This window comes from Providencia sp. PROV268, from assembly GCF_028477805.1.
GTDB lineage: Bacteria > Pseudomonadota > Gammaproteobacteria > Enterobacterales > Enterobacteriaceae > Providencia > Providencia stuartii.
Genome location: NZ_JAMPLW010000027.1, coordinates 1 through 47519, shown reverse-complemented (window position 1 = coordinate 47519; position 47519 = coordinate 1). Strand labels below are relative to the sequence as shown.

39 protein-coding genes and 2 pseudogenes are annotated in these 47519 nt (G+C 39.7%); 10 read left to right on the top strand and 31 right to left on the bottom strand.

Features of this window, described 5'->3' with window-relative positions:
• Positions 1–90: 90 nt before the first annotated feature.
• From PR699_RS17510 to cpxR, 10 genes are all read right to left on the bottom strand, one after another.
• The gene (locus PR699_RS17510) at positions 91–1203 is read right to left on the bottom strand and encodes a glycosyltransferase family 4 protein (protein WP_272577865.1); all 1113 of its coding nucleotides are present in this window, start codon (positions 1201–1203) and stop codon (positions 91–93) included.
• A 12-nt stretch (positions 1204–1215) separates the two neighbouring features.
• Complete coding sequence (locus PR699_RS17505; protein ID WP_249890570.1) at positions 1216–2223, bottom strand: NAD-dependent epimerase; 1008 nt, start codon at positions 2221–2223, stop codon at positions 1216–1218.
• A 7-nt stretch (positions 2224–2230) separates the two neighbouring features.
• Positions 2231–3106, bottom strand: coding sequence for an ATP-grasp fold amidoligase family protein (locus tag PR699_RS17500; RefSeq protein ID WP_272572987.1), 876 nt, complete (start codon positions 3104–3106; stop codon positions 2231–2233).
• Positions 3078–4256 (bottom strand): glycosyltransferase, encoded by a 1179-nt coding sequence (locus PR699_RS17495; protein WP_014657226.1) that lies wholly within the window; start codon positions 4254–4256, stop codon positions 3078–3080. The genes PR699_RS17500 and PR699_RS17495 overlap by 29 nt, the downstream gene beginning before the upstream one ends.
• A gap of 23 nt (positions 4257–4279) precedes the next feature.
• A complete protein-coding gene (locus PR699_RS17490; protein WP_249890568.1) occupies positions 4280–5344 on the bottom strand; it encodes a glycosyltransferase in 1065 nt (354 codons plus the stop codon).
• Positions 5341–6564, bottom strand: coding sequence for an oligosaccharide flippase family protein (locus tag PR699_RS17485; protein WP_249890567.1), 1224 nt, complete (start codon positions 6562–6564; stop codon positions 5341–5343). The genes PR699_RS17490 and PR699_RS17485 overlap by 4 nt, the downstream gene beginning before the upstream one ends.
• On the bottom strand, positions 6536–7714 hold the full coding sequence (locus tag PR699_RS17480; protein WP_272572986.1) for an O-antigen ligase family protein: 1179 nt from the start codon (positions 7712–7714) through the stop codon (positions 6536–6538). The genes PR699_RS17485 and PR699_RS17480 overlap by 29 nt, the downstream gene beginning before the upstream one ends.
• Positions 7715–8443: 729 nt before the next feature.
• On the bottom strand, positions 8444–9883 hold the full coding sequence (locus PR699_RS17475) for a capsule assembly Wzi family protein (RefSeq protein ID WP_014657230.1): 1440 nt from the start codon (positions 9881–9883) through the stop codon (positions 8444–8446).
• Between the two features lie 429 nt (positions 9884–10312).
• Entirely contained in the window at positions 10313–11683 is a 1371-nt protein-coding gene (gene cpxA / locus PR699_RS17470; RefSeq protein ID WP_004924389.1) for an envelope stress sensor histidine kinase CpxA, read from the bottom strand.
• Complete coding sequence (cpxR, locus tag PR699_RS17465) at positions 11680–12378, bottom strand: envelope stress response regulator transcription factor CpxR (RefSeq protein WP_004924392.1); 699 nt, start codon at positions 12376–12378, stop codon at positions 11680–11682. Before cpxR ends, cpxA begins: the two co-directional genes overlap by 4 nt.
• Before the next feature lie 153 nt (positions 12379–12531).
• Here cpxR and PR699_RS17460 point away from each other — a divergent pair, with 153 nt between their 5' ends.
• The 6 genes from PR699_RS17460 (at position 12532) to PR699_RS17435 (ending at position 19009) form a co-directional block, all read left to right on the top strand.
• The gene (locus tag PR699_RS17460; protein WP_014657231.1) at positions 12532–13068 is read left to right on the top strand and encodes a Spy/CpxP family protein refolding chaperone; all 537 of its coding nucleotides are present in this window, start codon (positions 12532–12534) and stop codon (positions 13066–13068) included.
• 577 nt (positions 13069–13645) lie between these two features.
• Positions 13646–14398, top strand: a complete 753-nt coding sequence (locus tag PR699_RS17455; protein WP_004924398.1) for a M48 family metallopeptidase — start codon at positions 13646–13648, stop codon at positions 14396–14398.
• A 308-nt stretch (positions 14399–14706) separates the two neighbouring features.
• Positions 14707–15348, top strand: coding sequence for a 1-acyl-sn-glycerol-3-phosphate acyltransferase (locus PR699_RS17450; RefSeq protein ID WP_004924402.1), 642 nt, complete (start codon positions 14707–14709; stop codon positions 15346–15348).
• Positions 15345–16292, top strand: coding sequence for a phosphatidate cytidylyltransferase (locus tag PR699_RS17445; RefSeq protein WP_004924405.1), 948 nt, complete (start codon positions 15345–15347; stop codon positions 16290–16292). The genes PR699_RS17450 and PR699_RS17445 overlap by 4 nt, the downstream gene beginning before the upstream one ends.
• A gap of 551 nt (positions 16293–16843) precedes the next feature.
• Positions 16844–17821: a 6-phosphofructokinase gene (gene pfkA, locus PR699_RS17440; RefSeq protein ID WP_004924408.1), complete on the top strand. Its 978-nt coding sequence runs from the start codon at positions 16844–16846 to the stop codon at positions 17819–17821.
• 186 nt (positions 17822–18007) lie between these two features.
• Positions 18008–19009 (top strand): sulfate ABC transporter substrate-binding protein, encoded by a 1002-nt coding sequence (locus PR699_RS17435; RefSeq protein ID WP_014657232.1) that lies wholly within the window; start codon positions 18008–18010, stop codon positions 19007–19009.
• 974 nt (positions 19010–19983) lie between these two features.
• Here the strand turns inward: PR699_RS17435 and PR699_RS17430 are convergent.
• The 6 genes and pseudogenes from PR699_RS17430 to PR699_RS17410 form a co-directional block, all read right to left on the bottom strand.
• On the bottom strand, positions 19984–20940 hold the full coding sequence (locus PR699_RS17430; protein WP_004924417.1) for an OmpG family monomeric porin: 957 nt from the start codon (positions 20938–20940) through the stop codon (positions 19984–19986).
• Positions 20941–21065: 125 nt separating this feature from the next.
• Positions 21066–22946: a glycoside hydrolase family 3 protein gene (locus PR699_RS17425; protein ID WP_014657233.1), complete on the bottom strand. Its 1881-nt coding sequence runs from the start codon at positions 22944–22946 to the stop codon at positions 21066–21068.
• A 423-nt stretch (positions 22947–23369) separates the two neighbouring features.
• Positions 23370–24035: pseudogene (locus PR699_RS17420) on the bottom strand (OmpG family monomeric porin); the annotation flags it as partial.
• A gap of 15 nt (positions 24036–24050) precedes the next feature.
• Positions 24051–24317, bottom strand: a complete 267-nt coding sequence (locus tag PR699_RS19635) for an OmpG family monomeric porin (RefSeq protein ID WP_014657235.1) — start codon at positions 24315–24317, stop codon at positions 24051–24053.
• Positions 24318–24792: 475 nt separating this feature from the next.
• Positions 24793–25563 carry a triose-phosphate isomerase gene (gene tpiA / locus PR699_RS17415; RefSeq protein WP_014657236.1) on the bottom strand — a complete coding sequence of 257 codons (771 nt, stop codon included), beginning with the start codon at positions 25561–25563 and terminating at the stop codon, positions 24793–24795.
• Between the two features lie 186 nt (positions 25564–25749).
• Entirely contained in the window at positions 25750–26364 is a 615-nt protein-coding gene (locus tag PR699_RS17410; protein ID WP_004924673.1) for a DUF1454 family protein, read from the bottom strand.
• A 53-nt stretch (positions 26365–26417) separates the two neighbouring features.
• Between PR699_RS17410 and PR699_RS17405 the strand changes: the two genes are divergently transcribed.
• The gene (locus tag PR699_RS17405) at positions 26418–26840 is read left to right on the top strand and encodes a DUF805 domain-containing protein (RefSeq protein WP_014657237.1); all 423 of its coding nucleotides are present in this window, start codon (positions 26418–26420) and stop codon (positions 26838–26840) included.
• 36 nt (positions 26841–26876) lie between these two features.
• Here PR699_RS17405 and fpr read toward each other — a convergent pair whose 3' ends face one another.
• Entirely contained in the window at positions 26877–27623 is a 747-nt protein-coding gene (gene fpr / locus PR699_RS17400; RefSeq protein ID WP_014657238.1) for a ferredoxin--NADP(+) reductase, read from the bottom strand.
• A gap of 402 nt (positions 27624–28025) precedes the next feature.
• Between fpr and emrD the strand changes: the two genes are divergently transcribed.
• Positions 28026–29210 (top strand): multidrug efflux MFS transporter EmrD, encoded by a 1185-nt coding sequence (gene emrD / locus PR699_RS17395; RefSeq protein WP_014657239.1) that lies wholly within the window; start codon positions 28026–28028, stop codon positions 29208–29210.
• Positions 29211–29248: 38 nt separating this feature from the next.
• On the opposite strand, the gene PR699_RS17390 is transcribed toward emrD, so the two are convergent.
• The 3 genes from PR699_RS17390 to PR699_RS17380 all read right to left on the bottom strand — a co-directional run bounded on the left by PR699_RS17390 (position 29249) and on the right by PR699_RS17380 (position 36287).
• A complete protein-coding gene (locus PR699_RS17390; RefSeq protein ID WP_050979599.1) occupies positions 29249–33688 on the bottom strand; it encodes a hypothetical protein in 4440 nt (1479 codons plus the stop codon).
• Between the two features lie 205 nt (positions 33689–33893).
• Positions 33894–35420 (bottom strand): glycerol kinase GlpK, encoded by a 1527-nt coding sequence (gene glpK, locus PR699_RS17385; RefSeq protein ID WP_004924654.1) that lies wholly within the window; start codon positions 35418–35420, stop codon positions 33894–33896.
• Between the two features lie 24 nt (positions 35421–35444).
• Positions 35445–36287 (bottom strand): MIP/aquaporin family protein, encoded by an 843-nt coding sequence (locus tag PR699_RS17380; RefSeq protein WP_004924651.1) that lies wholly within the window; start codon positions 36285–36287, stop codon positions 35445–35447.
• Positions 36288–36590: 303 nt separating this feature from the next.
• Here PR699_RS17380 and zapB point away from each other — a divergent pair, with 303 nt between their 5' ends.
• On the top strand, positions 36591–36830 hold the full coding sequence (gene zapB / locus PR699_RS17375) for a cell division protein ZapB (protein WP_004924650.1): 240 nt from the start codon (positions 36591–36593) through the stop codon (positions 36828–36830).
• A gap of 347 nt (positions 36831–37177) precedes the next feature.
• Here the strand turns inward: zapB and rraA are convergent, their stop codons facing one another.
• From rraA to cytR, 6 genes are all read right to left on the bottom strand, one after another.
• Positions 37178–37699: a ribonuclease E activity regulator RraA gene (gene rraA / locus PR699_RS17370; RefSeq protein WP_014657241.1), complete on the bottom strand. Its 522-nt coding sequence runs from the start codon at positions 37697–37699 to the stop codon at positions 37178–37180.
• A 110-nt stretch (positions 37700–37809) separates the two neighbouring features.
• Positions 37810–38730: a 1,4-dihydroxy-2-naphthoate polyprenyltransferase gene (locus PR699_RS17365; protein ID WP_004924644.1), complete on the bottom strand. Its 921-nt coding sequence runs from the start codon at positions 38728–38730 to the stop codon at positions 37810–37812.
• 225 nt (positions 38731–38955) lie between these two features.
• A complete protein-coding gene (hslU, locus tag PR699_RS17360; protein WP_014657242.1) occupies positions 38956–40290 on the bottom strand; it encodes an HslU--HslV peptidase ATPase subunit in 1335 nt (444 codons plus the stop codon).
• Between the two features lie 10 nt (positions 40291–40300).
• Positions 40301–40831 carry an ATP-dependent protease subunit HslV gene (gene hslV / locus PR699_RS17355; protein ID WP_004924640.1) on the bottom strand — a complete coding sequence of 177 codons (531 nt, stop codon included), beginning with the start codon at positions 40829–40831 and terminating at the stop codon, positions 40301–40303.
• Positions 40832–40985: 154 nt separating this feature from the next.
• Positions 40986–41801 carry a cell division protein FtsN gene (gene ftsN / locus PR699_RS17350; RefSeq protein WP_014657243.1) on the bottom strand — a complete coding sequence of 272 codons (816 nt, stop codon included), beginning with the start codon at positions 41799–41801 and terminating at the stop codon, positions 40986–40988.
• Between the two features lie 151 nt (positions 41802–41952).
• Positions 41953–42981 carry a DNA-binding transcriptional regulator CytR gene (gene cytR, locus PR699_RS17345; protein ID WP_004924634.1) on the bottom strand — a complete coding sequence of 343 codons (1029 nt, stop codon included), beginning with the start codon at positions 42979–42981 and terminating at the stop codon, positions 41953–41955.
• A 299-nt stretch (positions 42982–43280) separates the two neighbouring features.
• On the opposite strand from cytR, the pseudogene PR699_RS17340 reads away from it, so the two are divergent.
• Positions 43281–44389 (top strand): annotated as a pseudogene (locus PR699_RS17340) (IS3 family transposase).
• Between the two features lie 223 nt (positions 44390–44612).
• Here PR699_RS17340 and PR699_RS17335 read toward each other — a convergent pair.
• From PR699_RS17335 to PR699_RS17320, 5 genes are all read right to left on the bottom strand, one after another.
• The gene (locus tag PR699_RS17335) at positions 44613–45065 is read right to left on the bottom strand and encodes a hypothetical protein (protein WP_014657247.1); all 453 of its coding nucleotides are present in this window, start codon (positions 45063–45065) and stop codon (positions 44613–44615) included.
• A gap of 304 nt (positions 45066–45369) precedes the next feature.
• Complete coding sequence (locus tag PR699_RS19720) at positions 45370–45585, bottom strand: RHS repeat-associated core domain-containing protein (protein ID WP_368913035.1); 216 nt, start codon at positions 45583–45585, stop codon at positions 45370–45372.
• 63 nt (positions 45586–45648) lie between these two features.
• Complete coding sequence (locus tag PR699_RS19715; RefSeq protein WP_014657248.1) at positions 45649–45942, bottom strand: RHS domain-containing protein; 294 nt, start codon at positions 45940–45942, stop codon at positions 45649–45651.
• A 466-nt stretch (positions 45943–46408) separates the two neighbouring features.
• Positions 46409–47071, bottom strand: coding sequence for a hypothetical protein (locus PR699_RS17325; protein WP_014657249.1), 663 nt, complete (start codon positions 47069–47071; stop codon positions 46409–46411).
• A 19-nt stretch (positions 47072–47090) separates the two neighbouring features.
• A partial coding sequence (locus tag PR699_RS17320) for an HYD1 signature containing ADP-ribosyltransferase family protein (RefSeq protein ID WP_272577864.1) occupies positions 47091–47519 on the bottom strand: 429 nt, incomplete at its 5' end.

The following is a 47519-nucleotide window of genomic DNA, read 5'->3' as shown; positions in this document are numbered from 1 at the left end:
CCTGCAATTGCTATTTTCATTTTTAATCCTGAAAATAAGTGAATGAAATAATAAATAAAATATTATGAAGAGAAATGTTTATCTGAACGTTCAATTAATTAAACAATCATCTATAGCAGCTAAATAGCGAGTAATAATGATTTGCTCATTAAATTCATTAGTCATTTTGATGCGGCTTTTTTGTCCCATTTGTAGACGCTCTTCATGAGACATTTGAATAATTGATTCCATTGCAGTGATTAAACTTTTAGTAGAACGTGGTTCACATAAATAACCATTAATACCGTGTTCAACCGTCTCTCTACATCCGACATTATTTGTTGTCACGATTGGTTTACCCATTGCTCCTGATTCAAGTAAGGATTTTGGAACACCCTCACGATAGAATGATGGTAAGACAATACAGTCTACTTTTGCTATTTCTTCTTCAACGGAATCTGAAACGCCCAAGTATATAATAATACCTTCGTTTACCCAAGATTGCATTTCTGACTCACTGACTGCTGATGGATTATTAACACCTAAAAACTCGAGTAATCTAAATTCTACCCTTATACCATACTTTTGTTTTAACTCTCTTGCTGCTTCAACATAATACCCTATACCTTTATCATAAAGCATTCTGGCGATTAATAAGAAGCGGATAACTCCATCATCTGGAGCTAAAGATACTTTAAAACGTTCTAAATCCACTCCAGATCCGGGGAGTCGTTCAGTAATTTCTTGTGGTGCAAACCTACTGTTAAGAAAAAGTGCTCTATCTTCTTCATTTTGAAAAAAAATTTTAGATGCTTTTCTTTGACTGAGTTTATAAAGCTTACGTGCTATCTTGGAGGACAAATTTTCATCAATAAACAGAGTTCCCAGACCAGCAATATTATTTATTACTTTAATATTCAGAAATGAAGCTGCAAAAGTACTATATATATTATTTTTAGGCGTAAAATTTAATACACACTTTATTGGATATCGCCTAAAAATACGATAGAAGTTTAGTAAAGTTTGCAGATCCTTCAAGGGGTTCTTACCGCCTTGATCTATAAAAATGTCTACAAATGAACAGCCTAAGCTTTCTAAACGTGCTGAATATTCATCTCTTGGAGCTATTGCTAATACTGTATATCCAGAATTAATGAGACTCTTTATTGTATTTTTCCTAAAGTTATATAAATACCAACTTGTATTAGCTGTTATGGCAATCATAAAAATGAAATCCTATATTTTATAATATTCCCGGTACCATTTAACTAAGTTAGCAATACCTTCTTTTATTCCTACTACAGGTTTATAGCCTGTGATATCAAATAAATCTTGAGTATCTGCAAAAGTCTTATATACATCTCCAGGTTGCATATCACGAAAATTCTTTTTAGCTTCAATTCCTAGCTCATCTTCAAGTGTTTTAATAAAATCCATAAGATTGATAGGTGTACCATGTCCAATATTATATATTCTGTATGGAGCAGAACTAGTTGCTGGTGACCCTGACTCTACTATCCAACTGTCATTTCTCTTTGGAATGAGATCTGAAATGCGAATAACACCTTCAACAATATCATCTATATAAGTAAAATCGCGCCACATATCACCATTATTATTTATATCAATAGTTTCACCATTGATAATTTTTCTAGTAAAAATAAATGGCGCCATGTCGGGGCGTCCCCAAGGACCGTAAACAGTAAAAAAGCGTAGTCCAGTTGTGGGAATATTATATAAATGTGAATAAGAATGAGCCATTAATTCATTCGATTTTTTCGTGGCGGCATATAAAGATACAGGATGATCGACAGAGTCAGATGCAGAGAATGGAGTTTTTTTATTAAGTCCATAAACTGAACTTGATGATGCGTAAACTAGATGCTCAATATTATGGTTTCTACAGCATTCAAGAATATTTAAAAAACCAACTAAGTTACTGTTTGCATATGCATGCGGGTTTTCTAATGAATACCTAACGCCTGCTTGAGCTGCTAAATGGATCACTCGATCAAATTTATTATCATGGAATAAAGTCGACATACTTTTTTCGCATGAAATATCAAGCTGAGTAAAGTTAAAATTATCTAATGTATTTGTCAGTTTTAAACGAGATTTCTTTAAATTTATATCGTAATAATCATTTAATGAATCTAATCCAATGACAGAATGGCCTTGTTTTAGTAATTCATAACAAACTTTTGCACCGATAAAACCAGCGGCACCTGTAACTAAGTATTTCATAAATAAATCACTCTTCCCAATATGAGCCTAGTTCATAATCTGCATTTTTTGGAGATATTGGCTCCCAGCCACTTCCATGACAAAATGTCATTTCTCCAAAATAAATTTTTCCATCACAGTTATACAGATCTACACGTACGTATTCAAAATCTTCAGATAAACAAATCGCTAGTTGTAACATTTTCCCTAGATTTTCAGGAAACATGAAAGTAGTCTCAATTTCATCATATTTAGGCTGTATTTTGAAATTGGCTTTTTTACCATCAATAGTATAAATGGATCTCTTATGGTTACTAAATCTATCAGAATCTATCTGAATAAAAATTTTTTGTTCCTTACTATTAAAAATATGAAATTTATAATCATTGGGAACATGACCATTTTTATCTTTAATCAATTTTTCGCATAAAATTTTTGGCTTTTGTATGTCATAAAAGGGCTCATCTATTTTAGAGCCTATTTTTTCATTCAAATATTGATTGAATTTATTACAAATATTATTAAGGTTTAACTCATCTTTATTTTTTATAATTAAAACATTTTCTCCACCGCCACCATTAGATGTTTTTAAAACAAACTCATTTGGTAAGTCATCAAAATCTTCAGGTTGGATAAAATTTTTAGCTTTAATTAATGGTATTAAATATTCTTTCCCAATTTTTTTTTCAACATACTCTCTTACAGTGTATTTATCTACAAATTTAGATAGTGTATACGGATTAGTATTTAATTTTCTATGAATTATTTTTTCAGAGAAGGTTTTAGGGTTTTTAAAATTTGGCCAATATTTATGAGTTAAAATAAATCTGGAATATATATATATTTTTTTTCCAACTATTATTCTAATTAAATCTCTAATAGCATTTTTTATTTTCTTTTTCATATTTGGTTATTTGTTTAATAAAATTATTTAAATAATGGTTGTATGAGAAGTTGTCTAATATAAACTTAATTTTTATTTCTCGATTTTTTTCTAAATGACAGGCAGTATTTAGTAACTGTTCAAACTGATAAGGAAACATTGTATCTGAAGCACAACTTTGTGTTACAAAGCCTAGATTATCATTTTTGATTATATCATAAATTCCATCAACTTTTGATGATACAACAAAGCACCCTGTTGACAAAGCTTCAATTATAACTCTTGGTAAACCTTCTTTATGGCTAGCGAAGAGAAAAATATCAGAAGCGAAAAGATATTCATAAACATAAGGAGTATGGGGAACGAGTGATATCTTCTCCGTTAAATTTAGTTTTTTTATTTGCATTATAATTTCTTTATAGTACAAGTTATCGATATCTGATGTAGGGCTACCCAAAATATATAGATGCTTATTTTCTATTTTTAAATTAGAAAATGAATTAATAATGGATTTTTGATTTTTTCTTTTACAGATACTCCCTATTGTTATAAAAACTTTATCATTGAATTTATGGTTAAACTGTATTGCTTTTAAATTTTTCTCATCAGGAAGGTTAAATCCAGTATGTACAATGTTAAATTTAGAAGAGTACTTTATCTTTTCATTTTTAGAAAAACAAGAATAACAATCGTTAGATATTAATATAATTTTATCAGATATTCTGGTAGCTATGTAGGATATTAATTTTACTCGATCATTTATTCTAACATACCAAACAATTTTTTTCCTGCTCATGAAAATAATAGGCAAAAAAAATAAAAATGTCCTAATATCATTAATACAAATAACATCATATTTTTTAAGTGAAAAATTAAATATTGATTTACACCATAGAAAAAATAATGAGAATATATATAAAACTTTATGATATATCTTTAAGTTTCGACGAGATAGTAATAATATATTGGGAACATCAAATATATTGACATTTAGTCCATCATCTTTTGCCTTTGATGATAAAAGACCATCTTTCGTAGTTATAATAGTAACATTATATCCTTTATTGTGTAAGCCATTAGCTAAACTTAGCATACTCTTAGGTGCTCCATAAAGACCACTATGGTAGCTATCTATGAAGGCAATTCTTTGAGTTTTTGTTTCTGAATTCATTATATTGTGTTCTCAACTTATAACTATAACTTATTTAAATAAATATTCATTAACTTATTGTAGTTATATTCTATATTAAAGATATCAACATTTATCTCTAATTTACCTTTTATTTTTTTTATATTTATTATGTTATCTAGCCAAGAGTTCATATCATCTAAATCTACATAATTTATGATATTAGATATTTTAGTTGAAGTTGGAACATTTGTGGAGGCAATGATAGGAACACCTGCTAGTTGGCTTTCAATAGCGACGACACCGAATCCTTCGTGAAAAGATGGAAATAATAGAATATCAACATTGTTTTCTAAAAAAGAAATTACAGAGTTTATTCCACCTAAAAAAATAACGCGATCTTGTAAATTTTCTTTTAGTACTAAATTCTCTAATTCTGTTCTTAACGATCCTTCCCCTGCAAGTACAAGTTTATAATAGGATGGTAAATTTGAGAGTAAGTTAATAGTGAACTCATGATTTTTAACGCGCTCAAGCCGACCTACAGAACACAATATAATATCATTTTCAAGCCAACCTTTTTCTTTCCTTATATCTATATGTGATTCTTTTCCTTTCAAATTTATACCACATGCCATAACAGTTACATTTTTTTCGAATAAATAATTACTTTTTGATTGCTCACTAACAGCTATTTTATGTGTGGAGAAAAATTCTATGCATATTTTTAATAAGATCGAACTCATTCTTTTAATAGGAGAAAAATGTTTACTATTACGATTACTATGTATATGAGATATTCTAACTGGAATTTTTAGTAAAAAACCAATTAGTGATATAATACCATTTGTATAACTAACATTGGAGTGAATAACATCAAATTTATATCTCTTAAGTATTGAATATAAATCTTTCATATAGATAAGTTTATTATTTTTACTTGAATTAACTCGTAATATTTTAATACCTTTATCTATAAGTTCATCTTCTAATGTCCCTTTGTGAGGTTTGTCAACAAGAATATATATGTCTAGGTCAGTTCTCTTTTCTAACATTAAGCTTGTTAGATCTCTTAACCAACATTCTATACCCCCTATATCAAGCTGTCCGGTGATAAATAAAATTTTCATCCTTCACGACCTTTAATTGAGTAAATTGTTAATAGAATAATAGTTAGTATAGATACAATCAAAGATGATAACACCGCACCATTAGCACCTATATATAGTATTAAAAAATAACTTAGAGGTATATTAGTTATGAGTATTATAAAGAATAGGATTGGTTGATATTTTATTCTTCTTCGTGCTGTATTAATATTACCAAACACAAGTGCTAGGAATATAAATGGTGCTATCAGAATGATGTTGTTATATAAATGAGAGTATTGAATAAATTCCGTATTGAATATTAGTAAAAAAAGTAACTCTTTGAATAGGAAAGAGAACATGCAAAATAAAAAAGAAATTAAAATAGTAAAGATTAAAAGTATTTTTGTTATATTTTTAAATACATCATGATTGTTATTATAGTATGCTTGAGCCATTTTAGGCGTGAATGCTTGGCATACTGACTGTATAATAATTTGTGCAACTGTAATTATATACATAAAACTTCCAAAAGCACCTAATTCTACCAAACCTGAATGTCTTTCTAACAAAAGTCTTGGGATACTGGTATTAAGGGATATTAATAATGCAGTTATCGCGAGGGGAAATGATATAAGGGTGAGTTTTTTTAAAGTTGAGAATGTAATATTTTTTTTATTAAATTGAAACTTATATTTACGATAATCATAAAATATAAAAACCATTATAGATGATATAATGTAAGTTAATAATGCAATATTTAAATTTTTTGTGAATAAATATGCTAATAAAAATAAAACTCCATTACTAATAGCTCTACTTGTTCGTGATACTGCGATCATTTTCATAGTATCTGACCGTTGATATTCTCCATAAAAAATATCGAAAAGGCAATCAATTAGCTTATATACAGCTAACAATATCACTGAATAAAAATAGGTATCATTAAAAACAAAAATAACGGATAAAACTAATGCAATTATTGAAAAAATAAGTCGTAAATTAAAGTATGTATCAAAACTAAATTGCCTGTTAGTATCTATTACAATATAAGATCTAAGTCCTCCTTGAGCTAACATAAATAATGGATTGAGTATAGCTAATGATAACGTAAAAATACCAACATCATTAGGTGTGCCAAGTTTATTTATTATAATAAGTATACACCATTGAGAAAATGAAAAAGATAGATTACCTATTAAAGTATATGTAGCACCCTTAAAAATTTTCACATTATTTAGAAGTTTGGACAATATTAGCATAATTCACACTTTTTATTTTTTTGTTTGAAAAATTTCTTATAATAATAAAAAAACCACAAAGAAAAAATAATGTTAAAGGAGTAATTCTTATACTCTCTAATATAGAGTAGAAAAAATAATAAATATATATTCCGAATAAAAAGTAATATTGTTTCTCATTATAATTACGTCTTGATATAAAAAGCATTATTGGGTAAATGATGAGTGTTGAGAAGAATAAAAATGCAGAAATAATACCAAAATTTACTGCGTATGCTATATATGTATTGTCTACTATAATAAACGATGGAAGTAATGATGGTGATAAGTACTTTAGATAATTCAACGCCTCTAAAATATATTCAGCTCTACCATTTGTAATATTATCACTACCTTTACGACTAAACTTGTCTATTATGGTGGAATTTATTATTTCCCCAATTATTGGTAATAACATAAAAAGGCTAAAAATGATGCATGTTATTAAGGTAATAATTAAGGTGTATTTAATACTAACTCTATTTTTTAAATAAAAAGGTAATATAAATAATATCGAAATAAGTGGTGATAGTATTGACGTTCTACTATTACTATACAAACAAAGTGGAATGATTAAAATAAATGAAATTAATGATAATAATAATTCTTTTTTATTTTCATAAAATAGGAAAGAATATAAGTTTAAAAATAGAGGTAAGGATAAGACTAAACCTAAAGAGTTGGGATTATCAAACATTGCAGAAAACCCCACATATAGAGAGGATGAAAACTCCATATATATATATATACAAATTAAGATACTAAAGGTAGAAGAGTAAATGATAGTTTTTGAAAGATTATTTAATAACCATTGTGCTGTTATCACTGACATCATCATAATAAGTGTCAACTTTGCTAAGGAGAACAAACTATCTAGATTTGGCTCAAAAAATATTGAGAAATAAGCAAACAATAATCCCAATAATATATTAAAGGAATAGAGCAGAGTATCTATTTTTATCTTTTTATTTTTTTTTATAAAATAAATAAAAATAATTAATAGGCAAGAGACAAGGAAAAGAATATTAGCAAAATTATAATTCTTTAACTTATCAAATGTTAGGATAAGATAAAAATTTATATACAGTAATGGTATCAATATATTGTTGATTGAAGAGGTTGAAATTTTCATTAAGTTTTATCGTTCTTTAGTAGAATTAAAAATAATTTCACAGTACTGTATTTCAAATACCCATAGCTACCGCACTGGGTTGTCGGGTCCCAGAGCACCATCGAATTCTACATTCGTGCTTATTAATTGAAAACATTACGTTTTTACGTAGTCGCTCAATTGATAAGCACGTCTTATCATTCATCGCCCTCAAAAGGGCATGCATTTTCGCTGACTCGGTCAAGCGAAAGCGCCTAATAATATCACTAAATATAGTTGCTGACTATCGGTGTGATTGTCTTAGAGAATAGTCTTATTATTTTGCTAACTCTCTAACCTATTGTAAATAATAGATTTATATTCTTTTGGATTCCTTTGCTGACCGTAGGCAATATTTTATCTGCTATCTTAGGAAATAACCTTATTTTTTATGGATGTATTTTATTCATTCGATTGAGATATATTTCTATACCCGAATATCGAGTTAAGATAAGTGAAATAATTTAGAAATATATCATTTTTATTTTTTGGTTATGCTAAATACGCCTTAGTGACGTTAAATTAATAAAGAGCAATAATTAATTTTATTATTTTATTAAATGAATAAAAAAGCATCAGAAATAAACCTTGCTGATAATTATAGTGTGATTTCTAAATAAGTCGAATTTCGACTAGAAATAAAAAACTAGCCGCGAATAATTCAGCGGCTAGTTTTATCATGGATATAACACTTTTATTAATGGCGATTGATTACCATTCGAACGGTACGGTTACCATGACGGAAGCACCAATATCATCACTGGTGTCGTAATCTGTTTTCGATACCCAGACTTTTGCATCGGTGCTGACCATGTTATCAAAGTTATGCCACCAACCTAAATCGACACCCTTGATTGTTTCTGATTTAGGGTAGATTTTGTTTTGTGGATAACTTTCTTTATTGACCTTGGCATAGACTAAACGTGTACTAACACGGTTATCATCGTCAAGGGTATATTCCACTTTGGCTGATAACATACGCCCATCACCGCCCATGGCATGACCCAAAGGTGCACCTTGTTGGTAATAGCCATCTTTATAGATAAAGTGACGATACATCACGCCGTTTTTGTTCCATTCGGTATGGGTATTAGAACCTTCAATATACCAGCTTAAAGGCTGACCCCATGCAGTATGGTAGCCTTCAATACCCCCCATAAAAGCATTTTTCGATGGGAACATACCGGCTTCATCTTCACCGATCATTTGGCCGTAAACACTGACAGGTAAACCAATCAGCGGGTAGAGTTTGATTTTCGCGTCAAGCCCTGCAAGCTGGTTACCGGGGTCATCATTTTGATCACCTGTGTTATCTTTACCGGCCATCGCATTCCAGAAAGAATTCCAGTTGTTAGGGCGACCTTCACCTCCCCACATGACTACGCGTGAACCCCCTAACTCAAAGAAATCCGTTGGGTTCATGGTCATACGTAAACCAATGAGCTTGGTATGGGGTTGTGAGGAGTACTGCTTAATTTGGCCTGCTGTAAGCTGATATTGCCATGAGCCAATCCATGATAACCAAGGGGTTTCAAAAGGACTTTGGTCTGCACGCTGTATTAGGAAACCTGTGACAGGACGTGCTGCATCAGTACGGATCAAGCTACCATCATGGCCTGGCCCCCACCATTGAGGGATCTCACCAAAGCTAACCCATTGGTTCCAAATTTTCACGCCGCCGTAAGAACCATTAAGGTTATAGTCAGAGCCATTTTCAACACGTAACGCTCGCTCAGCATTCGCTTTTAAATTTAAATCGACATCATCGGTGCTGTGATTACCTTCAACGGTATAACGGAAATCACTGTATTCGCTTTGTGCGAACCCCTGTGGCATGGATGGCTTACTCGTTGACAGGTAGGTTTGTAATTGGAGGTTATTTTTAGTGCGACTGAGTTGTTGCTTAATACGCTGAACAATCGCTTCTTGTTCACTATTGGTGATATTTGCATTATTAAGTGAGCGGGTAATTTCTTCTGAAGATAGGGGCCATGTAGAAAGGCTGATTTGAATAACATTACGTTCTGATAACCATGCAAGGTCGTTTCGTAAGTTATTATCCGGTAGAACGAGACCCCCAGCAAGAGTATTGCCACTCATTACGCCCAATACCGTTAAAATGGCCAACTTGGTAAGCTTGATTTTTTTCATTGATGAATCCGTTGAGTTGAGTCGTCTAATTTTTTGTGTTTTAGCGCGAAAATAGGCGCAAAAGTAATAAGTAAATTCCGAACACGAGTAAAGTACGATATCGCCCACAATTATCTTACTGTTCTATTTGACGTATTAGTTAGGCATGTGTGCGGTGTTTTTTTATATAATAGGCAAACTCTGAATAAATAAAAAGCAGATTATAGGCGCATGCGGTAAATTGCCTTTTTATGATGATATATCACAACATAATTAAAACAGTAGGCTAGAGGAACTATTTGTCTTATTTGGTGATACTGACTGTCTTAAAATGATTGAATAGCAAATTGATTAAACGGATTTCAATTAAGTGGAATTACTTATATTGGCACGGGGATAAAATTGGCGCCTTAATCAAATGAATATTAAGGCGCCGAGAGTTAATTGGGATTATCGACCATGCTCGGGTAACCAAATTTGCAAACGGAGGCCACCAAGTGGGCTATCGTCTGCTTTTACCCAGCCTTTATGCTGTGAGATTGCGGTTTCAACAATCGCAAGGCCTAGGCCAGTTCCGCCAGTCTCCCTATCGCGTGCTTCATCTGTACGGTAGAAAGGGCGGAAAATGTGTTCGCGATCAGCGGGGCTAACTCCTGGGCCATCATCATCGACAGTGATTAAGATGCCGTTGTTTTCCTCTTTAAAATTGACCGCAATGTGGGTATTTGAGTAGCGAAGGGCATTGCGAACGATATTTTCAAATGCACTGCCTATCGCCGATGGATTGCAATAAATCGGCCATGGGCCTGGCGGGGCGGTGACATCTAACGTTTTATTCATCTGCTCTGCTTCAAAGCGAGCATCTTCTAGAATATCGCCCCATAATTCATCGGCTTTAATATTCTCCCTTAAGATCTCATTTTTGTGCTGGCTACGTGATAGCACGAGTAAGTCATTGATCATACTATCTAGGCGATGCGTTTCGGTTTCGATACGTTCTAGCTCTTTACTTTCACCATGGCGGCGGCGTAAGAGTGCCGTTGCCAGTTGTAAGCGTGTGAGTGGCGTCCGTAGTTCGTGCGAGATATCAGAAATCAGTCGTTGTTGGGCAGTGACCATGCCATCAAGCGCGCTAATCATCTGGTTAAAACTGTTACCGGCAGAAAGAAACTCTTGCGGCCCCGATTCAAGTTCAGGGTGTGGTCGTAAATTGCCTTTTGCGACATCGTCTGCTGCCATTTTTAATTTACGGGCAGGGCGTGCCAAGCTCCATGATAACCAAAGTAATAATGGGGCGCTAATCAGCATAGTGGCAATTAATAACAAGAATGGCCGGTCAAACAATAAGTTAATAAAGTCTGATTGTGGGCTATTGGCTGGGCGAACTAAATAGAGTTGGTAATGGTCTTCACCGTCGCGAATGGAAAAAGGCCCAAGAATTTCCGCGCGACCATATTTTTTCTTTTTCGGGTGATCGGCATTGTCGGATTGCCCGATAAAATTACGGATCACTTGCATTTCACTGGGCATCGCCCCGATAACACGTCCTTCACTGGTCACAATGATCAGACGTTGCCCCGGAGGCGCCCATTTTTTGATGGAATTAGAAATCCGCCTCCACCAAAGAAGGTCATTCATCGGCGCCTGTGCAAGTTCGGCTTCGATGTGTTGTTCAAGCATTTCCCCTTGGCGCTGCTCACTTTCCAGAAGGGAAGTGAGCTGCCGAGAGTCTAGCTTGGGTACCATCAGCACTAGCATTAACACTAGTGCGAGGGTAAACCAGAAAATTGCAAATATTCTTGCGGTTAAGCTATTTATCATGTTGCTGAAACCATCAAGTATCCACGACCACGTAAAGTTTTAAACCACGGTTGACCATCTGTACGCTCTGGCAATTTACGGCGTAAGTTAGAAATGTGCATATCGATAGCACGGTCAAATGGCGTTAAGCGTTTCCCAAGAACTTCTTGGCTTAGATGCTCTCTTGAAACGACTTGACCAAGGTGCTGAGCTAATAAATAGAGTAGCGTGAACTCAGTACCTGTTAGGTCTAGAATTTCGTTATCAAAGCTGGCCTCTTGGCGACCAGGGTTTAATTGTAGCTTATCAACTTGCAGAACAGGCGTATTGCTATTGTCGCCCTGATTCTGTTCGCTCCAATTAGAACGGCGCAATAGTGCACGGATACGGGCAACGAGTTCGCGGTCATTGAAAGGTTTAGGAAGATAGTCATCTGCACCTAACTCAAGGCCTAACACTTTGTCTAGCTCACTACCGCGAGCGGTTAACATAATGACAGGAGTTTGGTGGATTTGACGCAACTCTTTTAATGTCTCAATACCATTTTTCTTTGGCATCATGACATCAAGTAATAACAGATCAATGGACGAGTCCAGTTGTTGTAAAGCCTGTTCACCATCATAGGCGATGACAACGTTGAAACCTTCCATTTCGAGCAGTTCTTTTAAGAGCGACGTGAGTTCACGGTCGTCATCAACTAATAGGATTTTATGCATGTGTTTAAGTCCTCCAACTGCCAAAATACGATAACAATCTTCATGATTCCATGACTTTACGTTCTTTTACATGCTCTGACGCTAGTTTGCAGCCACCGGCGTATAGTTGTCCACATTGAATCACGAGCACTGTCCGAGAACAAGGAGTCAGAAATGCAAAGAACAGCACAAACAACAGTCATGTTGACGTTAGCCTCTGCATTCATTTTCGGCTCAGTGACGGCTTTTGGGGATACACCAGAAAATGTAGCACAAACTGGTGATGGTTCGACTCCCCTAATGTTGCAAATGCAAAATGAGCCTACCTCATCAGCGTTGGCTAAACTTCAGCATTATGAGCTGTTTGGTAGTGAAGAACGCACGAGTACATTTATGTTTAATGGTATCACGTTAAATGAAAAACAGCGCCAGCAATTACGTGATTTAATGGCAACACAACGCCGTTATCAATTTGATAACCCAGTTTCAGTGCAAGAGCGTGAAGCATTGCACAGTTTAATTACCGCAGACGACTTTGATGAGCAGGCAGTACGTGCCCAATTAGAAAAAAGTTTGCAAAAAGAATTAACTCAGCGTGTTGAAATGGCGCGAATTCATCATGAATTGTATCAGTTATTAACACCTGAGCAGAAAGCCCAACTTGAGCAGATCCATCAACAAAAAATGTCTCAATATCAGGCTTTGCAATAACTCATTGAATGAAATTTATTGGGTACCGAATTCTCTTGATCGTAGTAGTGAAGTAGCAATAAGTGAAGTTTTTTCCTTGCCATAGACACCATCCCTGTCTTTTACAGCCCCTTTTAGGGGCTTTTTTTTTTGCGCTTAGCTTTTAAAATAAAAAATGGATCCCTCTCTATGCTTCCCTTTTGATCACCCCGTTGATGAAGGTTTTTATCGATAATATAAACATGCTGAGCAAATAATATAGGTTCTGAAACAACGGCAAAGGCGCTCTTTGGTGCTTCTATTTTTAATCATCAAGTAGACAAAGCCCTGCGAATTTTATCCTATCTTAGTGTTGTGCGTTTCGTCGAACACCTCTTTATGGTGAATTGTTCAGACTCGACTCTACAGAAACTGATTATTTAGTTAATTATTTTGGATAAAGCGAATTATTATTCCAATGATTTTGCTATTAAGACAAAAAACGGGTTAAATTCATTTTATGAAGATGATCTCACTCTATTCCTATTGTTATTTTGCTCAAAATTCATAGTCTTTATGCCGTAAAATTGTTGTGTGTATTGCAAAGGAAAATAATATTATGAAAATGAAGGCTCTTGTTGCAGTCGCTGTCTCTGCTGTCATTTTGACGGGATGTAAAAACTTAGACCAAGGCATGCTAACTAACTCTGGTATGCAATTATTCCAAGCCGCTACTTTAACGGATGGTGACGTTAAGCAATTAAGCGACCAATCTTGTAAAGAAATGGACGCACAAAATAAAATTGCACCCGCTTCAAGCAAGTACTCTAAACGCTTAGATAAAATTGCTAAATCATTAGGCAATGAAATTGATGGCACACCAGTTAACTACAAAGTTTATATGACTGATGATGTGAATGCTTGGGCAATGGCGAATGGTTGCGTTCGTGTCTATAGCGGCCTGATGGATATCATGAATGATAACGAAGTTGAAGGTGTATTAGGTCATGAAATGGGCCACGTTGCACTCGGCCATACACGTAAAGCAATGCAAGTTGCTTATGCCGCGGTTGCCGCGCGTACCGCAGCAGCTTCAGCGGGTGGCGTTGTTGAGCAACTCAGCTCTTCACAATTAGCTGCGCTGGGTGAAAAACTGATTAACTCTCAGTTCTCTCAACATCAAGAGAGCCAAGCGGATGATTTCTCTTATGACTTGCTGAAAAAACGCGGTGTTAAAACTGACGGCTTAGTCACTGGTTTTGAGAAATTAGCTCAAATGGGTAGCAAAGAAAGCAGCATGTTCGATTCTCACCCACCGTCAGCAGAGCGTGCACAACATATCCGTGACCGTATCGCGGCTGACAAAAAATAATTATTTATTCAGTTAGAATAATATTGAAAAGCAGTAGAGGTGCCGCCTTTACTGCTTTTTTTGTATCTTCATTTGTGTTGATCTTGTGATCATGCCATTAACTTTTTGCTAATAATCTATTCTTTGCTGTTTATCTGCGAATGTTGTCTCAAAAAAAACGAAATCAGACCTTGCTGCTTGCACTCTAAAATAACTCCACCTATTTTGATGCTTGAATTTCTTTTTGGGTGTATTCGCTAAAAATAGCTACCCTATTTTTTGTCGTGGCTGGGTAGCAAAAATAAAATAACGATTCGCAAGGAATAAAAATGGAAAAAGCTCAGAGGATTTCTTTGCTAGCAAAAGGCATGGGAATGTTGCTGTCATTTACTTGTCGTTTATTAACGGGCGTACGTACCCGTTGGGTTGGTTGCCAACCGGCAATGACACCACGTATCTATTATGCTAACCATTCCAGCCATCTTGATGGTTTAGTTATTTGGGCTGGATTACCTCCTTTAATGCGCCATGCTGTTCACCCTGTCGCCGCAAGAGATTATTGGGATAAAACGCCCTTTCGACGCTATCTAGTCAATAACGTTTTTCGCGCTGTTTTAATCGACCGTAAAGGTGATGGAACGGCGAAAGAGAATGTCTTAGAGCCACTTGAGGCGATATTGGAAAAACAAGAATCATTGATTTTGTTCCCAGAAGGTACGCGCGGGGATGGCGAAGAATTAAGTCATTTTAAAAGCGGTATCTATCACTTAGCCAAAAAACACCCTCATGTTGAAGTGGTGCCTGTGTACCTTGAGAATTTAAATCGCGTACTACCAAAGGGGTCGAAGTTGGTTGTGCCGGTGATCTGCTCTGCGGTTGTGGGCAAGCCATTAGCCCCATTAGGCGAGGATGAACCAAAAGCCGTATTCTTAGAGCGTGCGAAACTCGCACTAGAGGAGTTGATGCCATGAGTAGTATTTGGGATAGCGAAATCGTGTTATTGCTATCAGGTGTCTTTAGCATACTTGTGGTTGCTAGTATTATTGGCGGGATCCTCGCTTACCGTTATTCAGGGGATAACAGCAATCCAACCATTGATAACTTGAATGCTCGGATCCGAGCTTGGTGGTTAATGTGTATTGTCTGTGTACTCGCCGTTGTGATTGGCAATATCGGTGTCGTGATTTTATTTGCACTGATCTCATTTTTTGCATTGCGGGAGTTTATTACCTTAACACCGACTCGGCGTAGTGACCATGAAGCCCTATTTTGGTGCTTTTTTATTTTCCTCCCTCTGCAATATGTTTTAGTCGGCATTCAGTGGTATGGCATGTTCTCAGTCTTTGTGCCGGTGTTTGTGTTCCTTTTCTTACCTACTCGCATTGCCTTAGCGGGAGATACGTATCATTTCCTCGAGCGTACCTCAAAAATTCAGTGGGGGATGTTAGTCGCGGTATTCTGTTTAAGCCATGTACCAGCCTTGTTGATGTTGGATATTCAAGGTTATGAGGGGGAAAACGTCAAACTGCTGCTGTTCTTGATTGTGGTTACGCAACTTTCTGATGTGCTGCAATATGTGTTTGGAAAATTGTTTGGCAAACATCCTATTGTGCCAAAATTAAGCCCGAACAAAACCATTGAAGGCTTTGTTGGTGGCATTTTATCTTCCGTGCTAATTGGTATCTGCTTGTATTGGGTAACCCCATTTAGTTGGTGGGCAGCAGGGCTAATGTCACTGGCGATTACCCTAATGGGCTTTGTGGGAGGATTATGTATGTCTGCTATCAAACGCGATAGCGGCATCAAAGATTTTGGCGCCATAATCGAAGGGCACGGCGGGATGCTAGATCGTATCGACTCTTTATGCTTTGCCGCGCCAATCTTCTTTCATCTAACACGCTATTTTTATACTTAATCTTAGGCCTTGTGCCTGATGACTCCAAGTATTAGCCTTTGAAAATGGAGCCCCATTGGTTAACCATAACCGCTAACGGGGCTTTTTTGTTTCTCACTCACTCACTCAATCAATCAATCAATAAACGCTTGAGCCAAAACGGCTCAGTTGCGTAGTTTCGCTTTGGTTTTGAGAAAGCCAGTGAACATTTATTTTTTATCGTGTGGGTAGTAGGCGCCTCTGTTTACTTTTAACTCGCAAGGTTAAGCTTCTATGTTACATAAATGCTATGATATGCACTTAATTTTTGTTTCGAAGTAAGACAACACCCGCTATAGTGAGCCTCTGCTTCTGCGGCAATCCGTTTTATAGACTAAAATTGTGTAAGCTGGATCACAATAAACAAGCAAAGCTTGATAGAAAGCAGGTATAGATAGGTTCCTTTGTCTTATTATAACGCTAGGTGAATCAATTCAGCATGAGTTGTTTATAACAGAATGTACGTTAGAAAAGTACGATATCATTGTGTTTTTCATCGATTTGCAATTTATATTCATTAATCAGAGGTCATCATGGTCAAACAGATTAAAAGAATTGGGGTACTAACAAGTGGTGGTGATGCACCGGGTATGAACGCTGCAATCCGTGGTGTTGTACGTGCTGCACTGAGCGAAGGTTTAGAAGTCATGGGTATTTATGATGGGTATCTAGGCTTATATGAAAACCGTATGAAACAGCTAGATCGCTATAGTGTTTCTGACATGATTAACCGCGGTGGCACCTTCCTTGGCTCGGCTCGTTTCCCTCAATTCCGCGATGAAAAAGTTCGTGCTGTTGCCATTGATAATCTGAAAAAAAATCATATTGATGCGCTGGTGGTGATTGGTGGTGATGGCTCTTATCTAGGGGCAAAATCACTAACAGAGGCAGGTTTCCCCTGTATTGGTTTGCCGGGAACCATCGATAATGATGTGGCGGGAACGGACTATACCATTGGTTATTTCACCGCACTTGAAACGGTAGTGGAAGCGATTGACCGTCTGCGTGACACCTCGACGTCTCATAAACGTATTTCAATTGTTGAAGTTATGGGGCGCTATTGTGGCGATCTGACGCTTTCGGCTGCGATTGCCGGTGGTTGTGAGTTTATCGTTCTGCCTGAAAATGAAATGTCATTTGACCGTGAAGAGCTGTTATCTGAGATAAAACAAGGCATTGAGAAAGGTAAACGCCATGCCATTGTGGCAATCACTGAGCATGTTTGCGATGTTGATGAGCTAGCGAAATATATTGAAGCGGAAACGCATCATGAAACACGCGCAACGGTATTGGGGCATATTCAGCGTGGTGGCTCGCCAGTGGCTTATGACCGTATTCTCGCATCGCGCATGGGAGCCTACTCTATTCAGCTATTATTAGAAGGTTACGGCGGTCGTTGTGTCGGTATTCAAAATGAAAAACTGGTTCACCACGATATCATTGATGCTGTAATGAATATGAAGCGTGTATTTAAGAAAGAGTGGTACGACACAGCGAAAAAACTGTATTAATCTCTACCTCTACGATTGCAAATCTCACCTGTGCGGTGCCGTTTCAGTGCCGTGCAGGTTTGATCTCTCCGCCTGATCTTTCTGCCTTATATTCTTTTGTTGCATAATTTGTCATTTTTAATTATTTCATGTTATTGATGAGATCTGTCAGCCTTCCTTAACAATTGATTGATGAGGAATGGAAGAATGGCGAGTAAATGGCAGGTAACAACCACATTATTATTAGCGCTCACAGCAAGCGCATGGGCAAAAGACATCCAATTATTAAACGTTTCTTATGATCCCACTCGAGAATTCTATCAGCAATATAACCAAGCCTTTAGTCAGTATTGGAAAGAAAAAACCGGGGATACGGTAACTATCCGTCAGTCTCATGGCGGGTCAGGAAAGCAGGCCACTTCTGTTATTAATGGCTTAGAAGCGGATGTTGTGACGCTGGCTTTAGCCTACGATGTGGATGCGATAGCGAAGAGTGGACGTATTGATAAGAATTGGATCACTCGTTTACCCGATAATTCCGCACCTTATACCTCAACGATTGTTTTTCTTGTGCGTAAAGGAAACCCTAAAAATATCCAAGATTGGGATGATTTGATCCGTAAAGATGTTGCGATTGTCACGCCAAATCCTAAAACGTCAGGTGGTGCACGCTGGAATTACCTCGGTGCTTGGGGGTATGCATTAGAAAAAAATCATCATGACCCAGAGAAAGCCAAGCAATTTGTTAAACAGCTTTATCAAAATGTTGAGGTACTAGATTCAGGTGCTCGCGGGGCGACAAATAGCTTTGTTGAGCGGGGAATTGGGGATGTGTTGATTGCCTGGGAAAATGAAGCGTTATTAGCGATTAATGAGCTTGGTGAAAATGGCCAATTTGAAATCGTGACGCCAAGTATCTCAATTTTAGCAGAGCCAACAGTGGCCGTCGTTGATAAAACCGTTGATAAGCGCGGGCGTAGGGAAGTGGCTCAAGCCTATTTAGAATATTTATATTCGCCTGAGGGGCAAGAGATTGCTGCGAAAAATTACTATCGACCACGTAATGAGGAAGTGGCTCAGAAATATCAGCAGCGCTTTCCGAAGTTGAAATTATTTACAGTGGACGATTTGTTTGGCGGTTGGGAAAAAGCTCAAACAACGCATTTCTCTAACGGCGGCGTATTTGATGAAATAAGCCGTCGCGATTAGTTGGTTAGTTTTTGAGCTGAGTTATTGTAAATAAATCCATTGCCTTAAGTGAAATAAAATGCGTTAATTAACTTAAGGAAAATTAATGGAAAACCAAGAACGTGTCATCACGGCGGGCATCATCGACTTTCCCTAAATGGGAATAAACAAGGGCGGATCTCCGCCTGTTGCCCATTTTATCATTCACAAGATAATCAATATCAAAAAGACCGCACTGCTGAATTTGTGTCTATCTAACCGGATATTCGATCTTACTTAGGCAAAATATTACCCATGTCGAAAAACTATGCTGACATTACTACGCCAATTATTTCTGAAAAATAATCAGTATTCCGCGCTTATTTCTTACATCTCTCTTTGTGTGGGGGTGATTTTTTATTATCTGACAGTCATTCTTCAAGTTTTTAGGACGCTATACACTGAACAGAACGGCTTTTATGAAGTCACATACGCGTTTTTTAAAGTCGTGAATTTTGCCTTGCTCGCCTATGTAATTATACTGGCGCCGGTATATTACTATTACCTTAAAACGCGAATTCATTTTTTTTATCGCGTGTTACTGTATTTTATATTACCGTGTTTTATAACTTCTGTTATTTGGTATTTTCGTTTGTACTCTCTATCGCCTAAATCATATAACTCCCCAGAGTTATCACTTGCATTCGTTGAGCACATTATATTTTTTTGTTACATACAAGGCCTGTCGATTGTCATGACTGTACCTGCAATCATGACAGATTGCGTGCTGAGTATACTCAGAAAAATAATCGCTCTAATTTATGGGGCGTTTTCTTCAAAATAAAAAAATCGCATACTCTTAGCGCTATATCCTGACGAGCATTCATAGCATTGAGGATTTTAAGCAAAGCTCATCTCTGTTGAGCAATACTCATCGCGGATACCCAAAAAAGCTTTTTATACTGATAGTGAGAGTGACTGACTTGTGAGGGAGAAGTCAGTCACCGTTTTTTAGCTTATTGCCATACGTATTTGACACCCAGTTGGCCTAGGTAGAATGTCTGGCGGTTGTTGCTGCCAGAGGTGATCCCCGCCCCTTTTGGGTTTTCCCATGTACTTGGCTCAACGGCAAATCCGCCCCATAGCGTCAGTTTTGGGGTCAAATTATAGAAAACTTGGGTGCCGACACGATAGCCATCTTTCACTTTCTGGGTCGTGCGCTGGTTACTATCATAGTTGTGCTCGTTCAGGTAATAGCGGAAGTACGGCATGATGCTCCAATCCTGATTCAAGGTCACTGGGAAGTAGCCGCGGATCTGATTTTGTTCCCATGTTTTATTGAAGTCTTTATCCCACGTCCAGTCGGTATACATGTACAGTTTGGCGGTGGCGGAATCATTGATCTTATAAACAATACCGTGCTCAGATTCCCATTCATAACTATTGGGCGCATGGAAGTTGTCATAATGATAAAAGGCATCCCAGAAATTAAATGCCCATTTGTCGTTAAAGTGATAAGTACCACTAGGCATCAACCAAAAGAGTGTATTCGATGGGCGAGCCATAGTACCTGGTGCGGAATCATTAGACTCTTTACGATAGGTTACGTTTAAGTTGAATTGGCCTACATCGCTAGAATACATTTTTCGTGTCGCACCGATTTGAGTACGGTTACGAATAAATGAGTCTTTTGAGGTTGAAAAATTGTGGTTGTAGCTTCTTAATGACTCTTTGTGCTCAAGAAAAAAGCTCCATTTAGATTCAGGGTTTGACAGAAACAGTTGGCCGATCATGGTGGTTTTGTCGTAGACCTTACCGCCGCTGGTATTATGGTGGCCTTCAAATTTCTCCAGCTCCATATAGACATTGGAGGTAATGCGCCAGTAGTCATTATTCACCGTCTCAACAGCTAATGCAGACGTTGTTAGTGTTGTGGTGGCGAGAAAGAGTAAACCATTCAAAGATGTTTTCATGATGATCCTTTAATTTTTAATTATTGTTTATGAAATAGCAGTGTCAGTTTATTTAGGGTGTAGCAACCAGCCCTTGATATCGCTTTGGATATCAAGGCTGGAAAGAACCTTGTTTAGAAAATAAATTAGTGAGTCGTGTTGTAGGTTTCACCGTGACCATAAGGGAACAGAATTTTGTTACCTTGTGGATTTTTGATGTTAACGGGTAATAGCCCTTTTGGTGGATTTAGAGGTTGTGCCTGTGGATTTGCAAATAGCGTACGTAATCCACTACGAATGTTGGTTTCCAGTGAATTACGGTTGTTATTGGTGATATCAAACCCTGTAATACCGTAGATAGCGATATTCGCTTTGACGCCTTTTAGGTAAGCGATGTCATATGGGTTACGTGATGAAATAACGACAACCGGAATATTCTCTTTGTTAGCTTCATTAACCACCAACTGTGCATTAGCAGGGTTATCTTTTAGGTTATACGTCGTCAGTAATACGAGATCTTGGCCTTTTAAAAGCGATTGAACCTCTTTTGCGCTAAGCGTATTTTCAGCCAGTTTGATCATTGCAGTTTGGCTCTCAATCGCGACACCCGTTTCATTAGCAATATCATTTAAGTGCTTTTGAATTAATGTGTTACGTGGGTTTTCATCAGAAATCACCAGAATGCGATTTTGTGGTTTGAGAACATAAGGTAGAATATTATCGTTTTTAATCAGTGTGATAGCTTGCTCGGAAACCATATTTTCTAAGTCTTTATGGCTCTTTGAGGCGACAACAAGTTGAGCATTGTTTAAATCAACAGGCTGTGCGGTGATCTCCTGCTGTAACTTTTTCAGCACGACACGTTTTGCCGACTCATCAATCCGTTTCCTTAACTCAGGATTTTTCTTGGCTTCGCTCTCAAGGTGGCGATACATATTGTCTAAGCGTGTTACCGCTTCGCTATCCCACATTTTGATTGGCATAAGGATAATATCGGAGCCTGCTAACAGTGACGTTTCCACTGCCCAGTTCATATCAAAGTTATCAGCGATTGCTCCCATATCCATAGCATCGGTGATGATAAGACCGTTGTATTTGAGTTCATCACGTAAAACACCGTGCAGGATCGGCTTGGAAAGCGTGGCAGGAGTGTCAACCTCTTTTCCTGATAATGTTTTGATTTTGTTGTTATCTAATGCAGGCACAATAATGTGTGCTGTCATTACCGCATCAGCACCATGACTCAGCGCATATTGGAACGGCGGTAATTCTGTGGAGCGCCAAGCTTTAGCATCGGAATTCACTACGGGTAAGTCGACATGAGAGTCAGAGGAAACATTACCGTGTCCGGGGAAGTGTTTCAGTGAGGTCAATAAATTATATTTGTGGATCCCTTTGATGTAATTGGTTGATAGCGCTTCAACAAGCTCTTTGTTGTCGGAGTAAGAGCGGACACCAATGACAGGGTTGTTTTGGTTGTTATTGACATCAACAACGGGGCCAAAATTGATATTAAAGCCAAGGCTAGATAATTCATAGCCATGGATCATACCCGTCAATTCCGCTAGAGCTGGGTTACGTGTTGCCCCTAATGCCATATTGCCAGGCATTTCGGTGCCGACACGGAGGCGAGTCACATAGCCGCCTTCTTGGTCAGTACCAATAAAGAGTGGCAAATTACTCCGTGAGGCTTGTAGTTGATTAATTAATTCAACGGTTTGTGGGGTATCAATAAGGTTTTCACGGAATAAAATGACAGAGCCTAAATGGTATTGATTAATGACCTTAGCGACTTCGTCATTCATCGCTAGAAATGGTGCAGGCTCGCCTTTGCTGTCTTTATTCCAATAACGGAAATCCAACATAAAAAGTTGGCCGATTTTTTCAGCTTCAGACATGTTTTTCACAATTTCATCAGCCGATTTTTGTTTATCTTTCCACAATTCGTTGAGTTGTGTTTGCGAAAGGGGGTCGGCTAACGACATTGCACTGAGTAAGCACAGAGAAAGTAGAGTCAGATTTTTCATCGAATCAGTCCTTGGTTATTTTTCGATGAATAATAAGTATCGTAAATTAATTGTAAAGTGAGATTAATCACAGTTAAGACTATTCTTATCCGTTATTAAATAAGAATAGTCGATTATTTAATAATTGAGAAGCCTGCGATTATCTTATTGATTTTAAATGGGTAAATTATCTGGAATAATCAGCGAAATTGTAGAATAATTCCGTTTTGGAATTATTTCTTTATGTGATCTTGACGATAAAGTCGACGAAATAAATTAATCATCTAAATGGTTATCTTACGCTCTAATTTTATTCTGACTAATATGTTAAGTGTAATTTTATTGTTTTTATTAACGTAAAATAGAGGGTTTAATAAAAAAGTCGCAGAAAATTTCTGGCGACTTTTTTAAAGTTATAAAATAAGAAGGTGGTACGCTGTTTTATCACTGCCAGCTATATTTGAAGCCAATCTGTCCTAAATAAAAGGTTTGCCTGTTATTGGTTCCAGAGGTCATATCATCATCTTTTGGGTACTTCCACTGTGTGGGTTCAATAGCAGCCCCCCCCCATAAAGTCAGTTTTGGCGTTAGCTTGTAGGCTACCTGCGTACCAATACGATAACCATTTTTTACTTTCTGAGTTAAGTGTTTGCGCTGATCATAACTGCTTTCATTCAGGAAGTAGCGGAAATAGGGGGAAATTTCCCATTGATCACTCAGCTTAATGGGTAGGTACACCCTGATCTGATCTTGCGAGAAAATGTTCTTGAAATCTTTATCCCAAACTCTATCACTGTATAACGTCAGTTTTGCCGTAATCGTGTCAGAGTATTTATAGGTGACACCATGTTCAGCTTCCCATTCATAGTTGTTTGACTTTAAAAAGTTACTGTAATAGTAAAAAGCATCCCAGAAATCGAATGACCATTTCTTATTAAAAGCAAAGCTACCTGCTGGCATTAACCAATATAAGCTGTTGGATGAGCGTGATAGGGTGTTGGGTGCAGAATCATTGGACTCTTTACGGTAGGTGCCGTTTAGGCTCAATACGGCGTCTGTACTACGATAAAGTTGGCGTGTGGCCCCAATTTGAGTTCGATTGCGAATATAGGAATCACGAGACGTTTAAAAATTACGCCCATAGTTGCGTAAGGATTCTCGATGTTCTAAATGGAAGCTCCAAAGTGAAGATGGGTTAGTGAGGCTAAGTTTACCGACCATACTGGTTTTATCGAAAACTTTGTTATCAAAACTATCCCGTTGACCGCGGTACTCTTCAAGTTCCATATAAACATCAGTATCAACATGCCAATAATCATTATTTGTTTGAGATACCGCAGTTGCAGGTAGTATTATTGCAGTGCTTAGAATTAAACCTTTTAAATATTCCATAATCATCCTTATAGCGAATGTTTTATTTTATAAACGCCGATGACAATATTTCTTAAATAGGTGGCGACCATTGTTTGTTGATATTAATGAGATGATTAATCTATTTATTTAAATATCTTTCTCATAAAGATAAATAGATAAAACAATAATCACAAACGAGGTCAATATAATGTTGGGAGATAAGAGGTGTCCAGTATTCTCAAACGGAGGTATAACAGGAATAATCAAGTTTATTAGTGAGATGTGTGGTTTTTTATATTGATGATTTGAAGTTTTTTTCTATTGGGAATAAATAAAATATTGAAAGAATAATTTGCATTAAGGAATTTCTGTTTTTGTGATCGCATTAAGTTAATATAATCGTTTCAAATATAATTATTTATTATTCCTTAATAGGGGGATTATGTTTTTAATTATGGCATTAAATAAAAAAACCGCCAATAAATATTGGCGGTTATTATCAATGAAATATAAATTATTTGGTTTTTTTAGCTTCAGCAGCTGCTTTAACGATAACAGCAAACGCATCTGCTTTAAGTGATGCGCCACCAACAAGTGCACCATCGATATCTGGTTGAGTGAATAGCTCTGCTGCATTGCCTGCATTGACTGAACCACCGTATTGGATGATGACTTGCGCAGCAACCGCAGCATCTTTTTTCGCAATATGGTCACGGATAAATTTATGAACAGCTTGAGCCTGAGCTGGCGTCGCTGATTTACCTGTACCGATAGCCCAAATTGGTTCATAAGCGATGACCGCATCTTGGAATGCTTGGGCGCCTAGTGTATTGAGTACAGCGTCGATTTGGCGAGCGCACACTTCTTCTGTTTTACCTGCTTCATTTTCTGCTTCGCTTTCACCGATACAAAGAACAGGAACCAAGCCTTGCTCTTTCAATACAGCAAATTTTTTAGCAATAAACTCATCGCTTTCTTTGTGGTAGGTGCGACGCTCTGAGTGACCGATAATAATGTATTTTGCGCCGATATCTTTGAGCATTTCGGCAGATGTTTCACCAGTAAATGCGCCGGAAAGATTGACGTCAACGTTCTGTGCACCTAGGGCGATACGGCTACCTGCAAGCGCATGTTTTGCTTGAGTCAGATAAATAGCCGGTGGCGCAATTGCCACGTCACAGCCATCAACACTGCTCAGCTCGTTGCGTAGGCCAGCAATCAGGTCATTAACCATGTGAGTGCTGCCGTTCAGTTTCCAGTTACCCATTACCAATGGATGTCGCATGTTGTTTCCTCCAACCAGAGAGTTTGATTTATCAATAAGTGACTCGCTGCTGTGTAACACGGGGTGCAACGAGAAAAATTTTTCTGTTATGGACCTTAAAAATTTAGGTATTAAGTATAAAGAGAATACATAACAATAGCTTTGCTTTTTATCACGCTGATGACGATTGCTGTGATCATTATCCGGTTAAGGTGCTTCTGTCTTTAGCTTAATCGGTTCAACAGCAAAAGTAAGCACATTATTTTCACTTTTTACTAAAATGTAGCGCAGCGCACCTAAACGTACTTCGTCTGCATAGGTTGGCTCTTTATTCGCGATGAATGCCTTTAGTGCTTTTGTCAATTCAGGGGTTTTATCTATTGCAACGGTTGGATCAAATTGTTGAATAACAGCCACCGCATAGCGTTCCATCAATTGTCGATTGGCTTGAGCCTCATTGTTATCGCGGGTTGGCAGTAACGTGATCTGTAAGCTTTTAATTTTCTCGCTTCCACGCTCCAATACGGCGGATGAATAGATATTGGCATTGATCCGAGAAGCCGCTCGTATATAGGGAGCTGAAATGTCTTGGCTTGCAATCACTTTATATTCATGTAGTGGTAAATTGGGGTTTGTTTGATTAAATTGGTTACGAAACTGTGGGATGGTAAGGTCAAACGAAGGCGCATCCGGCGCTAAATAAGCGACTTCAAAATCACTATTCGGTAGCGTGGGTACTTTTTGCGCAAATGTCATTTGTGGCAAACCAAGTACAAAAACGGTTATCATGACGTGAATTGAATGGAGTGCGTGTTGTTTCATTTGTTTTTGCCACTCATTTTATGGTTTTTAATATTGTATCAGGATCCGGTGTAATGACATTACAACAATGGGCTTTCTCCTTCAAAGGTCGTATTGGTCGTCGACCATTTTGGGCAGGTATCGCATCGTATTTTATTTTAATGACAATCATTGTGTTACTGCAAAATGCATTTGCATTACCTGAAACGGTTGTGATTGTATTACTGGTTTTATTGCTTTATCCGCTAGCTGCAATATTTACTAAGCGTTTGCATGACAGAGGGAAACCCGGTGGCTGGTTTGCACTGGTGATCCTCGCTTTCGCCCTATTTTCAATGGATGTTAGCCAATTAGCCCCTGTTTGGCAGTGGGGAATTGGGCGCTTTTTACCGCTGTTAATCGCTATGATTATGTTACTAGACTGTGGTGTTTTTGTAGGGATGGATTCTGAAAATCAGTATGGTGAAAAAACACAATCTGTTGATTACCTGTCTTGACCCCTCTCCACGGGTGAAAGAGGGGGATTAAAATGGTTACCAATATTGTTCACTGCTGATATGACCCGGTTTACGGCGTAGGTGTTTGCTCATTCCTCGGGTTTTTACCAATAGCTCGCGAGTATCTCTGACCATTTCAGGGTTACCACATAACATCACATGGCTGCTGGTGGCATCAAGCGAAACGCCAGTGGCTTCTTCGAGCGTATTGTTTTCAATCAATGCTGGCACACGTCCATATAACGCATCGTCGCAATGTTCACGGCTAACAACGGTGACTAAATGCAGCTTTTCTGGGTAGCGTTTGGCTAATTGCTCCATTAAGGGGAGATAGCTGAGATCTTTCTGGTAGCGAACCGCGTGCAAAAGTACGATTTTTTCAAATCGTTCAAGGTCTTTGCCTTCTTGTAATATCGATAGAAAAGGGCCTATCGCGGTGCCAGTGGATAGCATCCAAAGGTTTTGGCAGTCGGGAATTTCGTCTAATACAAAGAAGCCTGACGCTTCATCCGTAACTTGTAAGGTATCTCCAGGGCGTAATTGAGCCAGTTTAGGGCTAAGTTTACCATTTGGTACAACCACAAAGTAGAATTCAAGGCGATCGTCACTCGGGGCGTTAACGTAAGAGTAAGCACGTTGCACTCGTTCACCTTCAATTTCGAGAGCAAGTTTTGCAAATTGGCCGGCGATAAAAGGTTTGATAGGGGCGTTGATTACTAGGCTGAATAAAGAATCTGTCCAAAATTTTGCTTCAATAACGGTTCCGGTAACCCAATTAGCCATAAATATTCACCTCTGGATTTTTTTCTAACTTTGCTGCTTATCAGAGTTTCATACTAAATCAGTTTACTATTTGCGCTTATCGATAATGTGTTCTAGTGAATTATTCTTTTTAAGAGATCACAAACAAATTTAATGTACAGTTTTATTGCCATATCCGGCGAATATCGCTGACATTGCACCATTAATTAAAATGCTGTCCTACCTCGAAAAAAAAATTAGTTTTGTTATCTTAGTCACGCAACGGTGACATGGGCATGATGTACTGCCGATTAACCGTTTTATCAAAGAAAACAATCAATAACTCTTTGTGGTTTCACTCTGAAATTAAACCTTCATGTTATTTGTATTGAATAACATGGCTAGGCTGTGCATTCAGGTTGATAAATTGGTTTTGAGAAGAAAATGAGAAAACTGGAACATTTTAATTTACTGATCTTGCTGATCGCCCTAGCAGCGGTAGGGCAAATGACACAGACTGTCTATGTACCTGTTATTGCAGACATCGCTGTGTACTTTGGTGAACCGTCTGGCTCAGTGCAGCGAGTCATGGCGGCTTACTTGTTTACTTATGGTTTCTCTCAACTGATATATGGACCGTTATCTGACCAAGTTGGCCGCCGTCCGGTTATTTTAGTTGGGATGAGCATCTTTTTACTCGCGACAACGCTGGCACTTTTTGCCCCAACGCTGGATATTTTAGTGCTCGCCAGTGGCTTGCAAGGGCTGGGTACAGGGGTGGCTGGGGTCATGGTGCGTACGATGCCTCGTGATCTCTACAAAGGAACCTCATTGCGCTATGCAAATAGCTTATTAAACATGGGCGTATTAGTTAGCCCACTGCTCGCGCCTATGTTTGGTGGATTGCTTGCTCATTTTTGGGGTTGGCATGCCTGTTATATCTTTTTGTTTATTCTTGGCGCTTTTGTGCTGGTGAGCATGTATCGCTGGCTACCTGAAACACGCCCTGAGTCTTCAGAAAAACGCAGAATGTTGAGTTCTTATCACCAGTTACTGTCGAGTGGCTCCTTTGTTTCTTATTTAATTATGTTGATCGGTGCGCTGGCGGGTATTGCGGTTTTCGAAGCCAGTAGCGGTGTTTTGATGGGCGGTGTACTTGGTTTGAATAGTATTACTGTCAGTATCTTATTTATTATTCCTATTCCTGCCGCATTTTTTGGCGCTTGGTATGCAGGGCGAGAAGGTAAAAGTTTTTACCATTTAATGTGGCAGTCCGTGATCTGCTGCTTGATTGCAGGGCTGCTAATGTGGATCCCCGGCTGGTTTGGGGTGATGAATATCTGGACGCTATTGGTGCCCGCCTCGGTGTTTTTCTTCGGCGCGGGCATGCTATTCCCTTTAGCAACAACAGGGGCAATGGAGCCTTTCCCTTATTTGGCCGGAGCCGCTGGGGCATTAGTCGGCGGTATGCAAAATGTGGGTTCAGGGGTGGCAACATGGGTTTCCGCACTGTTGCCGCAAAATGGGCAGTTTAGTTTGGGCTTATTGATGCTGCTGATGTCTATGTTAGTGCTATTGTGCTGGCTACCGTTGGCTCATCGTTTGAATCGAACAGAGCATACGATTTAATCAGTGATAGCAGGCGATCACTCATCGCCTGCTTAGTTTTATACGGTAAGGGGCGCTGAAATGACCCTTGGCGTGCTCGGTAATCTCCCTTCATTTATCGCCATCGTTTGATTTGCTGTTTTCTCCATCATGGCGATTAGCTCCGGTTGCTGCTCTATGTGATTGAATATCACTGGCTGGTTATAATCCAAAAAGCGTGTATTTTCGGTGATGGTGGCGGTGTGGTTTCGCGTCAATGTCACCGTACTTGGGGGCGTGTCATCTTGCAGGTGTTTGTCGAGATAAATTCGGATTGCCGTTATTTTCAGGTTTGGTGTGCTGTCGGTGGTACCAATAATCGACAATAGCTCCCCTTGGCGAGTGATCTGCCACGGCGCTAATGGGGTTTGTTCACGAATATCACCTGATGGATCTTCGACCAATAAGGTTACCCAATAATGCTGTTGCTCTTTAGGGAGTTGTAGCGTTGTGATATCAACAGTTTGATTAATGTAAACATCGGCAAGCAGTGGGGCATTCGCTTCGATATTGTAATGCGCCAAGGGTGTTGTTCGCCTGTCAGCCTGCAACGTTAAGTGGTTGATGGGGAGAAAAGGTTGCTTTGTATTGATTTGCCCATTCTTACCCCAAGGGTCACTCAAAGAGAAATATTGTTGGTGGCGTTGTCCATCGCTAATCCAAGTAGCACACAGAGCGCTATTTGGGGTTATCCTTTGATTGTTGACCCGACCCGTTGAAAAGTCGATTAAATGGGGATCGGTAGCAGACCAGAACAGCGGGCTACCACACCAGTAATTATCGAGAGTGACATATTGTAATGGCTGATTGGCCTGATATTGGTGAAAGAGCCGATTGGCTAAAGCGTCCGGATTGGCATAGGTGTAAATCGGCTGTTGATTATCGGCTTTCATTATTTGAATTTTCACTAATTCGCCATGATCAGCCATATTTAAGCTAATGGATTTAATATCTTCAATCGGGCAGCTATCTGTCGTCATGAGTCCATTTTGGGTTGCATAAGTGGCAACTAATAAGTACACATGGGGTATATCACGCAATTTGTCTCGTTGTGCCACGATAGGGAGATCCCCAAGAGTACGCTGAATATTAAGGTGGCTATAAGGATGGTTATTACCATCGGGTAAGGTAACTATCGAACCACTGACCCAATAAACAGGGTGGTTTTGCTGTCTGTTCGATGTTGGTATTGGTCGTGATAAAAACCGCTGAATTTTCTGGTTGTAGTGAGATGAATGGGGAATAAATGCATCATAGGGGGCCTTATTGTTTTCCCCCGCCGTTGGGTACATGGCAGGCCGGATCTCTTGAGTGCTTCTATTTTCGGGGTGAGTATAACGATAGGTAATATAGGCGCTACGTGCTTGGTCATAAGCAATTTCAGGGCCATTACTCTGTTTGGAAAATGGATAATATGGGTGATTCGTATGCGATAATCCTAAGCCATGCCCAAATATTTCATGCCATAACACATCTGATTGGGCGATCCCACCACCAAAAAGTGGTGACGCCATTCCCAGCAATGAACCGTAAATCGATGGCTGTATCGCCGTATAATATAACTCATGGTGCGTACCGTTAGCCTTTTTTATCCAATCACTTTGTTGGTAGGCCCATGCAATGTGCAAGTTAGCAGGATCAAAGAACGGGTTTCTTTTATCGTATTGCGGCATGGTCAATGTAGAGGCATAAAAATTAGGGTGAATATAACCCGAAAGTACAGGAGCAAGTGTATGTGACGGGCTACTATGGAGCGTAAGCTGTGAGACCGGTAACTTAGCAACCGCCTCTTTTCCCCAACTCAGTGGAGAGTATGCATAAAGCCCTTCTCCTGTTTGATAGAGATGATGGTTTGCTACTCGCGCGGTCAGCGGAGGCACCTCAGTGACCTTAGGGGAAAAGTAGCCATCACTATCGGTGTAAGGCAGCGTGATAGGCTGATTATCCGCGATTAGACGAATACGAATATCGGGTTTTATCCATGCTCCTTTTAAGGGGGCACTGTAGCTTAGCTGGTCGGCAATTTTGTGACTGACTGACGGGGCGACAGGCATATCGGCTAATTGTTGTGGAAGTTGCCGCGGCCCCATCAATCTTACCCTTCCTAGTTCGTTTCCTTGCTGATCGCTAACAATAGCGACAATATCGGGGGCATTCGCTGCGGTTCGGCTTGTAATATCGACTTTAACCAGCGCCCAGCGGTGAGCGATTAAGCTTAAATAGGGGGAGTCTGGATGCTGTTGGTGGGTTTGTGTGAGGGTAATGCCATGCACTTGCATATCTTCAGGTACAGCGTAGTTACGTGCGGCTGGTGGATTGTAAATAGGGTCGGGGACACTGAATGTCCTTATTCCTGGACGCGATAGGATAGGTGCTTTTTCTGTTTGTATTTGGATGGATAGAGGAGCCGATCGCCGACCATCTTTGAATATCGCCACAAAATCAAATTGGTCATGACCAGTAAAAGGCGAACGGCGATTAGGCAGATAGAACCATTCCCCAGTATGGCTATTTAGCCTGATTGAGCCTGACTTAGCCCCTTCGAGTTGTTGATAGTGGCTAATATTAGCATGTTGAGGCAACTTTCCTGTGATGGCCCCGACGGTGAGGTGGTTAGGCAACTCAGTTGTGTTTTCAGCAATGATTAAGGGGTGTTTTTGCTCTTGGTAACCAAAGCTAAGCGCTTTAAGCGCTCGATTAACGTGGTCAATCACCTTTAAGCACTCATCTTTATCATCCCAAACAACCTGTAGTGAAGTATCTTGACTATAGTGGCGAAGGGCACGCTGTAAGTAGCCTGCAAATTCTTCTGGTGAGGCAAATTGCACGTTAGCAGATTTGAAGGCGCGACGTATCAAGTTGATTTGACGACCATGTTTGCCTGTTAACGATAGGGTGATATGTGTCAGGCTATTGAGCTGCTCTAACGTAAAATGAATAGAGTGAGTGACGGATTGTGGCGCTTGAACGGTTGTGACGTTCTTTAAGATCTCAACATAAGGGATCTGCTGGCTTTTTTTCAGTTGAAATTGTGTGAAAGTTAACCCGTTTCCTTTTAAGGTTAAGGTGTGATCACGGTAATCAACAGTAATAGGAGCCGCTAATGGCGCTAATCGCTGATTAATTTTGTGTTCAATGTCTTTAGCGAGTGTTTGCCATGATGCATGTGAGGTGAGCGCAATATCATCTAACTTTAGGATTTGTTGCTGGCTCCCTTTTTTTAAGGTGACAGAAAAATATTCAATTTCACGCAGTCGCTCGTCGGTTAAAGCCAGTTGGTTTATTGCTGTTGAAGGGAGTGAGATAACCTGCTGGACGCCATGAATAGAAGGCGCCATTCGCATCACATCTGCAAGTGGCATTTCGTCACGGTATCGCGGTGCTTTTTTTATGGGGGCTGAGTTTTGCAAAATAGGCTCATGCACAAAGGCCTCTTGAGGGATCAACGCTAATGTGTCGGTATTTGGTGGTGCCCAACCAAGACGAAACTCAGGAGGTCGCCCATCGGTTGTGGTGGTGATCCGCATAGCGCATCGCTCACCTTCCTTTAAATGGTTGAAAGTGAGTGTTGGGGTTTGCTCCCCTTTTGTCACTGTTATTTTTTGAGTTCCTATTTCTAGCTGTATATCCTGCTCTATCCTTGATGTATCAAGCGCAAAGGTGTATTTCCCTGCTTTTGGGATAATGATCTTAGCATCATAAATCCAGACGGTATCTATTTGCTGGTGGGGGAGAGGCGATGTTAAGTTTTGCAAATGGGGAAGAGTCATTATATGAGTGGGCTGCCTATTTGCTTGTGGCTCTGTTTTCTTTTGGCTATAAACGGCAATTCCTGTTTGTGTGGGCTGGTTTGATGCTATCTGTGTAGACGATGGGCGGATATGTCGGTCATGTGGAGGGATGATTGTATCAAGTAATTTTTTTATTGCGGAGGAGGTTTCTTCCTCTTGATAAATTAACACGCTCCCCCCTGTCAGTAACATCCAATGTTGAATCAGAGACACTTGCTGCTCTGTCGCCTTTGATGACAGTACAACGATATCGTAGTGGCGGTGCCATTGCCCGCTTGGGAGTAGGGCATCGGCCAGTTGCTCAGCGGCCCGCGTTTCACCTTCCTGCCATTGATAAGGTGAATCAAAAGTATCAACAAACAGATTGTGGTTAGGGTGGATGGTACTGCCTGAAAATTTATCGGGGCTGATACTGCTTAAGAGAGAGTGAGTTGTGCGGCTGGCGGGTTGTCGTGGTTTACCCATCAACCAACTCATCACTAAAAACAGGGTTTGGCTGTCGGGTGATTGGTCTGGATCCTGCTTTAGGGCGTTAAGTAGTGCTGTATTTTGGGCGATCACCGCCACTCTGCCCCGAGATTGGTAATACCCGAATTTAATATGTTCTTGGTGTATTTCATGGCGTAAAAAATCACTAAGATCCGTTAGATATTTGTTCTGGCTATCCATCGCCGTTCTCCATCATCTTAAAAAATATCATTAATCCCATTTAGGATTTCTGCATTTTTCAATGAGGCATAGAGAATGTCTAATTTATTATTTGTACACTAATGAGCTAACTATTTAATAAATAATTAATTAGCTATGATATGAAATAAATAAGGCAACACGGTAAGGTGCTGCCTTATGGATCTATATCAGGAGTGAAGAGGGATTACGCGCGGTCTTCCCACTCTTGTGCGCGAGCCACGGCTTTTTTCCAACCACCGTATTTATAGTTACGTTCGGTTGTTTCAATACCTGGCTTGAACACACGCTCAATTGTTGCTTTGCTTTGTAGCTCGTCGAGGCTTTTCCAGAAACCAACCGCAAGGCCTGCAAGGTAAGCTGCACCTAAAGCCGTGCTTTCGCGAACTTCTGGGCGTTCCACAGACGTTCCTAAAATATCTGCTTGGAACTGCATTAAGAAGTTGTTCGCAACCGCACCACCATCTACACGGAGTGCTGCAAGGCGCGTTTCCGCATCGGCTTGCATCGCATCTAGCACATCGCGAGTTTGATAAGCAATAGATTCCAGTGTTGCACGGATAATATGGTTACGGTTAGCACCACGTGTTAGGCCGAAAATAGCACCACGCGCATACGGATCCCAGTATGGTGCGCCTAAACCGGTGAAGGCTGGCACCACATAGACGCCATTGCTGTCTTTCACTTTTGTTGCGAAATATTCAGAGTCGGTGGATTCATCAATCAGTTTCAGCTCATCACGTAGCCATTGAATAGATGCGCCGCCAACGAATACCGCACCTTCAAGGGCATAGTTCACTTCGCCTCTTGGGCCACACGCAATAGTTGTCAGCAGTCCATGGTTTGAACGAACCGCTGTTTCACCTGTGTTCATTAGCAAGAAGCAACCTGTACCATAGGTATTTTTTGCCATGCCTTCTTTCACACATAACTGGCCATAGAGCGCGGCTTGTTGGTCACCTGCAATACCAGAGATAGGAATACGAGTACCGCCTTTACCACCAATGTTAGTTTGGCCATAAACTTCAGACGATGGGCGAACTTCTGGCAGCATTGCACGCGGAATATTCAACGCTTTAAGGATCTTATCATCCCATTCCAGATTGCGGATATTAAACATCATGGTACGAGAAGCGTTCGTGTAGTCGGTTACATGAACACGGCCTTGGGTCATTTTCCATACGAGCCATGTATCTACTGTACCGAATAGTAATTCCCCTTTTTCAGCGCGTTCGCGAGCACCTTCAACATGGTCTAAAATCCATTTCACTTTAGTACCAGAGAAATAGGGGTCAACAACGAGGCCAGTATTTTGGCGAATATACTCTTCTAGCTCTTTATCATTCTGTTTGAGATGAGTACAGAAATCCGCAGTACGACGGCACTGCCAAACAATCGCATTATAAATTGGCTTACCTGTTGCTTTTTCCCAAACAATGGTGGTTTCACGTTGGTTAGTGATCCCGATACCTGCAACTTCATCGGTACGAATATCTGCTTTTGCCAATACTTCGATAAGCGTTGAGCTTTGTGTTGCCCAAATTTCCATTGGGTCATGTTCTACCCAGCCTGGCTTAGGATAGATTTGAGTGAACTCACGCTGTGAAATACTGATGATATTGGCGTCGTGATCGAGTACAACGGCCCGCGAACTGGTTGTTCCCTGATCAAGAGCGACAATATATTTTTTCTCGATATTTGTTTCTGTTGTCATAATTTAAACCTGTTCCGGTGATGATTAAGCGTTTTTACTAGATGTTTTTGATGGCTCGTCTTTTTTCGTATGCACGAAACCTGGTAAGTGACGAGTGATCAGCATGCGGTAACCGAATGCACCAATCAGAGCGCCAACGATAGGAGCAATCAATGGTACTAAGAAATAAGGAATTTCACGTCCACCTGTCAGGGCAATATCCCCCCAGCCTGCGAGATAAGCAACAACTTTTGGTCCGAAATCTCGAGCAGGGTTTAAGGCGAAACCTGTTAGTGGGCCGAATGAACCACCAATAACGGCAATCAGAATACCAATTAATAGCGGTGCTAGAGGCCCACGTGGAATACCGTTACCATCATCGGTTAAAGCCAAAATTAGGCACAGGAGGATGGCAGCGATAACCACCTCAATAAAGAAGGCGTGCATTTCGCTAATTTGCGGGGCTGGGTAAGTAGAGAATACACCAGCAGTAAAGAGGCTTTCTTGTGTGCCACGAATAATGTGGTGAACTTGGTCGTAATCAATGAATACAGGTGAGTACATCGCATAAACTAAGGCGGCAGCGAAGAAACCTCCTAACATTTGTGCAACGATGTAAGGTGCGACTTTATGTCTTTCGAAGCTAGCAAATAACCAAAGTGCAATGGTTACGGCAGGGTTAAGGTGAGCCCCAGAGATGCCAGCGGTTAAGTATACAGCGAGTGCAACACCAAAGCCCCATATGATACTGATTTCCCAGAGGCCAAGTTGTGCTCCGGCGATTCGGACTGCTGCAACACAGCCTAAACCAAAGAATACGATGAGTGCAGTACCTAAAAATTCTGAGATGCACTGACCGGTAAGTGTAGTCGTGGTCGTTTGGCTCATATCTTCTATCCTACGAAAATTAAAATTATTGTAATGTTTTTCAGGTTAAGATCTTCAAAGTGAAAACCTATAGTGTAAATTTATCGTTAATGAGCGCAAACGAGAAATATCGAAATTGAAATATGTGTGTTACATCACCAAAACGAAAGAAAACGACCAAAAATAGTGACGCAATCGACCTTTACGATGTGATCAGACCAGTGTTTTAAAATAAGGGATTTGGGGAATCAGAGTCAAGCCACTAGACACAGAGGATCATGCTACTTACAATCGATATTAAAGCTTACATGGGAGGTCAGAAGAATGTCATTTGAAGTATTTGAGAAACTAGAAGCAAAAGTCCAACAAGCGATTGATACCATCACACTGTTACAAATGGAAATCGATGAGCTAAAAGATAAAAATAGTGCGCTTGTTCAAGAACTGGATAATGCGAAATCGGGCACCGAATCACTGGTACGTGAAAACGAACAACTGAAACAAGAGCAACAATCGTGGCAAGAGCGTCTGCGTGGTTTGCTGGGTAAAATGGAAGAAGTCTAAAATACCGGTTATATTTCGCGCAGCAGCGTTGTTGGCTTCTTTTGGTTACCTGAATGGCATACTTATGTATGCTCATCGCGATAACCTATGACCGCTGACGAGCAGCAACACGAATTATCTAGGGGTACATAGGGTCAATAAGTTATAGCTGTTGCTGATGATTGTAGGTTATCTATTGATATCAAAAGTTGAAATAGCTTGGCATGAGTCGTTAGGATTTTTACGTTGCTATCCCTTGTGATAGGGGAATAGCCAAATTGTACTTTGTACCACAGAACCATAAAAAGAAGGGCTGATATCATTATCAGCCCTTCTTTTTTGAAACCGTATGATCATGCGATTGATGATTAGAGGTCGTCGTCTAGTACTTCAAACTCGCTACCATCCTGAGTTGAAAGTGGTTCTTCTGATAAGATGATGCCTGTGTTATCTGCATAGAGATAGTCACCCGAGAAGAAGGTAACGCCGCCAAAATTGACGCGAATATCGCTTTCGCCAATACCTTCATCTGGGCAGCCTGCCGGTATGGCGGCAATTGCTTGAATACCCAGATCTAACTCCATCAATGCGTCTACTTGGCGTACAGCGCCATAAACCACAATACCTTCCCAGTGGTTATCAACGGCTAAGCGAGCAAGTTCCGCATCAATGAGGGCTTTGCGTACAGAGCCGCCACCATCGACAAGGAGAATACGACCATGACCGTCTTCTTCCAGCAAATCATATAGTAGGCCATTGTCTTCAAAGCACTTGACCGTAATGATTTGACCGCCAAATGAAGTACGTCCACCAAAGTTGGAAAAGAGAGGCTCTACCACATTGACGCTTTCTTGGTAGATATCACAGAGTTCGGAAGTATCATATTTCATAGTGTATAGGTCTTTATTTGCTGCAAGAGAGATAAAGTATATCCCTTTTGAGAGGTGATTGGCAAAATCCACCTCCCAAAAACAAGGGGGCTAAGTCAAAAAATAAGCAATTACTTACTCAATATTACACCGATAGAAAAGAGAACGTTAGTGAATAGTGCGGCTTTTACCATGTTTTCTAACATTGGGCGCATCCCTTCAGGGGTTGGATCACTGAGTACGCGACGCACATGGTTCATTAACATGGGAACGGCAAGCAAGAACAACCACCCCGTCCAGCCACGAAGATAAAGTAAGTTAAAGAAAGCTAAGCAGAGTATAGCAACAATAATAATAATAGCATGATAGATTCGCGCGCCTGATGGGCCTAAACGCACAGCAAGGGTATTCTTACCTGCTTTTACGTCATTTTCGATATCGCGCATATTATTAATATTCAGTACGGCAACGGAGAGTAAACCACAGGCTGTAGCCGGTAAAAAGGTGATCATGTTCAGTGTATTGGCTTGTAGGTAATAAGTCCCCATCACACTCAGCCAGCCAAAGAAAATTAGGACGGATATATCACCTAACCCTAAGTAGCCGTAAGGTTTTTTCCCGACGGTATAGGTGATAGCGGCGACAATCGCGATTAATCCTAACACTAAAAAGCCAATGGCATCTTCAGGTTTTTCACAAGCGACAACAACCAGCAGCAAGCCTGAAATACAGGCAGCAATAATATTAATTTTTAATGCTTTTTTCATGTCTGCTTGGGTAATCACCCCTTTTTGCATACCACGCAAAGGGCCAATACGTTCAGCGGTATCTGAGCCTTTTACGGCATCACCATAGTCATTTGCAAGATTAGAGAGTATTTGCAGTAAGCCTGCGGTAATAATGGCTAATAGGGCAACAGGCCATTTAAAATTACCCGTTAAATAGGTCAGTGCGGAGCCAGTAATAATGGCTATGACTCCTAATGGTAAGGTCTTAGGACGTAAACTTTCTAGCCAAGCCTGCTTACGGCTAATAGAAGTAGATGAGCTCATTCAATAATTTCACAGGTTTGTTGTGTACAATACATTAAAAGCCCTCGCGTGAAAAACCGTATACGGCTTGTCCATGAAAACGTGCATATGGAAAGCGATGTAATGGCTGCGCGACAGGCTAAATATTTACCGTCTAACGTAAAATTATAAAGTACAACGATGGGTCACCGTTGTACTTTATTAAACGTATCTTAAGGATACATGAAAACCTGATAATTAATAAGCTTATAAAATAAATCTGCTTAGATCTTCATCTGCAACCAGTTCATCAAGGTGCTGTCTGACATACTCGGCATCGATTTGAATGGTTTGGCCGTTACGTTCGCTAGCATCATAGGAAATGTCTTCCATCAAGCGTTCTAACACGGTATGTAAGCGGCGTGCACCGATGTTTTCAGTTGATTCATTGACTTGCCATGCCGCTTCCGCAATACGGCGAATGCCATCGTCAGTAAACTCAATCGTCACACCTTCTGTTGCCATCAAGGCTTTGTACTGCTCAGTTAAAGAGGCACTTGGCTCAGTGAGGATACGCACAAAGTCTTCTGTTGTCAGCGCTTGTAGCTCAACACGAATTGGCAAACGGCCTTGTAATTCAGGGATCAAGTCTGATGGGCTAGAAACTTGGAATGCACCCGATGCGATAAAGAGGATATGGTCGGTTTTGACCATGCCATGCTTAGTCGAAACGGTACAACCTTCGATCAGTGGCAGCAGGTCACGCTGTACGCCTTCACGAGAAACGTCAGGGCCAGAGGTTTGACCACCGCGCTTACAAATTTTGTCGAATTCGTCGATAAAGACGATACCGTGCTGTTCAACCGCTTCGATAGCTTGCTCTTTCAGCTCTTCAGGGTTGACTAGCTTAGCGGCTTCTTCTTCCACTAACAGTTTAAACGCTTCTTTGATCTTCATCTTACGTGCTTTTTGTTTTTGGCCCGCAAGATTTTGGAACATAGATTGTAGCTGATTAGTCATCTCTTCCATGCCAGGAGGAGCCATGATCTCAACACCCATTGGTGCCGCAGCGACTTCAATTTCGATTTCTTTGTCGTCTAATTGACCTTCACGTAATTTCTTACGGAAAGATTGGCGAGCAGGTGATTGTTCATCAACAGGCTCGGATTGACCCCAATTATTTTTTGCAGGTGGGATCAGAACATCAAGAATACGTTCTTCAGCTAGTTCTTCAGCACGGTAACGGTTTTTCTCAATGGATTGTTGACGGACCATTTTGACAGCAGAATCAGCTAAGTCGCGAATGATAGAGTCAACTTCTTTACCGACATAACCCACTTCTGTAAATTTTGTCGCTTCAACTTTGATGAATGGCGCGTTAGCGAGTTTTGCAAGGCGGCGAGCAATTTCAGTCTTACCGACACCCGTTGGACCAATCATTAAAATATTTTTTGGTGTGACTTCGTGACGTAACGTTTCATTCAGCTGCATACGGCGCCAGCGGTTACGTAGGGCAATTGCAACAGAGCGTTTAGCTTTGTTTTGACCAATAATATAATTATCGAGTTCGCTAACTATTTCGCGTGGAGTCATTTCGGACATACTGTAATCCTTATGATTTTGAAGAAATTTCTTCAAAGTTGACATTGTGGTTGGTATAGATACAGATATCGCCGGCAATAGAAAGTGCTTTTTCAGCGATTTCACGAGCACTTAATTCTGTGTTTTCAAGTAGTGCGCGTGCCGCAGCTTGCGCATATGGGCCACCTGAACCTATAGCAATTAAATCATTTTCTGGCTGAACGACATCACCGTTACCTGTGATGATAAGAGAGGTGTGTTCGTCGGCTACGGCTAGCAGAGCTTCAAGTTTGCGTAACATACGGTCAGTACGCCAATCTTTTGCTAGCTCAACAGCGGCCTTCGTTAAATGGCCTTGGTGAAGTTCAAGCTTGCGCTCAAACAGTTCAAAAAGAGTAAATGCGTCGGCAGTGCCACCGGCAAATCCGGCAATAACTTTGTCGTTATATAAGCGACGAACTTTGCGGACATTGCCTTTCATGACGGTGTTACCCATCGTCGCCTGCCCATCTCCACCAATTACGACCTGGCCATTACGGCGAACACTTACGATTGTTGTCATGAGTTAGCCCCTGGTTTTATGACGAAAAAAATGCGGGTATCAATTTTTCAAGTTACCAGCCTTCTTAAACGGGTAACTTGAAGCAAGCAAAATGCTGTAATAGCCGCTCTTGATAGTACGTTAAAACAGTACATGGGGGAGGGGATTGTATTTTTCAACCCCCAGAGGCACGAAGAATACAACCTGAGACACCAACACCGCTTGCACGATCGCGCATTTTTTCTGCCGTTGACTTGGAATAAGGGCCAAGTACGATTCGATGCCAGCCGCCGCCAACAGTGACTCGGCTTTCTATGCCTGCAAAAGCGAGTGTAGCACGAACGGACTCTGCTTGTTCCGCGGTACGGAAAGAACCACATTGAACCAGCATATTTTGTAAATTATTCGCGGGTTTGCTTTCAACGGGTGCAGGCTGCGTTGATTGTACAGGGCGATTTTCTGTTTTTGCCTCGGTCGAGGTGACAGTTTTACGTTGTACTGGCGGATTGACGGGTTGAGTTGGTTCTTTAATGATCACTTGTGAACGAGGAACCGGCTGCCCATTATAAGGCACTTCCGGTAAATTCGTCACAGGGCCACGTCTATCTGAATCAATCTGTTCTAGTAGTTGACGCTGCTCAGGGGTTAGCTCCGATGGGCGCATAATGTTGCTACCCGTACTCTTTTGCGTCTGCTCAATGTTTGGCGTATCAACACCCCGACGCTCTAGCTCTTTAATATAGCGCCAGCGTTCTTCAGGTTTAGGCGGTAAAGTATCGACAGGTGCTGATGATGAATGGCTTCCCGTACTTTGGGGGGATTCCTTCTTATTTTGAGTGATATAGAAAAGGCCGCCCACAAACAAGACAACAATTCCGACAGCAACAACTAATGTTGTCATCGGTAGGCCTTGCGCTTTCTTGGCTTTGCCTTTACTGGTTTTACGGCGGGCAGATGACCGCCCGCGAGCTACATAATCTTTTTGTGCCACGCTGTTAATTCACTAGGTTATTGAGTGTCTGTGATTATTCAGTTTTATACTCGTCGTATTTCAAGTTGCAGTATTGTTGGTGATGTTTTAGCAACAAACTGCAGCTTGAATGATTTAGGTGGTACATGTTACTTAACCTGAACGACTTTGCCTAGCTTTTAGGCGCTTTTGTACTCTCTCTAATGATTAAATCAGAATCTAGGAGACGAGAGCCAGGGGTGACACTATTACCTTGTAGTTGTTCCAGCAGTAATAACATGGCATGGCGACCAATTTCATCGCGAGGGTGATTTATCGTTGTTAAGGCTGGCAATGTATACTGAGCCTGCTCTAGATTATCGAACCCAACAATAGATAGGTCATCGGGAAGGATGAGTCCTGATTTTTTTGCTTGCCACATTGCACCGATTGCCATGATATCACTATGACAAAAAACCGCTGTGGGTGGTTCAGGTAGGGCAAGTAAAGTTTTGACAGCCTCAGCACCGCTTTCATGCGTAAAATCACCACGAACGATATATTGCTCGCGTAATTTTTCACCCGTACGCAGCATGGCTTTTTTATACCCTTCTAAACGATACTGGCTGTGTGGCATATGTTCAGGCCCCGCGATACAAGCGATACGTTTATGACCTAATTTCTGTAAATAGTGCGTAGCATTAAACGCAGATGTTAGGTTATCGATATGTACGGTTGGTAGTTTAAGTTCAGGAGAGAACTCGTTAGCCATCACGATAGGGGGGAGATTTTTTTGTTCTTCAGCAGAGACATCGAAAGGTAAATTCGAGCCTAACAGTACCATCCCGTCGATTTGTTTCGTAATAATCAGATTAATGAAGGCGTTTTCTTGTTTTTGTTGATGTTTGCAGTCGCCAATCAAGACAAAATAACCTTCTTGCGCGGCAACTTTTTCCAGTCCACAAATCACATCACTGAAAAAGGGATCACTAATATCGGGAACGATCGCCAAGATCGTTTTTGATTCGTTACGTTTGTAGCTCCTTGCTAAGTTATGTGGATAGTAGCCCACATCCATCACAGCTTGCTCTACTTTCTGACGTGTCTGTAAAGAGACTTTTTCAGGTGTCATTAATGTTCTAGAGACCGTTGCCGTTGATACGCCCGCTGCATTAGCAACATCTTTCATGGTTGCAGTACCACTGTGTTGTTTCTGTTCCACAACGTCTTCCTTACGTTTAGTTAATCGATTGCTTTTTTTGAATGGCGTAAAGACGTCATCACATCAAGTAACGAGTTATTCTAAATGGTTTAACAATAATATCTGTTACCTAGTTTACATAAAAACTGTGACTTGCGTCATTTTTTAGAGCTACTTCGCAAATATTGAAAATAGTTACCATAAAGTTTCCATATGAAACATAGGGGCAATATCAAGTGGAGCAGTTTGCTATTGTCCACTTCCCCTAAAATAAGACAGCTATAATTAGATTTTCTGCCCTAAAATTTGCAGAGGTCATGATGAAAAAAGCCCGTTTTACTGAAACTCAAATCGTTAATGTTTTAAAACTCGCTGATTCAGGCATGAAAGTGGACGATACTTGCCGTCAAAATGGGGTCAGTCATGCTACTTATTATAATTAGAAATCAAAGTATGGTGGCATGGAAGCCAGTGATGTTAAACGATTAAAAGAGCTTGAAGATGAAAACGCGAAACTGAAAAAGCTCTTTGCGGAAGTTAGCCTTGAAAATCATGCGATGAAGGCGCTTTTCGCAAAAAAGGGTTGGTAGTGGCTGAAAAGAGAGCCTGTACTCAATCATTAAAAGAGGCAGGCTTATCAGTCACTAAGGCTTGTGAGCTGACGTCATTATCACGAGCCACATTTTACCGTCAGCGAATAGATTGGCGCAAAAAAGACCGCGTGGTAATCGATGCTATACAAACCATTTTAGCTAAATCGCCACAATCGGGATTTTGGAAATGCTATTTCCGACTACGATTTCAAGGCTATCCCTTTAATCATAAACGAGTTTATCGCGTTTATTGTCAATTGGGGCTAAACCTGAAACGACGGGTTAAAAAAGTGCTTCCGAAGCGTGAAAAGAAGCCATTAGTGATAGAAAAATTCCCAAATATTCAATGGGCACTGGATTTTAGGCACGACAGTTTATACTGCGGTAAACGGTTCAGAACACTCAATATTCTTGATGAAGGAACACGTGAATGTTTAGCGATTGAGGTTGATACGTCATTACCGGCAGAACGTGTTATCAGAGTGCTTGAACGTTTAAAAATCGAAAGGGGGTTACCAAAGCAACTCCGAGTCGATAATGGGCCTGAGCTGTTCTCAGTTAACTTATTGAATTATTGTGAAGATAACCAAATTTCGCTATGCCATATTCAACCAAGAAAGCCACAACAAAATGGCTTTATCGAACGTTTTAATGGTTCGTTCCGTCGTGAATTTTTAAATGCGTATTTATTTGAATCGTTAAGCCAAGTTAGAGAATTAGCGTGGTTTTGGCAACAAGATTATAACCAAAATCGAACGCACGAAAACTTAAATCACCTCCCTCCGGAGGCCTATCGTAAACAGTTAGAAAACTCTAAGTTGGTGCGTCTCAATTAATGGGAAGTGGACAGTAACATTGCCATATTTTACTTAGTCATTATGAACTAATTCATATGGATCCGTTGGCCGTTTTGTATAACGTCCGGTTTCATTATTTCGCCATCGCTTTGATTTACCATAAAAACTACAACTCAATCCCAATGGTTCCACACAACCTACCCCATTCGGCGCATACTGCTAAAAATTTAAACCATCTGTCAACTTTATCAGGATTATAAAACTAACCATTATTTGTAAACAGGAAATTAAATAGAATGTTAGGTACGGACTTTTTGTTTTCATAGATAAGTTTACAGCCATTAGTAAAATGTAATTCTATCTGCTCTATGTCATCTTTAGAACAAACAGAAAATGTTGGCAATGATGAACCTTGTAACTGAAAAAACTGATTTAGGGGGGTATTCATTATTCCTAAATTATCCGTTATATGCATATTAATATTAGCATTATCAGTACATTGAGAAACACTAATAGCTTCATAACTTTTATTTTTTTGTCTCGCTATACATAACTCAATAGAAAAATTACTTATATTAATAGTATAAATTTCTGCTGATTTAAAACTCTCTTTTTGACAAAGCGACAAAAGGTACTTCCTATCCTCATCCAAATATATTGAGTTAAAAAAACCTTTGGATTTAATTATATCAATTATATCAATTATTTTTTTCATCTCTAACAGCTTTGATTTTTTCTGTTACACCTTTTACTAACCTATTATTATTCAATACTTTTTGTAAGTGACTCCACTCTGCGGCTTTAGTAGGCCATCTTACTTTAGCATATCTCTAGATAAGTTATTACTTTAGCTTTATTTTTGGGTTCTGTTAGGTATTGATCTGATTTTTCTGTTTTTTTCCAAGCAATTGTGTCTACATTTGTTTTACTAAAAACAGGGTATAAATTATTTTCCCATACTTACCTGATGTAATTGCAATTGCTATTTTATCAATATGAGCGTGAGCACCTTGAACCCATCAATCTTCAGCTAATACATCGATTCCATGCTGAACATGAAACCCCCACGGATCCACCCATGTCAGCGGATTCGGCGCATACTGGTACAGATTCAATCCACCCGCTAACCCGATGGGGTCTTGCTGGGTAAAGCGGCCTAAATCCGGGGCGTAGTACCTGAAGGTATTATAGAGCAGGCCGGTTTCTTTGTCGAAATATTGCCCTTGAAAACGCAGGTTTTGTTCACGGTTAAACTCACCGGTAGGGCGGGCCTGACGCTGTAAATTCCCCCAAACACCCTATTGACCTTGCCAAACGAGATGACCGTCACCGTTGGTGAGCGCCTCCGGCAATCCGTTTAAGCCACTGTGCGTGTAATAGATGGCGCACCGTGGATTGACGGGGGTATCCGTGCACTCAATACGGGCTAAAGAGGTATAACTGTGGTCATTGTACGCATGGTACACCGTGGTGTGCGGTTTGGTGCTACTGTGCTCATGGGTAAGCACCATCCCCACCCAGCCAAAGGTTTGCACTTCATCCGGCTCACGGGTGGGTAAGTGATGGTATTGGCTATCGCACTGGCTTTCCATAAGCGTTTTTCAATTCGCCGCCCGAGGATATCATAACGGTATTCCGCGCGCTCATAACCCAGTGGGCCTTGGTGAATATCGACCGCAATAATCTGGTGTTTATGGTCATAGTGTTAGTGTGTCAGTCAAATATCAGTGTTGTGAACATCGATTTATGCCTATGATGTACAACTTGATATGGGGATACGTCCACACGTGTTATACCCTCGTTTCTCGGTAGGTATTTTTCTGTTGTCAGCTCGTAAATATCAGACTGATTCGTACTTTTCTGATACTGCTGAGTCCAGTTATATAAACTGGATCCAGCAGTATCTATAGAAAAATAGCCCAATTATGAATGAGTCACGACCTTTTGCTTTTAATTATTTCGATGAAACTCTCCAGTAGCCTTATGTTATTTGTTTTTCTATCGATTTTGATTAATGAATCATTTTTCTTTCTATGATATAAAGCAATGTAATGTGTATTATGGTAAACTTAATGCGACCCCAATTTCATCAACTACTTTATTAAACTCTGCATACTCGAAATCATTAAATTCATTTAAATTGTCAATATATGACATATTTATATGGGTTACCTTATTAAGAGATATCATGACAGGGCCTAAATCAATTAAATCGTAGCCACTATCTATCTCTTGATAGACTTCTTCACTTAAAGAGTTAATATATAAATTGGGGTCGGGTAATTTTATTGCCTCCCACTCTACGTTATATATCTCCAATCGGAATGCTTTACTTCTTTTCGTTTGACAAAATCCAGATTTATATAGGCTTGATAAATCGTCAATATCTGAAAATATATGTATTATCAAAAAGCCATCATCAGGGGAAATATAGCTAGAAATATCCCTAACAAACTCTATGTTATTAATCAAACTAACAGGGTAACATATAATATCAACATCCAATACATCAACAGATTTCAACTCTCCATTATATTTTGACATAAAAAAAACATCAAATTCATCATATTCATTAAATTCATATGATACTGCTTTTTTTTCACTTGAGTAAGCCATTTCAAATGAATAATCCATCATTTTATTTGATGCCAAGAACTTCGCTAACTTATCAAAAAAAAACGGTGTCTCATTTTGCAGAATAAATGTATTTCCATATTTCATTATAAACCTCATCTACATACTAACATTTAGTGCTGCCTGTTTTCCAATTTACACTTCTTTCCGTCAATGCACCTTTTTTATTCGGTACTTGTATCACTTCCCCTGCTATCCAATCTACAGTATTAAGTTTTATATTAGAATAAATGACACGCTTATGTTGGCTACCTCTACCGCTATTACCTCCTTGCTTAACGTTTTTAGGTAGTTTAATACTATTTTTTGGCACTTCAAGTTTAAATACATGAGTTGCTTTATTTGAAGTAATATTTAAACTTGTTGCGATCTTATGTCCTAGAGCTTCTGGTGAAGTCGGAGTAACATAGACCCCCTGTTTATTACCACTTTTTGGTGGTGGTGAACTCATTCTGATTTCACCACTTCTAATTATTGCTTCATATCCTGCTTTATCTGTGAAGTGATATACAGTGACTGTATCTTTAGCCCACCC

What these genes read in the sequence shown, in the direction of transcription:
- PR699_RS17410 (WP_004924673.1), bottom strand. Translation starts at nt 26,364, where the DNA reads ATGAAACAACACGCACTCCATTCAATTCACGTCATGATAACCGTTTTT.
- hslU (WP_014657242.1), bottom strand. Translation starts at nt 40,290, where the DNA reads ATGTCCGAAATGACTCCACGCGAAATAGTTAGCGAACTCGATAATTAT.
- PR699_RS17460 (WP_014657231.1), top strand. Translation starts at nt 12,532, where the DNA reads ATGCAAAGAACAGCACAAACAACAGTCATGTTGACGTTAGCCTCTGCA.
- pfkA (WP_004924408.1), top strand. Translation starts at nt 16,844, where the DNA reads ATGGTCAAACAGATTAAAAGAATTGGGGTACTAACAAGTGGTGGTGAT.
- PR699_RS17505 (WP_249890570.1), bottom strand. Translation starts at nt 2,223, where the DNA reads ATGAAATACTTAGTTACAGGTGCCGCTGGTTTTATCGGTGCAAAAGTT.
- emrD (WP_014657239.1), top strand. Translation starts at nt 28,026, where the DNA reads ATGAGAAAACTGGAACATTTTAATTTACTGATCTTGCTGATCGCCCTA.
- PR699_RS17450 (WP_004924402.1), top strand. Translation starts at nt 14,707, where the DNA reads ATGGAAAAAGCTCAGAGGATTTCTTTGCTAGCAAAAGGCATGGGAATG.
- rraA (WP_014657241.1), bottom strand. Translation starts at nt 37,699, where the DNA reads ATGAAATATGATACTTCCGAACTCTGTGATATCTACCAAGAAAGCGTC.
- PR699_RS17335 (WP_014657247.1), bottom strand. Translation starts at nt 45,065, where the DNA reads ATGAAAAAAATAATTGATATAATTGATATAATTAAATCCAAAGGTTTT.
- PR699_RS17475 (WP_014657230.1), bottom strand. Translation starts at nt 9,883, where the DNA reads ATGAAAAAAATCAAGCTTACCAAGTTGGCCATTTTAACGGTATTGGGC.
- tpiA (WP_014657236.1), bottom strand. Translation starts at nt 25,563, where the DNA reads ATGCGACATCCATTGGTAATGGGTAACTGGAAACTGAACGGCAGCACT.
- PR699_RS17500 (WP_272572987.1), bottom strand. Translation starts at nt 3,106, where the DNA reads ATGAAAAAGAAAATAAAAAATGCTATTAGAGATTTAATTAGAATAATA.
- cpxA (WP_004924389.1), bottom strand. Translation starts at nt 11,683, where the DNA reads ATGATAAATAGCTTAACCGCAAGAATATTTGCAATTTTCTGGTTTACC.
- PR699_RS17430 (WP_004924417.1), bottom strand. Translation starts at nt 20,940, where the DNA reads ATGAAAACATCTTTGAATGGTTTACTCTTTCTCGCCACCACAACACTA.
- PR699_RS17480 (WP_272572986.1), bottom strand. Translation starts at nt 7,714, where the DNA reads ATGAAAATTTCAACCTCTTCAATCAACAATATATTGATACCATTACTG.
- PR699_RS17455 (WP_004924398.1), top strand. Translation starts at nt 13,646, where the DNA reads ATGAAAATGAAGGCTCTTGTTGCAGTCGCTGTCTCTGCTGTCATTTTG.
- PR699_RS17435 (WP_014657232.1), top strand. Translation starts at nt 18,008, where the DNA reads ATGGCGAGTAAATGGCAGGTAACAACCACATTATTATTAGCGCTCACA.
- PR699_RS17495 (WP_014657226.1), bottom strand. Translation starts at nt 4,256, where the DNA reads ATGAATTCAGAAACAAAAACTCAAAGAATTGCCTTCATAGATAGCTAC.
- zapB (WP_004924650.1), top strand. Translation starts at nt 36,591, where the DNA reads ATGTCATTTGAAGTATTTGAGAAACTAGAAGCAAAAGTCCAACAAGCG.
- PR699_RS17325 (WP_014657249.1), bottom strand. Translation starts at nt 47,071, where the DNA reads ATGAAATATGGAAATACATTTATTCTGCAAAATGAGACACCGTTTTTT.
- PR699_RS17425 (WP_014657233.1), bottom strand. Translation starts at nt 22,946, where the DNA reads ATGAAAAATCTGACTCTACTTTCTCTGTGCTTACTCAGTGCAATGTCG.
- PR699_RS17365 (WP_004924644.1), bottom strand. Translation starts at nt 38,730, where the DNA reads ATGAGCTCATCTACTTCTATTAGCCGTAAGCAGGCTTGGCTAGAAAGT.
- cpxR (WP_004924392.1), bottom strand. Translation starts at nt 12,378, where the DNA reads ATGCATAAAATCCTATTAGTTGATGACGACCGTGAACTCACGTCGCTC.
- glpK (WP_004924654.1), bottom strand. Translation starts at nt 35,420, where the DNA reads ATGACAACAGAAACAAATATCGAGAAAAAATATATTGTCGCTCTTGAT.
- fpr (WP_014657238.1), bottom strand. Translation starts at nt 27,623, where the DNA reads ATGGCTAATTGGGTTACCGGAACCGTTATTGAAGCAAAATTTTGGACA.
- PR699_RS17380 (WP_004924651.1), bottom strand. Translation starts at nt 36,287, where the DNA reads ATGAGCCAAACGACCACGACTACACTTACCGGTCAGTGCATCTCAGAA.
- PR699_RS17485 (WP_249890567.1), bottom strand. Translation starts at nt 6,564, where the DNA reads ATGCTAATATTGTCCAAACTTCTAAATAATGTGAAAATTTTTAAGGGT.
- PR699_RS17445 (WP_004924405.1), top strand. Translation starts at nt 15,345, where the DNA reads ATGAGTAGTATTTGGGATAGCGAAATCGTGTTATTGCTATCAGGTGTC.
- PR699_RS19635 (WP_014657235.1), bottom strand. Translation starts at nt 24,317, where the DNA reads ATGGAATATTTAAAAGGTTTAATTCTAAGCACTGCAATAATACTACCT.
- PR699_RS17405 (WP_014657237.1), top strand. Translation starts at nt 26,418, where the DNA reads ATGACATTACAACAATGGGCTTTCTCCTTCAAAGGTCGTATTGGTCGT.
- PR699_RS17490 (WP_249890568.1), bottom strand. Translation starts at nt 5,344, where the DNA reads ATGAAAATTTTATTTATCACCGGACAGCTTGATATAGGGGGTATAGAA.
- PR699_RS17510 (WP_272577865.1), bottom strand. Translation starts at nt 1,203, where the DNA reads ATGATTGCCATAACAGCTAATACAAGTTGGTATTTATATAACTTTAGG.
- hslV (WP_004924640.1), bottom strand. Translation starts at nt 40,831, where the DNA reads ATGACAACAATCGTAAGTGTTCGCCGTAATGGCCAGGTCGTAATTGGT.
- PR699_RS17390 (WP_050979599.1), bottom strand. Translation starts at nt 33,688, where the DNA reads ATGGATAGCCAGAACAAATATCTAACGGATCTTAGTGATTTTTTACGC.
- PR699_RS19715 (WP_014657248.1), bottom strand. Translation starts at nt 45,942, where the DNA reads ATGGAAAGCCAGTGCGATAGCCAATACCATCACTTACCCACCCGTGAG.